The sequence below is a fragment of the Paralcaligenes ureilyticus genome, assembly GCF_004346225.1.
Lineage (GTDB): Bacteria > Pseudomonadota > Gammaproteobacteria > Burkholderiales > Burkholderiaceae_B > Paralcaligenes > Paralcaligenes ureilyticus.
Genome location: NZ_SMAJ01000002.1, coordinates 1 through 57,671 on the forward strand (window position 1 = coordinate 1; position 57,671 = coordinate 57,671).

A 57,671-nucleotide genomic window follows, 5' to 3' on the forward strand; every position below is an offset into this window, starting at 1 on the left:
CGCGAGTTCGCACGCCGCCCCGAACCAGGTTCTGCGCGCGGGAAGTTCTGGCGCAGCCAGAACCGTGTCCGTCAGAGCCCGAACCAGCTTAAGCGCCCACGATGCGGGTTTAGAACGAAGGTTTTAGCCATGATGGCGTTACAGGGCACACCGCGCAAGAATCAATCCCGCCGAGCCAGCGCGATCAGGCTTAGCACGCCCAGCACGGCAAACAGGCCCAGGCTCCAGATGGCGTATTCGATGCCCAGAACTTTTATCCTTGCATCCATGCACGACGCAAAAATCCCGAAGAGCCAGGGCACGTGTGCGTCCAGCCCGGCGCCGACCATGAATTTATCGGCGAAGGTCTGGTCGCATGAAAACATCTTTGCCGCCACGCTATATTGATACCAGGCTGCCATCATGCCGCCTATGCTGAGTGCAGCGGCGACCAGCGCCGCCAGGCGCCGCAGCGCACCAATACGGTCAAGCAGCAAACCCAGCCAGCAAACCACGGCAATCACCAGATAAATCAGGCGCTGCAATACGCACCAGGCGCAGGGCCGAATGTTGAACACGTGCTGCGATATCAACGCAATGCCCACGGCCGCGAGGCATAACAGGGCGATAAGATGAAGAGTTTTGCGGGAAGAGGCGATCATTTTGCGGGTGGCGACGAGGTTATAGGGAGGCAAACGCACAATCATACTGCCACTACGAATGGCCGGCGATCGTTGCTGCTTCTTGCAGCAAATTGAGCAGCAACGCATGCGCGCCATCCCACACGATTTGCACGCCCAGACACAGCAAAATGAAGGCCGACAGGCGCATCAGGATCGCCGTGCCATTGGCGCCCAGCTTATGCAGGCACTGGGCCGCAAAACGCAGGCATAAATACACGACTAGCGACGCAACCACGATGGCCGGGATGGAACCCGCCAGCTTGGTCAGACTTTCGTAAGTGCTTTGGTCGTGCAGCGTCGCGCCCACCGTAATGGCGGTTGAAAGCGAACCGGGCCCGCAGATCATGGGAAACGTCAGTGGATAGAACGCTTTGGCCCGTATTTGTTCGGGCGTATAGGCATCGGCCATGGTTTGAACATGCTCGGTATCCGGAGCCGATGCGCTCACCAGTTGCCAAGCGCTGGCGATCACCAGCAGGCCTCCTCCCACCCGGACAATGGGTAGCGAGATGCCAAAGAAATCCAGCACAATATTGCCGGCCACCATCGCGACCGTAAGCATCACGAAAATATTGATGGACACCCGCTTGGCCAGTTGCGCGCGAACCGCTGCGCTCGCGCCTTCGGTCAGGCTTAAAAATAGCGGCGCCACGGCAGGGGGATTGAGGATGGGCAGCAATGTGGCCAGGGCGAAGAGGAAGCTGCGTCCGAAGTTGGCGATAAAATCGTTGAGGGTCATAGGGCGCGCCTGGTGGGTTGTGGGATTATGCGCTGAACTCGTCGAGTTTGGCCAGCAGGCTGCGTTCGAATTGCAATTGCAGGCGAGGATGCCCCAATACAGTGCCTTCAATGATGAAAATATCTTCCACCCGATCGCCCAGGGTCATGATTTTGGCCATTTTCAGGCTGATCGAATGCTCGGCAAACGCCTGGGCCAGGCTGTATAGCAGGCCCGAGCGGTCGGCCGCGGTCACCGATAGACGCCACGAGGCGCCGCTTTCATCAGGTTGAAGCTCGATGTTGGGCACAATGGGAAATATCCGGGAGCGGCGCGAACCGGGCCGGCGCACCGGGTCAGAGGTTAGTGCTCGCAGATCGGTCTGGCCCAGCCGGCCGGCGAGTTCGTGTTCGATCAGGCTGGCTTGCGAGCGGTAGTCGGTTTCGTGGCGCGGCGGCAAAACAATGAAACTGTCCAGCGCCCACCCGTGGCGCGTCGTATGGATGCGGGCTTCCTGCACGCTGAGCGCCCGGCGGTCGAAATAGCCGCAGATGGTGATGAACAAATCCTGGGTGTCGTGAGTGTAGACCATGACTTGCAGGCCTTCTGCGGCGCCGATGACGCGGACCTTGACGACAGGCTCGGTGGTGTACACCCGGTAGTACAGATGGCGGGTATGCCAGGCGATTTCGGACGCTTCATGGCGCAGGAAGTAGGCTACGTCCAGTTCTTGCCAGAAGGCTTCGCGGCTTTCGTCGCGCAGGCCCATCAGGCGGATTTCAGCGGCCGCGCTCTCCTTGCGTTGCGCCAGTATGGTGCGGGTATCGGGTTGTGCGCCGCCCAGAGCCAGCAGTGTGAGCCGATAAAGGTCTTCGAGGAGTTTTCCCTTCCAGGAGTTCCACACCTTGGGGCTGGTGCCACGTATGTCGGCCACCGTCAGCAGATAGAGTGTCGTCAGGCGCCTTTCATTTTGTACTCGCTGCGCAAATTCGTGCACGACGCGCGGATCGCTCAGGTCGCGTTTTTGTGCGAAGTTGGACATCGTCAGATGCTCGCGCACCAGAAACTCGACCAGTTCGGTGTCGGCGTGATCCAGACCGTGATCAAGGCAGAAGCGGCGCGCGTCATGGGCTCCCAGCTCCGAATGATTGCCCCCGCGCCCTTTGGCGATATCGTGGAACAGGGCGGCAATATACAAGAGCCAATGCCGTTCGACATTGGCCATCAATTGGCTGGCGAGCGAGTATTCCTGCGCGTGCTCGGGCATGGTGAAGCGGCGCAGGTTGCGTATGACCCTCAGGATGTGTTGGTCGACCGTATAGGCATGAAACAGGTCATGCTGCATCTGCCCGACTATTTTTCTGAATACGGGCAGATAACGAGGCAGGATATTGAGCATGGTCATGCGCCGCAGCGCATGCACGATGCCGCGAGGCTGTTGCAGTATTTGCAGGAATAGCCGCCTGTTGACCGGATTGCAGCGAAACTGCAGATCGATGCGGCGGCGCGCATGCCACATGGCCCGCATGGTCTGGGCCGACATGCCCGATAACTCGGCGTGTTCCTGCATGACCAGGAAAGCGCGCAACAATAGGGTTGGGTTGCGCGCAAAGCAGTCTTCGTGCCGGATTTCGAGGCGGTTTTGCACCATGCAGAAATCGTCGTCGATGATTTGCACGGGAGCGTCGGGCTGAGGAAACAGCCGCTCCTCGAAGGCCTGCATCAATATGGTGTTGAGCTGATTGACGACCCTGGCCGCCCAGTAGTAGCGCTGCATCAGGATTTCACTGGGCCGCCGGTTCTTGGCCGCGGTAAATCCGTAGATCGCCGCCAATGAGGGTTGCAGGTCGAAAAGCACCCGATCTTCGCGCCGTCCGGTGAGCAGGTGCAATTCGATGCGCAGGCGTTTGAAAGCCAGGTCGGCACGGCGCAAAGACCGATACTCGGATGGCGTCAGCAATTGGGCCCGCTCTATTTCGCGCCAGGTGCGCCCCAGGCCGGCTGCCTGCGCCACCCAAAGGATGACTTGCAGATCCCGCAGGCCGCCGGGCGCCTCCTTACAGTTGGGCTCGAGCGCATAAGGCGTGTCCTGGTGCCGGGCATGACGCTGCTGCATTTCGGCGCGCTTGGCCTGGAAAAAAGTTTGTGCGTCGAGTTGCTCACGCATCGCGTGCATGAGCGTTTGCAGCAAGTCTTTGCTGCCGGCCAGCCAGCGCGCTTCCATCAACGAGGTTTCAACGGTAATGTCGTTGGCGGCTTCGCGCCGGCAATCGTCGACGGTGCGCACGCTGTGGCCCAGATCGAAGCCCAGATCCCACAACGCGGCCACCAGTGTTTCCAGCAATTGCGTGTCGGACTCTGAGGGGGGCGATTGCAGCAGGATCAGGACATCGATGTCCGAATGCGGATACAGTTCGCCGCGTCCGTACCCGCCGACGGCGGCCAGGGTGGCGTTGCGGGGCAGCGGACACAGCTTGATCAGTTCGCGCAGGGCCTGGTCGGTGGCGCGGCGCAGCGCGGTGAGCAGCGCTTGCGGGTGCAACTGTTCGCGAAACTGCCCGATGGCTGCGTTTCGCCGCTCGTTGAGGCGTTCACGCAAAGCGGAGGCGAGGCTCGCGTCCATGTTTTGGCGCTATTGAGGCGCGCCTATGAAGGGCGGAGGCGGGGGCATCCCTTCGGAGACGGTAAGCACTTCGTATCCGTCGTCGGTCACCAGGATGCTGTGCTCCCATTGCGCCGAAAGGCTATGGTCGCGGGTCACCACGGTCCAGCCGTCGGCTAACTGGCGTATATCCTTGCGGCCGGCATTGATCATGGGTTCGATGGTGAAAATCAGCCCGGGCACCAGCTTCACTCCCGTACCGGGCCGTCCGTAATGCAGAACCTGGGGATCTTGGTGAAATTTACGACCCACTCCGTGGCCGCAATATTCCCGCACCACCGAAAAGCCCTGGCCCTCGGCATGCTTTTGTATGACATGCCCGACATCGCCCAGCGTGGCCCCCGGCTTGACTTGCTGTATGCCCAGCCACATGCATTCATAGGTAACCTCCGCCAGCCGTTTGGCCAAAATGGAGGGTTCGCCGATGTAATACATGCGGCTGGTATCGCCGAACCAGCCGTCTTTGATGATCGTGACATCGATATTCATGATGTCGCCGTTTTTCAAGACCTTGTCGCCCGGGATGCCGTGGCAAATAACGTGGTTGACCGAGGTGCAGATGGAGGCGGGATAAGGGGTGTAACCGGGTGGGGCATAGCCTACCGTGGCCGATATGACCTTGAGCTCATTATTGATGTAATCCAGACAAAGGCGGTCAAGTTCGCCTGTGCTGATGCCGGCGCGGACGTGGGGCGTGATGAAATCCAGAACTTTGGCTGCGTCTTTGCAGGCGGCGCGCATTTTGTCCAGATCGGCGGGGTCGGTAACAATACTACTCATAGTGGCTTGAATGAAGTGGGCTAAAGATAGTAGAATTATAGACTTTCCTAAAAAACAGGAAAGCGCTGCGAAAGCAGGAAAGCAGTATGAAACTGCAGGAAACAACAGTAAAAGCAGGAAAACATGCGTATTGTGGTAACTGAAGTGGCAACTGAATTGTGGTAACAGTATTGTTGTGGCAACTGTACTGCGACAACTGAAGCTGCATGACGTGCAATACGTAAATCGCGTGCTTGGCCTATCACATAGGGTGTCTGGTGGTTTTCCGGATACTGGCCCTGCACAAGACCTAACCCTTGGAGAAATCTATGTCTTTGATGCGTGAAATGTTGGAAGCGGGCGTGCACTTCGGTCACCAGACCCGTTACTGGAACCCCAAGATGGCCCCTTATATTTTTGGCCATCGCAACAAGATTCATATCATTAACCTTGAGCAAACAGTCGTCAAATTCCAGGAAGCGACCAAATTTGCACGTCAGATTGCCGCACGTGGCGGCAGCATTCTGTTTGTGGGCACCAAGCGCGCGGCGCGTGAGCTGATTGCCGCCGAGGCCGCCCGTTGCCGCATGCCTTTTGTCGACAGCCGCTGGCTGGGCGGCATGATGACGAACTTTAAAACGGTTAAAAGCTCGGTCAAGCGCCTGAAAGAGATGGAAGTGGCGCTGGCTGACGGGGCCACCGAGCGCATGAGCAAAAAAGAAGGGCTCATGTTCGACCGCGAACTGACCAAGCTGAACAAGGCCATTGGCGGCATCAAGGATATGAACACCTTGCCCGATGCACTGTTCATTATCGATGTCGGCTATCACAAGATTGCCGTGGCCGAGGCCCGCACTCTGGGCATTCCCGTTGTGGCCGTGGTCGATACAAACCATTCGCCCGATGGCATTGATTACATCATTCCCGGGAACGATGATTCGACCAAGGCAATTGCCTTGTATGCCCGCGGTATTGCCGACGCTGTGCTTGAAGGTCGCGAGCAGCACCTCAATGGCGTGGTCGAGGAAATTGCCGAGGGCGGCGAAGAGTTCGTCGAGTTGAACGAAGAGCACGAGTAAATACATGGTCCCGGGCGCGATGCCCGGGCGCCGCATTGCCGGTGATGGCTACCGCGCAGTGCTTCGGCCTGTATTTCTGCCCCGGTCATGCCGGGGCGAGTTTTAGTGAATTGGAGAAAAGAAGTGGCTCAAATTACCGCATCGATGGTCAAGGAACTGCGCGAAAAAACCGACGCGCCCATGATGGAATGCAAAAAGGCGCTCACTGAGGCCGACGGTGATCTGGCGCGAGCCGAAGAATTGCTTCGTGTCAAGCTTGGCAACCGCGCCAGCAAGGCGGCGGGCCGCGTGACGGCCGAAGGCCTGATCGGCCTGTATATTTCGCCTGACGCCAAGCAGGGTACGGTCGTCGAAGTCAATTGTGAAACCGATTTTGTGGCGAAAAACGACGACTTCGTGCGCTTTGTGAGCGAAGTGGCTGAACTGACCACTCGGCATAATCCTGCCGATGTGGCCGCGCTGGCTGCGTTGCCCATGGGAGAAGGCACGGTTGAATCCACGCGTGCCGCCCTGGTAGGCAAGATCGGCGAAAATGTCGCCGTACGCCGCTTCCAACGCCTGGCTACCGAGCATCGGTTGGCGAGCTACGTCCATAGCGGAAAAATCGGGGTGCTGGTCGATTTTGCCGGAGACGAAGGTATAGGCAAAGACCTGGCCATGCATATTGCAGCGACCAAGCCTCGTGCGCTCGATGCCGCTGGCGTGGCGCCCGCCGATATCGCCACCGAGCGCTCGGTGGCGGAGCAAAAGGCCGCCGAGTCGGGCAAGCCTGCCGATATCGTCACCAAGATGGTTGAAGGCTCCGTACAGAAATTTCTCAAGGAAGTTACACTGCTGTCGCAGCCGTTTGTCAAGAATGACAAGCAAACGGTGGCGCAAATGCTTAAAGAGCAAGGCGCTTCGATCAGCCGTTTCACCCTGTATGTGGTGGGCGAGGGGATCGAGAAGAAAGTCGACAATTTTGCGGCCGAAGTGGCTGCAGCGGCGGCTGGCCTGGCCTGATACGCCGTAAACCGTGCCGGCGGGCGTTGATTCCCCGGCCGGTGGCGGCGACCACTTTCTTGGCTTGTTTATTCGGGACTATCTATGACCACCAGAGCGTATAAGCGTGTTCTTCTCAAACTTTCCGGCGAAGCGCTGATGGGAGAAGATGCTTTTGGAATCAACCGCTCGACTATTTTGCGTATGACCGAAGAGATTGCCGAGGTCGCCACCCTGGGGGTCGAGCTGGCCATCGTCATCGGCGGCGGGAATATATTTCGTGGTGTCGCCCCCGGCGCGCAAGGCATGGATCGGGCCACGGCCGACTATATGGGCATGATGGCCACGGTGATGAATGCGCTGGCCCTGCAAGATGCGCTCAAACATCGCGGCCTCGATACCCGCGTGCAATCGGCGTTGAATATCGACCAGGTCGTAGAGCCGTACATCCGCCCCAAGGCCTTGCGTTATCTGGAAGAAGGCAAGGTGGTCGTGTTCGCCGCCGGCACCGGCAATCCTTTTTTTACCACCGACACCGCGGCAGCTTTGCGTGGCGCTGAAATCGGCGCTGAAATTGTCTTGAAGGCGACCAAGGTCGATGGCATCTACAGCGCCGATCCCAATAAAGATCCCAGCGCCACCCGTTATGCCCGAATCAGCTTTGATGAAGCGATCGTGCGCCGCCTCGAAGTCATGGACGCCACGGCATTTGCCTTGTGTCGCGACCAGAAATTACCCATCAAGGTATTCTCAATCAACAAGCCCGGCGCACTCAAGCGTGTGGTAAGCGGCGAAGATGAGGGCACCTTGGTTCACGTTTGATAAAGGAATGGCAATGAGCGTTGCAGAGGTCAAGAAATCGGCCGAAAGCCGTATGACTAAGTCGCTTGAGACACTGAAACTGAATCTGTCGAAAATTCGCACAGGTCGGGCACATGCCGGCATACTGGATCACGTCATGGTCGATTACTATGGATCGCCCGTGCCCATCAGCCAGGTGGCCAATATTAATCTGATCGACGCGCGCACCATCAACGTGCAGCCCTGGGAAAAGAAAATGTCCGCCCTGGTCGAGAAGGCCATACGCGATTCGGATCTGGGTTTGAATCCGCAGTCCATGGGAGACAATATCCGTGTCCCCATGCCGGCTCTTACCGAAGAGCGCCGTCGCGAGCTGACCAAGGTTGCCCGCAGCGAGGGCGAAGACACCAAGATTGCCGTGCGTAATTTGCGCCGTGACGCGAACGAAGCATTAAAAAAACTGGTCAAAGACAAAGAGGCTTCGGAAGATGATGAGCGGCGCGCCCAAGACGACGTGCAAAAGCTGACCGACCGCAATGTGGCTGAAATCGATCGGCTGGTTGCGCAGAAAGAAGCCGACATCATGACGGTTTGAACGTCAGTTCCATACCAGAAAGCATGATAACCAGCTCAACCCTCGTCGTACCCGATCGCGCCGATTCCCCTCGGCACTTGGCCATAATTATCGATGGCAACGGCCGCTGGGCGACCAAGCGGTTTCTGCCCCGTAATGCCGGGCACGCCCGCGGCGTGCAATCGGTGCGTCAAGTGGTAGAGGCTTGCGGCAGACGTGGGGTGGAGTACCTGACCTTGTTCGCGTTCAGTACCGAGAACTGGCGCCGGCCCAAAGAAGAAGTGTCTTTGTTGATGCGTCTTTTCATACAGACGCTGGAAAAGGAAGTGGGCAAACTTGACGAGCAGGGCGTGCGCCTGCGCGTCATCGGCGATGTGTCCGCCTTTGAGCCCAAACTGCAAAATCTGATTCAGGCGGCCGAACAGCGTACCGCGCATAATTCAGCCTTGAACCTGACCATTGCCGCCAATTATGGCGGCCGCTGGGATATTCTGCAGGCGATGCAGGCGATGCTGCGGGCGCACCCGCATCTGGCAAGCCAGCCGCAGGCCATCGCCGAAGAAACGCTTGGCGAGTACCTGTCGATGTCATGGGCGCCCGAACCCGATCTATTCATACGCACGGGCGGCGAGCAGCGCATTTCAAATTTCCTCATCTGGCAGCTTGCTTATACCGAACTGTATTTTTCAGATAATTATTGGCCCGACTTCGGTGCGAAAGAGCTTGATCAGGCGTTTGACTGGTATCGGATGCGCGAGCGCCGGTTTGGCCGCACCAGCGCCCAGTTGGCCGAAAGCAAGTAGGGAATGTCCATGCTAAGGCAACGCGTCATCACCGCCATTGCACTGCTGGTGGTGCTGTTTGCGGCGTTGCTGGCCCCTGGGGCTTGGCCTCTGATTGCGCTCTTGACGGTTGCCGCCGCCTGTGCGCTATGGGAGTGGCTGCGCCTGACCTGGCCGCAAGCGCACCCCATGGCGCCGCTTGCCGCAACACTGGCGCTAGTGGCTTTATGCGCCGGCGGAGCCGCGTGGATGAACATGGCGGCGCCGCTTCGGTTTCCGGCTATTCAAATTGTTGTCAATCATTGGCTGGTGCCGTTTGTGAGTGCCGTTTGGGTACTGGGGGCCAGCGTTATCGTGGTTCAAGGCAATACCGGCGTACGCGGCAGTGCCTGGCTATGTGTATTTGGCGTTCTGGCCGTGCTGGCGGCCTGGGCCGCTCTGGTGCAGATGTTTGTATTGCACGGAGCCTGGTTTCTGGTTTCGCTGCTGGCCTTGATATGGGCCGCCGACATTGCCGCGTACTTTACGGGCCGCGCATTTGGCCGGCATAAGCTAGCCCCCAGGGTCAGCCCTGGAAAAACGTGGGAAGGCGCGTTGGGTGGCGTCGTTGCGAGTATGCTATGGGTAATGTTAAGCGCGCATTGGGCTGGCAGTTTTGGCGCGCTTCTGATGCGGCACTGGCCGGCGTGGCTGGTGGCCGTCGCCGCCGCGGCGCTCGGAGCCTTGTCCATCGTCGGCGATTTGTTCGAGTCTTTGCTCAAACGGCGCGCGGGCGTGAAAGATTCAAGTGGGCTGTTGCCGGGCCACGGCGGCGTTTACGATCGGCTGGATGCTTTGTTGCCGGTGGCGCCGATCGCCTTGTTGCTCACCTTGGGAATGATTTGATGAAATTCCAGCGGGTATATGTATTGGGCTCTACCGGCTCGATTGGCGTCAATACTTTGGATGTGATTGCCCGGCACCCGGAGACGCTGTCGGTGTATGCCCTGAGTGCGTATAGCCGGATTGAACAGTTGGCGGCACAGGCGCTTGCCACCGGCGCGGCGGTGGTGGTCGTGCCTGATGAGCCCGCGCGCCGACGCTTTACCGCGGCGTGGCCGGCCGGCCGCACCTTGCCCGAGATTCGGGTTGGGGCGGCGGCGCTGGCCGATACCGCTGCCGATTCACAGGTCAGCACCGTCATGGCAGCCATCGTGGGGGCGGCCGGGCTGCCGGCCGCACTGGCGGCGGCCAAGGCCGGAAAACGCGTTTTGTTGGCCAATAAAGAAGCCTTGGTGGCTGCCGGCGCATTGTTCATGAAAACCGTGCGCGACAGCGGCGCCGAATTATTGCCTATCGATAGCGAGCACAATGCCATTTTCCAGTGCATGCCTCATTTTGGCCGAGCGGGCGCGGCCACCCATCCGGCCAAAGGAGTCCGGCGTTTGCTGCTGACTGCGTCGGGGGGGCCGTTTCGCACGACCTTGCTTGAAAAATTGACCGATGTCACACCCGATCAGGCTTGCGCCCATCCGAACTGGCGTATGGGGCGCAAGATTTCGGTTGATTCGGCCACCATGCTCAACAAGGGCCTGGAAGTGATTGAGGCGCATTGGTTGTTTGCCATGCCTCTGGAGCGTATCCAGGTGGTGGTGCACCCGCAAAGCATGGTGCATTCCATGGTCGAATACGATGACGGTTCCATTCTCGCGCAACTCGGTCAGCCCGACATGCGTACGCCTATTGCCTATGGACTGGGTTTTCCCGAACGTATCGCCAGCGGAGTCGGCCTTTTGGCCCTGACTTCCCTGGGGCGGCTCGATTTCGAAGAACCCAATCTGGATCGTTTCCCGTGCTTGCGCTTGTCATTCGAGGCCCTGCGGGCGGGGCAGGCGTCGTGCGTGACGCTCAATGCCGCCAATGAAATTGCCGTTGATTGCTTCCTGAAGCAGAAAATTCGTTATACCGAGATATCTCGCATTATTGAACGATGCCTGCATCGCGAAGTGGGGCGGGTGCGTTCGGGGCTGGATTCCCTGGAAGAAATTCTGGCGCTTGACGCCGAAACGCGCAGTTTCGCCTCGCAGTTGTGCCATGTAAAATGAACCCATAAAAACGGGGTCGCCTGGGGGGGCCGCTTAGTTGCCAACCCATTCTGGAATATCATGCTTTTCACTTTGCTCGCCTTTGCCCTCGCCCTGGGGGTGCTGATCACATTTCACGAGCTGGGCCACTATTGGGTAGCCCGGCGTTGCGGCGTCAAAGTGTTGCGTTTTTCCGTGGGTTTTGGCCGCGTGCTGGCGCGGCACACCGATCGTCATGGCACAGAATGGGCCCTGTCGGCTATTCCGCTGGGCGGATACGTCAAGATGCTCGACGATCCTTTGCCTGATTCCAGTCCGGGCGATGCGGATCAGGCGTTCAATCGTAAACCTGTCGCTGCGCGCTTTGCCATCGTATTGGCCGGCCCCATGGCTAATCTGCTGCTGGCGGCCATCTTGTATGCTCTGCTCAGCATGGCGGGCACACGTGAGCCGGCCGCCGTTCTGGCTGTGCCTGCGCCCAATACGGCCGCGGCCCGGGCGGGCTTTCAAGGGGGCGACCGTATTACCGGCATCGATGGCACAGCGGTGCAGTCGTGGGGCGAAGTGCGCTGGCGTCTGCTCGATGCCCTCACCACGGGTGGCGAGTTGACCGTGGCGGTAGACTCGCCCTCGGGCGTGGCGCGGGAGCGGGTGTTGCAACTGGCCCCAGGCCATATCGATTCTGAAAAAACCGACCTGATGGCCGACGCTGGCCTGCGGCTGGCGGCGGCCAAGCCCATCGTGACACAAATTACGGCAGGAAGCGCGGGCGATGCGGCCGGCCTGAAGGTGGGCGATGTGGTGCAAGCGGTGGGGGCGCAGGACCATCCAGGCGCGGATGCCATGGTGCGGGAAATCCAGTCGCACGCCAATCAGACGCTCGCCATGACAGTGCTGCGCGGCGGGGTGCCCACGCGTCTGGCGATTACACCCAGGGCTGAAAAGGGCGCCGATGGCAAAACAATCGGCCGCATCGGTGTATTGCTGGGGGCCGACTTTCCCATGGTTACAGTGCGCTATGGCTTGCTTGACAGCCTGCAGCGCGGCGTGTCCCGCACGGCCGATACCGCCTGGTTTTCCTTGAAAATGATGGGCCGCATGCTGGTGGGCCAGGTGTCTTTGCGCAATGTCAGCGGCCCGGTCACTATTGCCGATTATGCGGGCCAGACGGCGCGTATTGGCCTGGCGGCCTATATCAGTTTTCTGGCCCTGATAAGTGTTAGTATCGGTGTGCTGAATTTATTGCCTATTCCCCTGCTTGACGGTGGCCATCTGATGTATTACTTTTTCGAGGTTGTGCGCGGCAAACCGGTGCCCGACAAATGGCGAGAGACGGGGCAACGTGTGGGGCTGGGTTTTTTAGGCGCTTTAATGGCTTTGGCTTTTTTTAACGACTTCGCGCGCCTTTTCAGCTAAGGGCTTTCTGCCTTACAATCTTTCACCTTTTGATCGACCAAGGATCCTCCAGGATGTCGCTTCGCCCGAATCTCTCATTTACCAAGTGCGCCTTGCCTGTCTTATTCGCTGCTTTGCTCGCTCCTGGCTTGGCCAACGCTTTTGCTCCCTTTGTGGTGCGCGATATTCGGGTCGATGGCATACAACGCGTCGACGCAGGCACGATATTCAGTTATTTGCCGGTCAAGGTCGGCGAGCAGTTCACTGACGCCCAGGCCAGTGCCGCCATTCAGCGCCTGTACGCTTCCGGGCTCTTCAATGACGTGAAGATCGACGCGCAGGGCAATGTGTTGGTGGTTACGGTCAAAGAGCGTCCGACCATTGCCGCCGTTTCGTTCAACGGCATGCACGAATTCGACATCAAGGCCATTACCAAATCACTAAGCCAGGTCGGTTTCGGGCAAGGCAGCGTGTTCGACAAGTCGCTGCTCGACCGTGCTGAATTCGAGATCAAACAACAGTATTTGTCCAAAGGCAAATACGCGGTCGAGATCAATCCCATCATTACACCGTTGCCACGCAATCGGGTGGGCGTCAGTTTCGATATTTTTGAAGGCGATCTGGCGAAAATCCGGCAGATAAGCATTGTCGGCAATAAGGCATTTTCCGAGGGCACTCTGCTCGATCAGTTGCAACTGACCACCCCGGGGGTGATGACCTGGTATACCGGCACTGACAAATATTCGCGCGAAAAGCTGGAAGGCGATGTTGAGCGTCTGCGTTCCTATTATCTGGACCGGGGTTATCTTGAATACTCGGCCGAAGCTCCGCAGGTGACCATTTCCCCGGATCGCCGCGACATTTTCATAACCCTTACGATCCACGAGGGCAAGCCCTATAAGTTAACCAGCGTCAAACTTGCGGGAGATCTGCTGGGGTTGAACGACAAGATCCAAAAGCTGGTCACGATCAAAAGCGGCGAGACTTTTTCGGCCGCCAAAACCAACGCGACGGCAAAGGCCATTACCGACTACCTGGGGAGCCTGGGTTATGCGTTTGCCAATGTCAACCCGAATCCGGTGCTGGATCGCGAAAAGCATGAAGCCGACCTTACTTTTTATGTCGATCCGGGACGGCGCGTTTATGTTCGCCGAATCCAGATCGGCGGCAACACGCGCACTCGCGATGAAGTCATACGGCGCGAAATGCGCCAGCAAGAAGCGGCCTGGTACGATTCCACCAGCATCAAGGCCTCTCGTGATCGGATTGACCGGTTAGGGTATTTCAACGACATCAATGTGCATAACGTGCCGGTGGCCGGGTCGCCCGACCAAGTGGATATCGACGTCGACGTCAAGGAAAAGCCCACTGGCTTGGTGAATCTGGGGGTGGGCTATGGTACGACCGATAAAGTCATGCTGTCGGCCGGCATCAGTCAGGACAATGCCTTCGGTAGTGGCGATTCCTTATCCCTGCAGGTTAATACCAGCGCAATCAATCGGGCCGCGGTGATATCGCACACCAACCCATACTGGACCAAGGATGGCATCAGTAAAACGACGTCCTTGTACTACAACCGCACGACGCCTTACACTTTCGGGGGCGCCACCGGAACGTATGCCGTGACAGCGATCGGCGCCGGATTGAACTTCGGCATACCCATCTCGGAATATGACCGCATATTTTCGGGCGTCAGCTTCGAGCGCAATAGCATCAATCTGCTCGATACGCCGCCGCAGGCCTATAGAGATTTTGTCGATGCCTATGGCAGCAAAACGAATTCCTTTATCTTCAATCTGGGCTGGTCCAAAGATACCCGCGACAGCGCTGTTGCACCGACCAAGGGCAATTACACAAAGCTGTCGGGCAATGTATCGACCATGGACCTGCGCTACTATATGTTAAGCGCTCAGGAGCAGTATTATCTGCCTTTGGGCCGCAGCTTTACATTGGCGTTCAACGGTCTGTATGATTGGGGCAAGACGTACGGCGGCAGTGGCAAGCCATTCCCGATCATCAAAGATGTCTACGCTGGCGGCATCGGGTCGGTGCGCGGCTTCGAGGGTGCGTCCATCGGTCCTCGCGATACGGCCACCAACGACTATCTGGGCGGTTCGCAGCGCGTCGTCGGCACCGTGCAGTTATACCTGCCGTTCCCGGGGGCCTCGCGCGACCGTACTTTGCGCTGGTTTGTGTTCGCCGATGCCGGTAAGGTCAGCAATACCGACGGGACCTGCGCGACCGGGCCAATTAGCGGCCCTGTCGAAGATCCTTGCGGTTGGCGTTACTCTACCGGCGTTGGTTTCTCGTGGCAATCGCCTTTGGGACCGCTGCAGCTGTCTTACGGCCGGGCGCTGAATGCCAAGCAGGGCGACAACAGGCAATCCTTCCAGTTTCAGATAGGTACGGGCTTCTGACGCCGCATCTATAATGACGCATTAATTTTTTTATCTCTCTGCTTCTTTGCAAGGTAGATTTTTCATGAAGTCTCAAATCGCATTAAAACTTTCTACGCTAACTTGTGGCGTTCGGCGCAGTAATCGCGCCTTTGTACTGGCGTTAGCTCTGGGCGCTGCAACAATGGTTGCCGCTCCTGTATTTGCCCAATCCACCAAAATTGGTTTTGTCAGCACAGAAAAAATTCTGCGTGACTCCAAACCGGCCAAGGCTGCGCAAGCCAAGATCGAAGCCGAGTTCAAAAGCCGCGACGCTCAACTGCAAACTCTGGCCAATAATCTGCGCGCGCAGGCGCAAAAGCTCGACAAGGATGCGCCTGTATTGTCCGAGTCGGAACGGGTCAAGCGCCAGCGCCAGCTGTCCGACCTTGATTCCACCCTGCAGCGCAAGCGTCGTGAATTCCAGGAAGATTTCAACCGCCGCCGCAACGAAGAATTCTCCAGCATTGTCGAGAAGGCCGATGCCGCAATCAAGAAGATCGCGCAGACTCAAGGTTACGATCTGATCATTCAGGATGCCGTTACGGTTAGCCCGAGAGTGGATATCACCGATCAGGTGATGAAAGCGCTGGGCGGCTAAGCCATATGCCGGTATTGCTAGCGTCCGATCAGGCGCCGACACTGCCTGAATTGTTAAGGGCTGCAAATACCGTAGGCCTGGATTGTGAAATTGTCGGCGCTACCGAGCCTATGCCTTGTATCCAGGGCCTGGGCTCTTTATTATCGGCCGGCCCGGCTGAAATCAGCTTTTTATCCAACTCGAAGCTGCAGGCCCAATTGACCTTGTGCAACGCGGCTGCGGTCATCGTCACCGAAAGTGTCGCCGCAGCCTTGCCTGCGGGCGGGCGTCCGCGCGTGCGGGTCATATGCAGCCAACCTTATCTCATGTATGCCTTGCTGGCCCAGTGGTTCGACCAGCATCGAATCGATCAGTTGGCTACAGGGGTGCATCCGACGGCCGTTGTTGCTGATTCGGCCCAAATTGATGAGCACGCCAGTATCGGGCCGCATTGTGTGATCGAAGCGGGCGCCCGCATCGCCCGAGGATCGCACTTGGGGCCCGCCTGCGTGGTGGGGGCAGGGTCGGTCATCGGGCGTGACTGCCTGCTGCATGCGCGGGTCACCTTGTACCACGGTGTGACGGTGGGCGACCGGGCCATTCTGCATACGGGCGTGGTGCTGGGGGCCGACGGGTTCGGCTTTGCGCCGGACCCTCGTAAGGAGCGTGGCGCCTGGGCCAAGATAGCTCAATTGGGTGGGGTGCGATTGGGCGACGATGTTGAAGTGGGCGCCAATACGACCATTGACCGTGGCGCGCTCGAAGATACGGTCATCGGTAACGGCGTCAAGCTCGATAACCAGATCATGATTGCCCATAATGTGCACATCGGGGATCACACGGCCATGGCGGCATGCGTGGGCGTGGCCGGTTCGACGCGGATCGGACGGCGATGCACCATAGGTGGAGCATCGATGATTGCCGGCCACTTGGTGCTGGCCGACGATATCCAGGTTTCGGGCGGCACCGCCATCACCAGCAGCATCAGCGAGGCGGGACACTACACCGGGGTATATCCTTTCGCCGACCATCGGCAATGGCAGCGTAACGCGGCTGTTGTATCGCAGCTGGCGCAATTGCGCCGGCGGATACGGGCACTGGAAAAGCCCGAATGATCTTGCCTCGTTTTTAAAACGGTTTTAATCGCCCCCTCATTTACTTTCTTGCCTGTAGGATAAAAAAAATGGAACTCGACATCAAGGGAATCATGGATCGGATACCGCATCGCTATCCGATGCTGTTGATCGACCGCGTGTTGGAGATGGTCCCTGGCAAGAGCATTGTCGCGATCAAGAATGTTTCCTTCAACGAGCCGTTTTTCAGCGGCCACTTTCCGCATCACCCTGTCATGCCGGGTGTGTTGATCATTGAAGCCATGGCACAGGCCGCTGCGCTGTTCTCGTTCGAGAATGATTGCGGCGTTAATCCGGCAGACAAAAAAATCGCCTACTACCTGGTTGGTGTCGATGGCGCGCGCTTTCGCCGCCCGGTTGTGCCCGGCGATCAGTTGCGGCTCGATGTCGTGGCCGAACGTATTAGCCGGACCATCTGCAAATATGCAGGGAAGGCTACCGTTGATGGGCAGCTTGTCGCCGAGGCCAAGCTGATGTGCGCGATACGTGTGCTGGAGGACTGATGACAAGCTTGATCCATGCGACCGCTATAGTGGCCCCGGGAGCCCGTATCGCTCCTGACGTCCGCATTGGGGCTTATAGCCTGATAGGCGAGCATGTCAGCATAGGCGCCGGTTCGGTGATCGGTTCCCATTGTGTTATCGATGGCCACACCACTATCGGTGCGAACAATAATTTTTACCGCTTTTGTTCCATAGGTGGCATACCGCAAGACAAAAAATACTCCGGCGAGCCCACCTGTCTGGAAATCGGCAATGGCAATACGATACGCGAGTTTGTAACGATTAACACCGGTACCGCTCAGGACGTAGGCGTGACAAGGATTGGGGACGATAACTGGATCATGGCCTACGTGCATATTGCGCACGATTGCCAAGTGGCGAACCACACCGTGATCGCTAATAGCGTGCAACTGGCCGGCCATATTCATATCGACGATTACGCCATCGTTGGGGGCTTGTCGGGCTTTCATCAGTTTGTGCGTGTCGGAGCGCATACCATGATAGGTGGTACAAGCTCCGTCCGCCAGGACATCCCGCCGTATGTGATCGGAGCCGGCGACCCTTTTCGGCCCGTAGGGATCAACTCCGAAGGCTTAAGCCGGCGAGGTTTTGCTCCTGAAGCGATTTCCGCGCTTAAAGAAGCCTATAAGTTGCTGTATCGCCGCGAACTGAATGTGGCCCAGGCGCTCGAGCAGATTTGCGTGCTGCAGGCGCAGCAACCACTGGCGCATGACGCCTTGCAAGTGCTTATCGATTTTCTCAATGCCTCGACCCGGGGCATCGTCCGCGCATGAGCCTGCGCGTCGGCATGGTGGCTGGCGAGCCTTCAGGTGATTTGCTGGCCTCTCGTGTCATGCAGGGCATTGCCCGGCAGGCAGCGGGCAGCCGCTGCGAGGGGATAGGCGGCCCGGCGATGCAAGAGCAGGGTTTCGAGATGTGGCGCCCCATGCATGCGCTGACCGTGTTTGGATACGCGGATGCGATAGGGCGCCTGCCCAGCTTGTTAAATACCTATTTCAGTGTAAAAAGGCGCTGGTTGAGGCAGGTGCCGGACGTTTTCGTGGGGGTCGACGCGCCCGATTTCAATCTGCGTCTGGAGCATCAGCTAAAACAGGCGGGTGTGCCTACGGTGCATTTTGTGGGGCCATCGATATGGGCCTGGCGTTACGAGCGTATTCACAAAATTCGCGCCGCCGTCTCGCACATGCTGGTCCTGTTTCCGTTTGAAGAGGCCATTTATCAAAAAGAAGGGGTGCCGGTCACGTATGTGGGCCACCCGCTGGCCGAGGTGATCCCCATGCAGCCCGACCGCCTGGCGGCGCGGGCTCGTCTGGGGTTGGCTCCCGATGTGCGTGTGCTGGCGCTGATGCCGGGCAGCCGGGCTTCGGAAATAAGGTTGCTGGCACCTCGTTTTTTAGAGGCAGCGCAACGTTTGCTCGGGCAAGATCCCACGCTGCAGATACTGGTGCCTATGGTCAATGCGTCGCGCCGGCGCGAGTTCCAGGCTTTGCTGCAGCGCCACCCGGTGGCCAATCTGCGCATACTCGATCAGGCGGAGTTGTCCAGACCGATTGCCTGGGATGCCATGGAAGCGGCCGACGCAGTTCTGGTGGCCAGCGGTACGGCAACCCTTGAAGCCGCCTTGTTCAAAAGACCTATGGTGATTTCTTATGTGTTGTCGCCCGCCATGCGTCGCCTGATGCAGTGGAAATCCGGCCAGTCAGGGCCGTCCTTGCCCTGGGTAGGCCTGCCCAACGTCTTGTTGAACGATTTTGCGGTGCCCGAGCTCCTGCAGGATGCCGCGACCCCTGAGGCGCTTGCTGCCGCAACCTGGACGGCTCTGACGGACATTACTGGCGCGCAAACCCTTGTTCAGCGCTTTACGGCGCTGCACCGATCCTTGTGGCGCGATACTCCCACTCTGGCTGCGCAGGCGATTATCGGGGAGGCGATGCATGGTGCAAGATGATTTGTTTGGCTACCCCGATGTGACCTGTCTGGCGGGTATCGACGAGGCTGGGCGAGGCCCCTTGGCGGGTCCAGTTTTTGCGGCCGCCGTCATTCTTCACCCGATGCGGCCGATCGAAGGGTTGGCGGATTCCAAAACCTTGAGCGCGAACCGCCGCGAACAATTGGCGGCCCTGATACGCGAACGTGCGCAGGCCTGGTGCATTGCCTGCGCCAGCGTGGAAGAAATCGATGCCTTGAATATCCTGCAGGCAACTTTGCTGGCCATGCGCCGCGCATGCGCGGGTCTGGCGATACGGCCTGATCATGTTCTGGTCGATGGCAATCAATTGCCCAAGGGTTTGCCGTGTCCGGCCCAGGCGATCGTCAAAGGCGATGCCCGCGTGGCCGAGATCTCGGCGGCTTCGATTCTGGCCAAGACGGCGCGCGATGCGGATTGCCTGGTATTGCATCGGTGCTATCCGGATTATGGTTTCGATAGGCACAAGGGCTATGGGACGGCGCTGCATCTGGAGCGCTTGCGGTTGCATGGGCCGTGCGCGGCGCATCGCCGCAGCTTTGCGCCGGTTAAACGGTTTTTTTCGTGAAACACATCAGCTCGCGCGATAATCCCTTGTACAAGCGCCTGGCACGTCTGGGAGACGGCAAGCGCGATGGTCATACCATGCTTGAAGGCATACATGTATGCCAAACATGGGTAGATCGCTATGGTATGCCCGAATTGGCGCTCTTCGATGGTGAGCGCCTGGCGCAAAACGCAGAGCTGGGCGCGCTGGCGCAAGCACTTGGGTCACGCGTGGCTCTAAGCTGCGACTCTCGGCTGATGCGCAATCTGTCCCAGGTGGAGCACGGTCAGGGCGTGTGCTTTTTAGTCAGCGTGCCCGAGCCCTTGCGGCCTGCATCCGTGGCCGAAAGCTGCCTGTGGCTGGATCGCGTGCAAGACCCCGGCAATGTGGGGACCCTGTTGCGTACCGCGGCCGCGGCGGGTATCCATCATGTCTACCTTTCCGAGGGCAGTGCCGCGGCCTGGTCGGCCAAGGTCTTGCGTAGCGCCCAGGGGGCTCATTTCAGCCTGTCGATCTACGAGCGCGTCGATTTACTGGCCGAGCGCGATAAATTGAAGGTGCCGCTGATAGCTACTGCTCTCGCGCAGGCGCGGTCTATTTACACGCTCGCCCTGCCGCGGCATTGCGCGTGGCTGTTTGGCCATGAAGGGCAGGGCGTGCAGCCGGCCCTGCTGGCTGCAGCGGATGAACGGGTGTTCATTCCCCAGGCGCCGGGAGTCGAGTCGTTGAATGTCGCCGCGGCGGCGGCAGTTTGCCTGTTTGAGCATCGCCGGCAGTGGCTGGATCAGGCGGCCGATTTCAGGAATGCCCTGTAACGTCACTGATTTTTGGCACCCACAAGGGGTGCCGCTACAAAACGTACCCGTCGTTCATGTAGCGGCAGCCCTTGTGGCTGCCATCGCCGTCATTATCGCCGCCGCCATCCCTAATACGTCCGACGGTTCAACCCGACCTCTTCAAGAACCTTGGTGGAAATTTCTTCGATGGATCGGGTCGTGGTCGACAGCCAGGGTATGTTTTCCATACGCATCAGGCGTTCGGCGGCTGCGATTTCGTGACGGCACTGTTTGATGGACGCGTATTCGCTGTTCGGGCGGCGTTCGTGGCGCACTTCGGCCAGGCGCGCTGCCTGTATCGATAAACCGAACAGCTTTTGCCGGAAGGGGGCCAGCGTGGCCGGCAATGAGCCGCGGTCGAAATCTTCGGGTATAAGCGGAAAATTGGCCGCCTTGATCGCGTATTGCATCGCCAGGTAGAGGCTGGTGGGCGTTTTACCGCAGCGTGAAACGCCCACCAGGATGACGTCGGCCTGTTTGAGGCCGTGAATGAATTGCCCGTCATCGTGGGCCAGGCTGAAATTGATGGCTTCGATCCGGCTGTTGTATTGCTTGGATTTCCCGCCCATGTGGGAGCGGCCGACCGTATGGCTGGATTTCATGCCCAGCGCGATTTCAATATGCTGCACAAAGGTACCGAACAAGTCCAGGAACGTGCAGTTCGACTCGCGTATGGGCAGCGATATTTCGGGCTCCACCAGCGTGCTGAATACCAAGGGAGGCTGGCCTTGTTCTTGCGCGCAGCGATTGATCCGGTTGGCGGCTTCGAGCGCCTTTTCGGCACTGTCGATAAACGGGATGCGAATTTGCTGGAAGTTGATTTGTTCAAATTGGGAAAGCACGGAGTGACTGAATGTTTCAGCAGTAATGCCCGTGCTGTCAGAGACAATGAACACGGTGCGTTCGATGAGGGGAGCTGTCATGAGAATTGTTACCGCAGAAAAGGTGAGAACCAGTACAATCGAAGATTAACAGTCGCCCTAACCAGAGGCAAGGCTGGTTTGCTTAGCGCACCGTCTGCACCGATCATCCGGTAGCGGGCGTGTCGCGATGGTGTTTTAAGCAAACAGGCTTTCTTTTATAGTTCAAAGGTGACTTTATGTCTTATGTAGTATCTTTCGAGCAGCTCCGCATGACGGACATTGACTCGGTAGGAGGAAAAAACGCATCGCTCGGTGAAATGATCAGCCAACTCGCAGGCGCCGGGGTACGGGTGCCGGGCGGGTTTGCCACGACGGCCGACGCATTTCGCGATTTTCTCAAATCCACCTCTCTTGGCGAGCGCATTGCCGAGCGTCTGGCATCGCTGGATTCTGAAGACGTGCGCGCACTCGCCGCGGCGGGCTCGGAAATTCGTCAATGGATTATCGATACGCCGTTTCCCGCGGCATTCGAGCAGGCCGTGCGCGGCGCATTCGCACAGCTCGACAGCGACGGCAAAGGGTCCTTTGCGGTGCGTTCTTCGGCAACCGCCGAAGATTTGCCCGATGCCTCATTTGCGGGTCAGCAGGAAACATTTTTGAATGTGGTCGGCATCGACGATGTGCTCGACAAAATTCGCCATGTATTTGCCTCGCTATACAACGATCGGGCCATTTCCTATCGCGTGCACAAAGGCTATGCGCATTCCGAAGTCGCTTTGTCGGCGGGCATCCAGCGCATGGTCCGTTCCGACCGCGGCAGCGCCGGCGTCATGTTCACGCTGGACACCGAATCGGGCTTTGATAATGTGGTGTTCATAACCTCTTCGTATGGCCTGGGCGAAACCGTTGTGCAGGGCGCCGTCAACCCGGATGAGTTCTATGTATTCAAACCCACCCTGGCCTCTGGGCACTACCCGATCGTGGGACGGCGCATCGGCTCCAAGCTCCTCAAGATGGAGTTCGATCCCGAGCGCACCGCCGGCGTGGCCGTGCGTACCGTGGATGTGCCGGTTTCCGAGCGCAATCGCTACTCGCTCACCGACGATGAAATCATCGAACTGGCGCACTATGCCGTCATTATCGAAAAGCATTATGGGCGCCCCATGGATATCGAATGGGGCCGCGACGGCATCGATGGCAAGATTTACATCTTGCAGGCTCGCCCCGAAACCGTAAAATCCCAGCAAAACCAGCATGATGTACAAGAGCGCTATCACCTCAAGGCAACGGGCGAGGTTCTGGTGACAGGGCGCGCCATTGGCCAGAAGATCGGCTCGGGCAAGGTTCGTGTCGTGGCCGATATTTCCGAAATGGATCAGGTTCGCCCCGGCGATGTGCTGGTGACCGACATGACCGACCCGAATTGGGAACCTGTCATGAAAATGGCGTCGGCCATTGTCACCAATCGAGGCGGCCGCACCTGCCATGCCGCCATTATTGCGCGTGAGTTGGGGATTCCGGCCGTGGTCGGCTGCGCCGACGCAACGTCGGTGCTGGGGAATGGCCGGGAAGTCACGGTATCGTGCGCCGAGGGCGACGAAGGCCGCATTTACGATGGCCTGATCGAAACCGAGATCGAAGAGGTTCGCTGGGGCCAGATGCCCGAGATCGGAATCAAGATCATGATGAATGTGGGCAATCCCCAACTGGCTTTCGATTTCTCGCAAATTCCCAACCAGGGCGTGGGGCTGGCGCGGCTGGAATTCATCATCAATAACAATATCAATGTGCATCCCAAGGCTGTGCTCGATTATCCCAATGTCGATACCGACCTGAAGAAGGCGGTCGAGTCGGCGGCACGCGGCTATGCGAGCCCGCGCGCCTTTTTTGTCGAAAAACTGGCCGAAGGCATCGCCACCATCGCGGCGGCCTTCTACCCGAAGTCGGTCATTGTGCGGCTTTCGGATTTCAAATCCAATGAATATCGCAAACTGGTGGGCGGCTCGCGTTACGAGCCTGAGGAAGAAAACCCCATGTTGGGTTTTCGCGGCGCATCGCGCTATATTTCGGCCGAATTCGAAGAGTGCTTCCGCATGGAATGCGAAGCGCTCAAGAAGGTGCGCGACGAAATGGGGCTGACCAATGTCGAAATCATGGTGCCGTTTGTGCGGACGCTGCAACAGGCCTCCAAGGTCATCGACCTGCTCGCCAAGAATGGCCTGGCGCGCGGTGAAAACGGTTTGCGGCTGATCATGATGTGCGAGGTGCCTTCCAACGCCATTCTGGCCGACGAGTTCCTGCAGTATTTCGATGGCTTCTCGATCGGCTCCAACGATATGACCCAGCTCACCCTGGGGCTGGATCGTGATTCGGGCATGGAGCTGCTGGCAGCCGATTTCGACGAACGCGACCTGGCGGTGCAGTTCATGCTTAGGCGCGCCATACAAGCCTGCCTGAAAGCGGGTAAGTACGTTGGGATCTGCGGGCAAGGGCCCAGCGATCACCCCGATCTGGCCGATTGGCTGCGAGACGAAGGCATACTGTCGATGTCGCTGAATCCGGATACGGTAGTCGATACCTGGCAGCGCCTGGCATTGAAGTAAGGCTGTTGGGCTTTTTCGAGCGAGGCGAAGCGGAGTACGGGCATGACGGCGGCACTTCACAAAATCGTTATCGTGGGTGGCGGCGCCGGAGGGCTTGAACTTGCGGCAAAGCTGGGCCGCAAGTTCGGGCCGGCGCACGTCGTCCTGGTCGATCGTGCGGCCTATCATATCTGGAAGCCATCGTTGCACGAGGTGGCGGCAGGTACGCTGGATATACACCGCGAAGGCCTGTCGTACTTCATGCTGGCCAAAGACTGCGGCTTTACCTTCGCTTTGGGCGAGATGGCAGGCGTTGACCTCACGACGAAAAACATCCGCCTCAATGCCGTTCTGGACCCGCAGCAGGAAGAGGTTTTCCCGGCGCGGGAGATTGCTTACGACACGTTGGTTCTGGCGGTGGGGAGCAAATCGAATTTCTTCAGTACGGCAGGCGCCGGCGAATTTGCGCTGACGATTGACTCGACCGAGCAGGCTGAACGGTTCAGGCTGAAACTCTTGCACACCGTGGCCCGTCTGAACCGCGACAAGAACGGCAGCTCTGACCGGGCATTGCAGATTGCCATTGTGGGTGCAGGCGCGACCGGGGTAGAACTTGCCGCCGAATTGACGCAGGCCTTTTCAGAGATGGCTTCCTATGGGCTGGATAATTTTGATCCGTCCAGAGACGTGAAGATAAGCCTGCTTGAGGGCGCGTCGCGCATTTTGTCGGCCCTGCCTGAAAAAATATCGGCGGCGGCGCATCAGTTGCTGTTGGACCGTGGCATTGCCGTGAAAACATCGGTGCGTATTGCTTCGGTCGGCGCCGATGCTTTGCATGACGTCGAAGGTGGGCGGTTTCCTGCCGATCTGTGCGTGTGGGCCGCGGGTATAGAGGCGCCTGTTTTCCTGTCGCAACTGGGTCTGGCCAGTAATCGCAACCATCAGCTTATAGTCGATGCCGGCCTGCGTGCGAGTGATCCCGACGTGTATGCGTTGGGAGATTGCGCCGAGGCGGCATGGGGCTCGGACGGGAAATTCATTCCGGCACGGGCTCAGGCCGCTCATCAGCAGGCATCGTTTCTGTGCGGTGTATTGGCCGATCGTATTCAAGAGCGGGATGTCCCAACGCGGATATTCAAATATAAGGATTACGGCTCTTTGATCTCTGTGGGGCATAATCGCGCCGTGGGCCGCCTGATGGGCGTCCTTGCTGGGCGGGGCCTCTTTGTGGAGGGCCTCTTTGCCCGGTTTATGTACATGAGTCTGCATTTGATGCATCACTTGGCGTTTTTGGGGCTGGTGCGCACAACTTCTTTGGCTGTGGGCCGTTTATTGCTCAAACGCGGTGCGCCGCGGGTGAAGCTTCACTGACGGAGGACCCAATGACATTTCATGCGCAAATTGCGTCGCCTCTGGGGCCTGTTCTTCTCTGTTCCGAGGGCGCGTGCCTGAGCGGCTTGTATTTCATAGGCCAGTCCGATTGTCCGGTGATAAACGGGATGCCTGCGTACAAGCCTCATTCCGGCGGCCCATCGGCGGGCATGATGGATGGCCTTGCGATCAAGAATTTCAGGGCCTCCAAAAGGGACGCGGAAGCCGATTTGTTCAGCCAGGCGGCTGCCTGCCTGGAGCAGAAGGGCGCCACCGCTGATTTGCAGGCCAACGTTGGCGCGCCCGATGCGGCCTCTGCGGAGATGTCCGAGATGCTTCTTATGCAAGCCGACACGCCGGCGGCCACGGTAGCGTTGTTTGAGCGAACGCGAAAAGAGCTGGCCGAATATTTTGCGGGGCAGCGTCAAACATTTGATATCCCCCTGGCCTTGTCGGGCACCGTATTTCAGAAAAAAGTATGGGATGCATTGCGTACCATTTCCTACGGCCAGACAGTGTCTTATGGAGATGTGGCGCGTACGGCGGGGTTTTCGGCGCAGCATTCAAGACCGGTAGGCGCGGCCGTGGGGCGCAATCCCATAACCATTATTATCCCGTGCCACCGCGTTTTGTCGGGCACGGGCACGTTGACCGGCTACACCGGCGGCCTTGAACGCAAGGTGGCCTTGCTTGAGCTCGAAGGTTTTGCCTTGCAATAGCACGATGTTTTCATTGTGCAAGCAGGTACAATCGAGAAGGCCGGTTCCTCGATTTCGCGGGCTCCAAGCGTTATCTGCCGGCCATTATGGCGGAGGCTGTGGCAATGTGGTTCTGGTTTGGATTTGCGGTGCTCGCGCTTATCGGCGAAGTCATGACGGGCACGTTTTACCTGTTGCTTTTTGCGCTGGGCCTGGCGGCAGCCGGGCTGGCTTCGTTGATGGGCGCGGCACTGGCCTGGCAAATCGTCACCGTAGCGCTTATCACCGCAGCGGGTCTGGTGGGCTTGCGTAAAACCGGTGTGTTGAAAAAACACGAAATCAATGCGGCGCGCAATCAGAACGTTAATCTGGACATCGGGCAGATCGTAGACGTGCAGTCGTGGGACGATAACAACACGGCCCGCGTCTGGTATCGCGGCGCGTATTGGCAGGTCGGCCTGATGCCGGGTGCGACCAAGCAAGCGGGGCAACACTGCATTGTTGAAATCCGGGGGTCCACGCTGATCGTTGAGCCGTCGATTCCAACTCATTAGTCTGTCTGTCGCGATCTTGCGCAGATAGGGCAATTTCAGTTTTAAAAGGTGGTACGTATGATGGATGCCGATTTTTCCACAATAGTCCTGACTGTGCTGGTTCTGCTGGTGTTCGTCGTCGTCATCAAGGCCATTGCCATTGTCCCGCAACAGCATGCATGGGTCATCGAGCGCCTGGGAAAATTTGATCGGGCCATGTCGCCGGGCGCGGGGTTTGTCATTCCGTTTATCGAGCGCGTGGCCTACAAGCATTCGTTGAAGGAAATTCCGCTGGATGTGCCCAGTCAGGTGTGTATCACGCGGGACAATACCCAGCTGCAGGTCGATGGCGTGCTTTATTTCCAGGTGACCGATCCCATGCGCGCCTCGTACGGCTCGTCGAACTATATTTCGGCCATCACGCAGTTGTCCCAGACTACCCTGCGTTCGGTCATCGGCAAGATGGAGCTGGATCGCACGTTCGAAGAGCGCGACATCATCAATAGCACCATTGTGGCCTCCCTGGATGAGGCGGCGTTGAATTGGGGTGTGAAGGTTCTGCGCTACGAAATCAAAGACCTCACTCCTCCCAACGAAATCCTGCGCGCCATGCAGGCGCAAATCACGGCAGAGCGTGAAAAGCGGGCGCTGATCGCCGCGTCCGAAGGGCGCCGTCAAGAGCAGATCAATATTGCGACGGGCGAGCGTGAAGCGTTCATTGCCCGTTCCGAAGGCGAAAAGCAGGCGCAAATCAACAAGGCGCAAGGCGAAGCGACAGCGCTCATAACGGTGGCCGACGCCACCGCCAAAGCCATTACGCAAGTGGCCGACGCGGTGCGTCACCCAGGCGGCATGGAAGCCGTCAATTTGAAAGTGGCCGAACGCTATATCGAAGCCTTCGGCAATGTGGCCAAAACCGGCAATACCCTGATCCTGCCCGCCAATCTGGCCGACATGGGCGGCCTGATCGCCACCGCCATGGCGGTGGTTAAAAATACCGGCAAGGTTTTGTAGATTTGTAGCGGCAGCCCTTGTGGCTGCCATCCAGCACCGGCGCCTGCACCTGCCCTCAAGACCCGACGCGTTTGCGGGTGTCGTGCTTCATGACGCGTTCTTTTTCCCGCGCCCAATCCTTGTCGCGTTCGGTATCGCGCTTGTCGTGCAGCTTTTTCCCGCGTCCCAGGCCGAAATCCAGCTTGACGCGCCCACCCTTGTAATGCAGGTTAAGCGGTACCAACGCGTAGCCGCGTTGTTCAACCTTGCCGATCAGTTTGCTGATTTCTTCGGCCTTCAAGAGCAGCTTGCGTGTGCGTGTCGATTCGGGGTGTATGTGCGTCGAGGCTGTGGGCAATGGGCTGATGTGCATGCCCATGATCCACATGGCGCCGTCGCGCACGATGACATAGCTCTCTTTTAGCTGCACATGCCCGGCCCGTATGGCTTTGACTTCCCAGCCTTCCAGCACCAGGCCCGCCTCGAAACGGTCTTCGATAAAATAGTCGTGCGTTGCCTTGCGGTTTTCAACAATGCTCATGTATCAATGCGGCTATAGAAGGTAAAATCAGCCCATTCTATCCATTAACCACTTTTGATGCACACCGTACAGCGCTCCGTCCTGGTTTCCTATAGTTGCGCGCAGATGTTCGATCTGGTCGCCGACGTGGAAAAATACCCCGAATTCATGCCCTGGTGCGGGGGGGCCAGCGTGCACTCGCGCGATGAGCACGGCATGCAGGCGTCCATCATCATCAGCTTTGCGGGTGTCAAGCAGGCCTTCAGCACACGCAACGATCACGAATACCCGCATTTGATTACCTTTCACCTAGTTGATGGGCCGTTTTCGGCGCTAACCGGCAAATGGGAGTTCAATGCGTTGGCCGAAGATGCCTGCAAGGTGGTCTACACCATGGCATATGCCTTTTCCAGCCGCGCGCTTGAAGCACTGGTCGGGCCGGTATTCAACCGCATCGCCACCAGTTTTATCGACTCGTTTACCCACCGTGCCCAGGCCTGCTATGGTTCCGATTGATCGCGGTGGTGTGTTGCCCTGCGCTCCGGGGCAGCCTGGAACGGACGCTGACTGCGGCGATCGGGCGCGTGTGCTGATTATCTACGCCGCCCCTGAGCGAGTCTGGCGGCAAAACATGAACGTACCGGCGGGAACTACGGCCGGTGAAGCCTTGGCAGGCAGTGGGTTTGCGCGAGAATTTCCGAATTATCCTTATGATGAAGCCGTCCTGGGAATATATGGGCAAGCGTGTGCGTTCGACCATTGCCTGGCCGATGGCGATCGGCTGGAGGTTTATCGCTCACTGGTCTTCGACCCGCTGGAATCGCGACGCCGCCGCGCGGAACACCGTAAAGCCTTTATGACCAAGCCCAAGAATCGCCCCAAGCGGCGCAAGGCCAAGCTGGCGGCCCAGGAGCGTGCCCGCCGGGCCGAGGCTCCGGCCCGCGGGCCTGATTAAGCAGGGCGGGACCGCAGATGGATTTCCCGGCAAATTGTCATGCATATGACAAAAAAAACGACGGCTGCGCGTTATGGTTGCGCAGGCGTTCAATTGATTCTGGCAGCGACAAGGGGGGCTGCTACAGACGCGAGGTGGCTGTTGACATCGATGGCACCCACAAGGGGTGCCGCTACACATACGTATCGGTAGCTCATGTAGCGGCACCCCTTGTGGGTGCCATCCCGCAACCGCCATTCATTTTTGCAAGCCACCGGGTGCTATAGTAAAAAAGCGGCATTGAAGCGGGCACCAGCCTTGCGACGATGCCTGTCATAGTGTTTGAGAGAGACAAGCATGGATTTCGGTCTTAGCGACGAACAACAGGCGTTTGCACACGCCGCCCGAGAATTCGCAGTAGGCGAATTGGCGCCCAATGCGGCCAAGTGGGACGCCGAATGCATTTTTCCGCGCCAGGCCTTTGCGCGGGCGGGCACCCTGGGTTTCTGCTCTATCTACGCCCCTGAGTCTATCGGCGGGCTGGGCTTGCCCCGCCTGGATGCCACTCTGGTATTTGAAGAGATGGCCGCTTACGATCCATCCACTACGGCATTTCTCACCATACATAATATGGCGACCTGGATGATCGGTTCCTGGGCCAGCGCGAGCGTGCGCGACGCCTGGGGGCCGCCTCTGGCATGCGGCGAAAAGCTGGCCTCCTATTGCCTGACCGAGCCTGGCTCGGGTTCCGATGCGGGGTCCCTGACGACACGCGCTGAAAAACACGGCAACGTCTACAAGATTAATGGCGCTAAAGCGTTTATCTCCGGCGCGGGCGATACCGATGTCCTGGTGCTGATGGCGCGCACGGGCGGCGCGGGCGCCAAGGGCATTTCGGCGTTTGTGGTGCCCGCCGACCTGCCTGGAATTACCTACGGGCGCAAGGAAGACAAAATGGGCTGGAATAGCCAGTCGACGCGCGCCATTACCTTTGAAAACGTCGAGGTGCCTGCTGAAAACCTGCTGGGCCAGGAAGGCGATGGCTTCAAATTCGCCATGAAGGGCCTGGATGGCGGGCGCATCAATATCGGCACGTGTTCGGTGGGAGCCGCCCAAGGAGCCTACGATGCGGCGCGCCGCTACATGGGCGAGCGCAAACAGTTCGGCCAGCCTCTGGCCGGTTTTCAGGCGCTGCAGTTCAAGCTGGCCGATATGCTTACCCATATTGTGGCGGCGCGCCAGATGGTGCGTCTGGCGGCCTCCAAACTCGACCAGGAAGACCCCCAGGCGGCGACGTATTGCGCCATGGCCAAGCGTTTGGCAACCGATCTGGGCTTTCAGGTATGCCTTGATGCCCAGCAAATTCATGGCGGTTATGGCTACCTGAAAGATTACCCGCTGGAGCGGTTGGTGCGCGACAGCCGCGTTCATCAAATACTCGAAGGTACCAACGAAATCATGCGGGTCATCGTGGCCCGCCAAATTCTGGAAAAAGGCGCTGACATTCGATGAATTCCCCGGTTCAGTTCGACGTTTTATCAACCGCCAATCGAAAGAATGCCGGGGTTGCAACCCTGAATCAGCCCCAGACCTTGAATGGCCTGTCGCTCGAAATGTGCCAATTGCTGGCCCAGCAGTTAAGTCGCTGGGAAAATGACGAGTCGATTGCCTTTGTCATTCTGAAAGGGGCGGGCGAAAAAGCCTTTTGCGCGGGAGGCGATTTGCATGGGCTGTACCAGGCGATGCAGGCCAATCAAGGTGGCCAGGCGTGGGACAACCCTTATGCGCGGCAGTTTTTCGACGTAGAGTATCGCCTCGATTACCAGATCCATACCTATCCCAAGCCTATACTGTGCTGGGGCAACGGCATCGTCATGGGTGGCGGCGTCGGTCTGATGATGGGGGCCAGTCATCGTGTCGCGAGCGAAACCACGCGTTTTGCCATGCCCGAGATCACCATAGGCCTGTTTCCCGATGTGGGGGGCACGTGGATGCTAAGCCGCCTGCCGCGCGGCATAGGAACGTTTCTGGCGCTGACCGGCGCACAGCTGGGTGCGTCCGATCTGCGTCACCTCGGCCTGACCGACTATACCCTTGCAGCGTCGCGTTGGCCCGATTTTATAGACGGCGTTCAACGTAGCTCATGGTCGGATTCCCGAAACCGCAACGATGTGCAGCTGCGCGATCTGCTGCTGCGCCTGCAACCCGACCCCGGCCTGCCGGCCGGCCCTTTGCAGGCACATTACGCGCGGATCAACGATGAGTGCGACGGCGCGGATTTCGAAGCAGTGTGCGCCCACATTGCGGCGCTGGCCGAGCATGACGACCCGTGGCTCAAGCGTGCGGCGGCCACCTTCAAGGCCGGTGCGCCAGGCTCGGCGCGTCTTTGCTTTGCCTTGTTGCGCCGGACTCGTTTGCTGTCTTTGGCCGATGCGTTCCGGCAAGAATATATCGTGTCCCTGCAATGTGGCGTGGCGGGGGACTTCCAGGAAGGAATACGCGCTTTGCTGGTCGACAAAGACAAACAGCCCAAATGGCAGCCGGCGAGGCTGGCCGATGCGACCGACGACTGGGTGCAGCGCTTTTTTGTGCCGCCCTGGCCGGATACGCAAGGCCATCCGCTGGCGGATATGGGATAGCGGCCGCCGGCCGCAAGTTGAATACCGAAGTCGTTCCGAATAGAAGACAAACCCTGTAACGAAGGAGATAACATGAGTCGCATTGCATTTATAGGCCTGGGCCACATGGGCGGCCCGATGGCGTTGAACCTGTCCCGTGCCGGGCATGAACTGGTGGTGTTCGATCTGGTTCCCGCAGCCATCAAAACCCTGACCGACGCTGGCGCGCGCGCCGCCCAAACCGCGCAGGACGCCGTGAAGGGCGCAGAGGTGGTTATTTCGATGTTGCCGGCCAGCCAGCATGTCGAAGGCCTGTACTTGAGCGAAACCGATTTGCTGGCGCATATCGATCCTTCTTCGCTGGTGCTCGAGTGCAGCACGATTTCTCCCGAGTCGGCACGCAAAGTGGCGCAAGCTGCCCAGGCCCGTGGCATACGCATGATCGATGCGCCGGTGTCGGGAGGCACAGGCGGAGCCGTGGCCGGCACGCTCACCTTTATCGTGGGCGGGGATGCTGCGGCGTTGGAGGCGGCCATGCCGATTCTGGAAAAAATGGGCAAGAACATTTTCCACGCCGGAGCGGCTGGAGCGGGGCAGGTGGCCAAAATCTGCAATAACATGCTGCTGGGCATTTTGATGGCGGGCACTTCGGAAGCGCTATCCCTGGGCGTGGCCAATGGCCTGGATCCCAAAGTGCTCTCCGATATCATCGCCAAGAGTTCCGGCCGCAACTGGGCCACCGAGCTTTACAATCCCTGGCCGGGTGTCATGGAAAATGCCCCGGCATCCAAGGCTTACGCAGGTGGGTTTGGCGTAGATTTGATGCTCAAGGATCTGGGACTGGCGGCCGAATCGGCGCTGCACGCCCGGGCGACAATTCCCCTGGGGGAACTGGCGCGCAATCTGTATTCTTTGCACAGTGCGCAGGGCAACGGCCGTCTGGATTTTTCCAGTATCCTGAATTTGTTCAAGAAGTGATGCGACGGTGTAGCCCCGTAGGGGCGACCCTTGTGGTTGTTTGTTGATAGTCAGGACGGTATTTTGCATGGATGACAGGCACAAGGCCTGTCGCTACAAAATCGAGAGAGCCGCGGCAAAATCGTAGCCGTGAATCATGTAGCGGCACCCCTTGTGGGTGCCATCGACGCCTACACCCGGAGCAACCCGATCAGGCCTCGGCCTTGATTTCGTAGGGCAGTGCTTGCAGCGTAATAGCCGGGCCATCGGCCCGCCCCAATCTGAATGCGGCCGAGTCCAGATCCGACAACTGCACTTCAAGCAACAAATGCAGGCGACTGTCGTAAGCTGCATTGATGACCCGCCCGCAAGGGTTGTCCGGGTGATGGGCGTCGTAAATATCCTGATTAGGCAGGGCGGCGGACGCGGGTGCAAGCCCTGCTTGCACGCATCCATACGCCATGCGTCTTTTTACCGTACCCCGGTAGTGGCTGCGCGCCACGATTTCCTGGCCGGGATAACAGCCCTTGGTGAAGCTCACCCCGTCGATAAGGTCCAGGTTCAATGTTTGCGGTATGAAGACATCCTGGGTTGCCGCCACGATCCAGGGCAGGCCGGCGACGATATCCCCCACCTGCCACGCACTGGCTTCATCGCTGGGGCCTGCCGCCGGCGATACTTCAGGCTGGTCGGGGTTTGACGCAGTTGCGCCCGATGCCGAGCCTGGAGTTGAAGCCGCAGGGTCCAAGCCGATATGCCACCAGCGGTCAACGGCGGTATCGGCCGACGGCGCGGCAATCCAGGTTCCTGCGTCAGTGTGGACAACCGTCCAGGCCGAGGGTTTGGCCGGCAGCTGGACCATATCGTTTGCCAGGGACGCCTTGCCGCTTTCTGGAATGTTTGCGCCGCCTGACGATTGGGCGTTGCGTACGACGTGCACGCCCAGCACGGACAGAGGGGTAAGGCTGAGTTTGGCCTTGGCGCGCAGTACATACATGGATAAGCGCTTGACGATGGCCTGGGCGATATCGGCCTTGATCAGGGCGCGAAGGGTGGGGGTTTGCGGGTTATCGGCGCGCCAGACGACCAGGCTGCCCAACAGGCGTCCCTTGGGGCTGCAGTAGCCTGCCAGACGGGCCGCATTTTCAGGCAAGTTGGCGATATCGTGCGTGATCTGGCCATGCATAAAGCCGATGGCGTCGGCGCCTGTTATTTCAATGACCGCCAGGTCATCGAGAGGAATAGCAAAAAGTGACAAATCGTTCATGGATGCAGCAACGCTTAGTACAAGAGACACAAGCGTTTATCATAACGGGCTTGTGGAATTGTTGCTTTCGCGGCTCGGCTACACTCTGGAGTAATGAGAAAATTGCGAACCCTATTTCGGCTGATTCTTCTACTGTGCGTGGTGCTCGCGGCGGCTGCTGCGGGCGCGGCCTGGTACTGGACACATCATCCCGTGACACTCAAGGCCGATCGCATCGATTACCTGGTGGAAGTCGGCAGCCGGCCCCGGACGGTTGCCCGTGCCATGCTGAAATCGGGTATACAGATAAACGAAGATGCGTTCGTTCTATTGGCGCGGTTGACTGGGCTCGACAAGCAGATCAAGGCCGGTGGCTATGAGGCTGTGCAGGGCGACACGCCTTTGATATTGCTCGAGCGCATGGCCAGTGGCGAGATGACTCAAACGCATATCACGCTGGTCGAAGGATGGACGTATGCCCGCATACGCCAAGCCCTGCGAGACAACCCGCAAATCCGGCAGACTCTGGGCAACGTCAGCGATGTCGAATTGCTAAAGCGCCTTGGGTCGGATCAAAGCAGTCTCGAAGGCCTGTTTTTCCCCGATACCTATGTGTTCGTCCCGGACTCCGACGATTTCGACATCTTGCGCCGTGCCTATCATGCGGGCCGGCAGCAGTTGGCGTCGATCTGGGATGAACGCGACCCGAACCTCCCCATCACCACACCGTATCAGGCGTTGATACTGGCCTCTCTTATCGAAAAAGAAACCGGCGCGAGCGCTGATCGCAGCCGCATTGCGGGGGTGTTCGTCAATCGCCTGCGGCTCGATATGCCCCTGCAGACCGATCCTAGCGTTATCTACGGCATGGGCGATACCTATCAAGGGAAAATCCACAAAAGCGACCTGGCGGCGGACACGCCCTGGAACACGTACACGCGCACGGGCCTGCCTCCTACGCCCATCGCCTGCCCAGGCCGGGCTTCTCTGCTTGCCGCAGTGCATCCCGACAAACACAACTATCTGTACTTCGTGTCGCGTGGTGACGGTACCAGCGAGTTTTCGCAAGACTTGCCGGCGCACAATCGTGCCGTATCCAAGTACATTTTAAAAGCCAATCGATAATGCAAAACCGGCGCGGCTGTTTTATAACCCTGGAAGGCCTGGACGGTGCAGGCAAAAGCACGCATGTGCGTTGGTTGATAGACGAAATCCGCCGGCGTGGCATTTCTGTAATAGCCACTCGCGAGCCGGGCGGCACGCCGCTAGGCGAGCAGTTGCGGCAAATGGTGCTGAGCGAGCCCATGCATCTTAAAACCGAGACGCTGCTGATGTTTGCCGCGCGTTGCGAGCACCTGCAGAACGTGATTGAGCCGGCGCTGGCGGCAGGCCGTTGGGTCGTGTGCGATCGATTTACCGATGCCAGTTATGCGTATCAAGGTGGCGGGCGGGAACTGGGCGGCGCCATGATCGAAACGCTGGAGCAGTGGGTTCACCCCGGTTTGCAGCCTGATCGCACCTGGTTGTTTGACGTACCGCTCGCTGTGGCGCGCGAACGTCTGGCCCACACACGCGAACTGGACCGGTTCGAACAAGAGGGCTCGGCATTTTTTGAACGTACCCGGCAGGCCTATCATGAACGCGCGCGGCAGCAGCCCGGGCGTTTGCATATTGTCGATTCGACCCGGCCCATTGACGTGGTGCGAGCCGATCTGGCGCAGCAGCTTGGTGCTCTGATACAAGCTTATGGCGTCGTGCCGCCCTCTTCAGGCGGGGCTCTGGAATGAGCGCCATTCCGCGTTTCCTGTCCTGGCAAGAAGATCTGGCGCGATCATGGCTGGGCCAGCGTGAACGTTTTGCCCATGCGTGGCTCATACATGGCGTGGGCGGCATCGGCAAGCGCCAGTTTGCGTTGGCGGCGGCGGCCAGCCTTTTGTGCGAGGCTCCGGTTCAGGGCCTGGCTTGCGGCCAGTGCGCGGCCTGCCATTGGCTGGCCGGCAACAATCATCCCGATTTGCGCCGGATTCGGCCCGATGCGATTGCGCAGGATGAGGGCGTCGAGGCGGTTGCCGAAGAAGAAGCAACTGCGTCCACCGCGAAGAAAGCGCCGTCGAAGGAAATACGTGTCGACCAGTTGCGTGAGTTAAGCTCCTGGTTCAATACGGCGACGCATCGCGGAGGATGGCGTGTGGCCGTGTTGTATCCGGCCCAGGCGCTCAACAGCATATCGGCCAATGCCCTGCTTAAAGTTTTGGAGGAGCCTCCAGAACATACCGTATTCTTGCTGGTTGCCGAGGCGCCGGACCGCTTGCTGCCAACCTTGGTGTCACGTTGCCGAAGGTTGCCGCTGGCGAGTCCGCCCAGCGAGGTCTGCCTGGAGTGGTTAAGAGGTCAAGGCCTGGATGCCCCCGAATCGTGGCTTGCGGCCGCGGGAGGTGCACCCTTGTCGGCGTTGCAACTGGCCCAGAGCGGCACCGCCGCCTGTCCCGACTGGCTGCGACAGTTGGTCGATCCCTTGGCCCGGGCACAGAACCCCGATATCGGCGGTTTGGCCGATGGGCTTGAGAAAGAGCCTCCGAGCGTGTGGATCGATACCTTGCAAAGGCTGTTTGTGGATATGTCGCTCGCGGCCTCCGGCGTGCCGGTTCGCTATTTTCCGACGCTGGGAGAAAGCATAAGGGCGGCGGCTGCCCGCGCATCGCTGGCCAATCTGAGCGATACTGGCAAATGGCTGGGCCAGCAGCGCGCGGTCGCCGGCCATCCCTTGAACGCCAAGTTGCTGGTGCATAGCGTGCTGCAGCGCGTGGCGCTGGCGTGTCTGCCGGCTCGTTAGGCGGACGCTTTTCGATTAATCCGTATCCGAAGCGATTATGTACGTTGATTCTCATTGCCACCTGAATTTTCCTGAGCTGGCCAAAAATCTGCCCGATATATTGAACCGGATGGAACAAAATCGCGTCAGCCATGCGCTGGTCGTCAGCGTCAACTTGCCTGATTGGCCTGGGATCATCGATCTGGTCGAGCCTTATGCGCACTTATATGCCTCGGTGGGCGTGCATCCCGATTATGAAGATACGCCCGAACCTACGGTGGACGAACTCGTGCGCCTGGCGCAAGCACCCAAGGTCGTTGCCATAGGCGAGACCGGCCTGGATTATTGCCGCTTGTCCGAGCCGCTGGAATGGCAGCGCGAACGCTTCAGGACGCATATCCGAGCCAGCAAGCGCAGCGGCTTGCCTTTGATTATCCATACACGCTCGGCCAGCGCCGACACCCTGCGCATCATGCGCGAAGAAGGGGCGGGCGAATGCGGTGGCGTCATGCACTGTTTCACCGAGTCCTGGGATGTCGCCCAAGCCGCCATGGATATGAATTTCTATATTTCCTTGTCCGGAATCGTGACCTTCAAAAATGCGCGGGATCTGCACGATCTGGCCAGAAAATTGCCGCTGGATCGGCTGCTGATTGAAACCGATTCTCCCTACCTAGCCCCGGTGCCGTATCGCGGCAAGTTGAACGATCCATCCAAAGTGGTTCATGTGGCCGAAAAAATAGCCGATTTGCGTGGCATACCCGTGTTGGATGTAGCACGCCATTCAAAGCGAAATTTTTTCAGTCTTTTCAATAAAGCAGGTAAATAAATTAAAGTAAATTATAGATATATTACTTTAACTAAATTACATTAAATATTACTTGTAAATAATTGATATGAAACAACAATATATTATTTCGTCGATATTCAAATACCTTAACGGCGTGGGTTTGCTGGCGTGCCTGGCGGGTTTGTTGCTTTGCACGGCGGCCCGGGCGGCGAATCCGGCTGGCTGGTGGATCGACATCACCAACGATCGCGCCACCGATATCAAAACCATGCTGGCCGAGGGCGCCGATCCCAACGCGCTTAGCCCAAAGGGACAGCCGTCGATTATGCAGGCGGTGCGCGACGGTGCCTGGAAAGTCTACGATGTTCTGGCGGCTGATCGGAAAACTGATGTCAATGCCCTTAATATCAGCCACGAAACGCCATTAATGTATCTGGCCGTGGTCGGGCAAACCCAAAGAGCCGAAGCGCTTATTGGCCGTGGAGCCGAGGTGAACCGCCTGGGGTGGACGCCTCTGCAATATGCTGCATCCAAAGGGCATCTTGATACAGTGCAGATGTTGATTGCGCACAAAGCCATTATTGATGCCCCTTCGCCCGACGGCACGACAGCCCTGATGTTGGCAGCTTATGCGGGCAGCGACGGTATAGTGCGGGCGCTTCTTGCGGCGGGAGCCGTCGTTACGGTTGAAAATTTGGGTCATCACAATGCCGCCGACTGGGCGCGTCAGGGCAAGCATGATGCCTTGGCCGATAGACTCGATGCGCTCATTAAGAAGACACTGGCCGAGCAGGCGGCGCAGCATGACAAGAATATGGCCGAGGAGGCGGCGCACGCCGCTGCGCCGGGCACAGCACCGGGTGCTGCAACGATACCTACGGTGGATATCACCGGGAGTTCCGACGCGGGCGCTGCAGGCAAGCCTGGCGCGGCGGGAGGCGACTCCGCTGTTGGCAAAAATGCGCAGCCCGCTTCCAGGAAGGGCGGTGGCGATGGCAGCGGCACGTCGCAGTATTTCAATTCCGAGGACAACGCCGGCCCGGCGAAGGTTCACTAAGAACGGCCGGTGGCACGTCGCAGGGTGACGCTTGTGGTCGCCCGCCGGTGATCAAGACGGTATTTTGCGTGGACGACAGGCACAAGGCCTGTCGCTACATAATTCACGCGTCTTGCCGCGACATTCATCTACGCGTTTTGTAGAGGCAGCCCTTGTGGCTGCCATGCTGCCCAGCACCCTTGCCGTGGCCAGACGAATTGGCCGTGACCAGGCAACTCAGCCTTGGGCCGGCAGGTACTGCGGCTGCAAAATATCCCGCAGTTCACTATAGGGCAGCAAGAGCTCGGGCTGCCCGAAGTAGTAGGGTGCGATCTGGTACGTATCGTATTTGATCACCAGGCCCTGGTCCGTAAATGCAAAATTCTCGCTGGCCTGGAAAGGCCAGAGGCGGTTGTAGGTTTGCGGGTCGTGCCGGGCGTCGGCGTTGCCGGCCAGCCACTTTTGATGCGCAGCCTTCAAGGCGGCCACATAGTCGGGTAGTTTCCCCGGCTGCAGGATCTGTTCCAGGGCCAGTACGATATGGTGGTCGTTATCCCAGTTCAAGAATTGCGTAGCCGAAATGCCGTGAGCGGCCCCGGTCAAGTACTGCCAGGTATTGAGCTCAACAACCGTCAGGTTTTTATTGCGATAGCGTGTTTTCGCGGACAGCAGCGTCGAGTCGCGCGGCGCCGCGGTTTTCCAGAAATAGTCTTGATAGCCGGCAACGGAATCGTAAGGTTGCACGCCTTTGGTACTTATGCCGGTCATGGTGGCCAGTGCATGGTCCACCAATTCGGTCAGTTTTTTATTCCCTGGAAATACGATCGAATCGAGTTTGATGGTGGGGCATTCGCCCTTGCAGCCAGGCTTTTTATGTTCCCATTTAACCGGCTGGGTAAATAGGCCTTCTTTGCTTGTCTGTGCGGCAACCTGGTCGCCCGGTATGAGAGAAATATTATTGCGCGGGCCGCTCGCGCAGGCGGATAACAGTGCCAGTGCAAACAGCATGACCGCGGGACGCAGGGTGTGCAGGGGAAGTCTCATTGGTGCTTTATGATGGGTTAGGTGCGGGGATGGCACCCACAAGGGGTGCCGCTACAAAAGCCACGGGCGTGTCCTGATCGCCAATGTTTTTGTAGCGGCACCCCCTTGTGGGTGCCAGAACGCGCCTGAATCATGCGTGGGCTGTCAGGGCTGCGGGTCGGCAGGGGCATCGTCCAGAGCCTGTTCAATGGCGGGGCGCAATTCCTCGGGCTTGGTGCTCGATCCGTAACGCGCGCGCACTTGGCCGTCGCGGCCCAGCAAGAATTTGGTGAAATTCCACTTGATGCCCTGGGTGCCCAGGACCCCTGGTTTTTCGTTTTTCAACCAGGTATAGATAGCATGGGCATGGGGGCCGTTGACTTCGATTTTTGCAAACAAAGGGAAGGTGACGTTGTACGTGCGTGAACAGAAATCCTGGATCTCGCTGGCGCTGCCTGGCTCCTGATGGCCGAATTGGTCGCAGGGAAAGCCCAGCACCGTAAAGCCACGATCTTTGTAATCGCGATACAGTGCCTCCAACCCCTCGTATTGGGGTGTATAGCCGCATTGCGACGCGACATTCACGATCAGCACGACCTGGTTGCGAAAGCGTGAGAAATCAACCATTTCACCGGCCAATGCGGGTGCGGAAAATGAATCGATCGATGCCATGAATGGACGCCTCGTAAAGCGATGATTAGCCTAGGCACACTTTAACAGGGAGCAACGGTGGCGGCAAACGTATATCGAGTTAATGTTGAACGGCCGCGCTCGCTGGTGTGATGGGGTGAAACGAGCGGACTTCCGGGGCCGGCCGGAAAGAGGTCTTCAATCAGCTACTATGGCGGGTACCTCTCATCGCCTTGTTTTATAAGCGTCTATGTAGCCCTTTTCATGTCAGCGGAAATTTTTGCATTAGTTGCCTTATCTGCCGTATTCCACGCCAGTTGGAACCTGATCTCCAAGCGTGCGGCTTCCGCCGGAGCGTCGTTTGTGCTGGCGTATCGCCTGTCGTCAACGTTGTTGTTTGCGCCTTGGGTCATTTATATTGTCTGGGTCGACGGTGTATCGTGGAGCATCCCGATGGTGGCATTTATCGTGCTGTCCGGTTTGATTCATCTGGTGTACAGCTTGGCTTTGCAGCGCGGCTATCAGCTTGCGGATCTTTCGGTCGTTTATCCGGTTGCTCGTGGCACCGGTCCGTTTCTGTCCAGCATCGGCGCCTTCCTGTGGTTGAGCGAACAACCTTCGTTATCGGGAGTTGTCGGCATGCTGTGTGTTGTCGGCGGCGTGCTGCTTATTGCCACGGGAGGGAACTGGCGTCTCTTTGTCCAAACCCAGGCTTGGGTAGGCGTGCGCTGGGGTTTGTCGATTGGATTGCTGATTGCTTCCTATACCCTCGTCGATGCTTATAACATCAAGCATTTGAACGTTGCGCCAGTGGTGCTCGATTGGTTTATGGGCTTGGCCATTACCGCCATGATGGTGCCCACGGGATGGACCCGGCGCAAAATCGTGCTGCGGCAGATGAAGGGGAAATGGCGGCTGGCGGTGGCGGTGGGCATTTTATCGCCTGGCGCATATATCCTGGTGTTGTACGCCTTGCAACAGGGCGCCCAGGTCAGCCTGATCGCTCCTTTGCGCGAAATGTCGCTCATGATCGGTACGCTGGCAGGGTTTTTTATTCTGAAGGAAAAAGTAAGCCGCTTGCGCTTGGCCGGGTGCGCCGTGATTATCACCGGCGTGGTGTTGCTGGCTCAGCACTGACAGCTCCGGCGCCCGCACTTCGATCGGCCATGCGGCACGTAGCCCCTATTCGTGGCGCGCAACAGTGCGGCCTGGATCGAGATCGTCCAGGCGGCGCCATTTATAAAAGGCCAGCGACATGGCCCAGCTTGCTATGAATCCGCCAATGATGAAGTAGCCGATCATGCCGAAATTGTCGTTCAGTTTGCCCATCAGGCCCCAGAAGGAACCCGTCAGATGCAGCCTGTCCACCAATAGGCCCAGCACTTCAATGCCGCCGACGACTAGCGCAACCGCGGCCGAGACGAAGGTAATAGTCATGTTGTAATAAAGCTTGCGAATGGGCTTGATAAACGCCCAGCCGTAAGCGCCCAGCATCAAGATGCTGTTGGTCGTGTCGATCAGCGACATGCCTGCCGTGAATAGCGCCGGAAATACCAGGATCGACCATATCGGCAAGCCGCCGGATGCCTGGGTGGCGGAAATGCTTAGCAAACCGATCTCGGTGGCGGTGTCGAACCCCAGGCCGAACAGCATGCCCAGTGGGTACATATGCCAGCTGCGGTTAATCATGTTGAACATCGGGCGAAAAATACGTGCGAGGAAACCGCGGCGTGCCAGCAGCACGTTGAAGTCTTCCTCGACATAAGGCTTTCCGCGGCGCACGTCTTGAAATGCCCGATAGACCGAGCGCAGTACGATCAGGTTGATGAGCGCAATAATAAACAGGAAAAAAGCCGAGACCGACGTCCCGATTATTCCGCCTATTTCCCTCACCGAGTCCATCTGCTGCCTGAACGCCAATGCCGTAGCCGCAATCGCTACACACGCCAGAATCACGACCGTCGAGTGTCCTAGAGAAAACATGAAGCCGACGGCAACGGGGCGCTTGCCTTCCTGCATCAGCTTGCGGGTCACGTTATCGATTGCGGCGATATGATCGGCATCCACCGCATGCCGCAGGCCAAAGCCATAGGCCAGAACCGCGGTTCCCATCAATAAGGGATAGTTGCGCAAAGCGACGAATGCCCAGACCCACGCTCCAAGATTGAAAGCGAGCAGCAGGACAACCATGCTGATCGTTTTCCCTTTCACCTCGATGGCCGTGTCATTAAACAAAGCCCGAACGGAACGGCGCATCGCGCCCCCTTATAGAAAAATAGGATCTCGTTGAACCTAGTGCCGGTAGAGATTAGCGTCCCGTCATGGAGCTGGATTCACTGTCCATAAACGGAGTATAATTACCTCACATATGGAGATTATTGCATGAATCTGGCCTACGCCTACCCTGTCAGCCATTTCGAGCCGGCTCTGGTCGTGGATTTGAATTCCCGCGGGGCGCGTGAACGGCTGTCCGCCTCGGCGCTCAAAGGTTTTTTTAAACTTGCCCAGGCATGGTCGCTGCGCGATGAAGATGCCTGCGGCTTGTTGGGTGGGGTATCTACCAGCGCTTTTTACGAATGGAAAAAAAAACCTGACCGGCTTCTGGAAGTCGACCGGATTACGCGTATTTCGTATTTAACAGGCATTTACAAGGCTTTGCATATTCTCTATGGCGACGACCTGGCCGACCGCTGGGTAAATCTTCCTAATCGTAATGTCATTTTCGCCGGCAAGACACCTCTGGCCTATATGCTCGACGGCGGCTTGCTGGCCATGCAAACGGTGCGTAAGCTCCTGGACGCTCGTCGCGGCGGAATTTAACGATGCGTATTCCGCCTGTCAGCATGTTGCGTCAACTTGATACCTGCCGCCTGATACCGTCGCGTTTTGCCGACCGGGAAAATTCTGTCCTCGCGCCTTTGGCGGACAACGCTGATCATCTTATCGACTTATTCGATCTGGATAATGCCACCAATGAAAGGTTGGTGGGCGAACGGGGTGGCCTGCCAGACATCGGCATTGACGAGCTGGTGTTTGGCGTACCCAATTTTCGCATTATCAACGCGGCCTATACCTATCCCCGCCCGGAAGGCAGCCGTTTCAATAGTGGCACGCGGGGCGCCTGGTATTGCGCTTTCGACATCGACACCGCCTTGGCCGAGATCGTTTTCCACAAGACGGTGGAATACCAGGAGATCGATTATTTTCATGACTCGGTCAGCTACCAGACTTTGTTGGCCGATTTCAGCAGCGAGTTCCACGATATCCGCCGAACCCGCGGTTTCGCATCGTGCCTGCGCCCTGACAGCTATATGGCTTCCCAGGATTTGGCCGCCCATCTGCTCGATATAGGCTCGATGGGCATTGTTTATCCCAGCGTCAGGCGTGAGGGCGGCACTAATCTGGCCTGCTTTCGCCCGGCGCTGGTGGGCAATGTGCGCCGTGCGGCAGCGTATCAGCTGAGCTGGACCGGGTCGCCCACACCTCGTATCCAGGCCAAACCATCCAAGGGCAAGGGTTCAAAGTGAGTAGTGTACGGTGGCTTGCGGTGTGGTGCGTGCTGGTTTTAACCGGTGTCGGGGCACCGGCATGGAGTGCGTCTTTGGCGCAGTGCCATGGCATGCGCGATCTGGTTTTCGTCGCGCACCAGGACGACGATTTGCTTTTCATGAATCCCGACATCAACACCACCATCAATGCCGGCGGTTGCGTGCAGGTCGTTTATCTGACCGCCGCCGAGCGCGGCGAGGGTGAACAATATATGCTGGGGCGGGCGCGGGGAGTTCGCGCGGCCTATGCCTATCAGGCGGACAAACCCGATAACTGGGTCGAGGACGTCGCCGTATTCGATAAACGGCCGCTGGCGCGTTTTGTGTTGAAAGCGAACCCGCGTGTGTCCATGATCCACATGCGTCTTCAGGATCCCTGGCTTGGAAAGGGATGGGGCAGCCTGACTCCTCTCAGCCGGGCTGAATCGGTGCCTGGGGCCACAGCGCAGTCGCTTGGACCCTATGTGGAAATCTATAACCGCGAAGACCTTGTCGCGACGATTGCCGATATCATCAAAGACTATCAGCCCACGGTTGTGCGGCACATGGACGCAAGCATTACGATTCCTTATACCAAACTGTGCTGGCGTTGCCCCGGCAGCGATCATCCCGATCACATCGCCAGCGCGCGTCTGGTGCGCGACGCGATCAAGGTGGAGCCGGGCAATTATGCCGAGGTGGGGTATGTCGATTACCCGACTCAGGAGCGTCCCGCTAATTTGACCGCGGCCGAAATCACCGAGAAAACCAAAGCGTTCAGGCATTACGCGTGGGACGATTATCGTTATTGCCCCAAAGGCCCGGCTACCTGTAAAGAGCCTGCCGGCACGGCCGCGTCGTGGGTAGGCCGAACCTATTATGTGATACGGCGCAACGCGGCGCCCGCCGTGGCGTCCAACCCGGCCGGCGGCTATTTCCTGTTTGCGGTGGGTGAAGCCAATTCGGCGGCGAATGTGCGCGCCGGTCACGACAGGCATTGGCAGTCGCTGGGCGGGCGCATAGCCGGCCATGTGGTGGCCTTCAATCTGAATAATGGCGCGGCCGGCGTGCTGGCGCGCGATGCGACAGGCGGCTTGTGGTTCAAGGTGCAAACGGGCGGCCGGGCATGGCCGGGTTGGCAGAATCTGAATGGTCCTACTATTGTGAGCGTGCCGTTTGTGACCCACAATGCCGATGGCCGGCTAGCGCTGCTGGCGCTGGGCAGCGATGGGTTGTTTCATTATGGGGCGCCGCGATCCGCCGATCTGCACGCCTTGTGGCAGTGGTCGGCTTTGCCGGCGCTGGCTCGATTTTTGCCGGATGTAGCCGTTACGCCCGATGCCGACGGACGCCTGACGGTTTTTGCGGCCGATCGGGGCGGCGACCTTTGGATCAGCTCGCAAAGCGCGCCGGGTGCAGGCGTCTGGACGCCGTGGCGGCAAATCGACGACATATCCACCTCGGGCGGTTTAGCCGCCTTGCGCAATGGCCAGAGGCTGATCGAACTTTACGCTCGCGACAAGGAGACAGGCCATCTACTGAAAATAAGCCAGTCGCAGCCTGGCGCGGCTAATGGCCGGTGGGAAGCCGCCATCGATATGGGCTTTTCCTACGTAGGCCATCCGGCTATCGGTTTGGACGAGCAGGGCAGGGTCGTGGTTGCTGTCCTGGACCATGCCGATGGGGAAATTTGGCTGGCGGACGCATCGGGCCTGGTCACCTTGGGCGGCAACGTCGAGTCGACCCCGGTTTTGCGGGTCATAGATAATTCGCTGTACGTGTTCGCGCGCAGCAATGAGAGTGCGCAGACCTATCGGCTTTGGACTCGCGTAAAGGGCCAATGGCAGCGCCCGCAGCGTTTGTCGCCGCCGCCGGCCTCCGGCGGTGAATCCTTTATCCATACCCCTATCAACCATGCTCCGGCAACGATTATGGCGGCACAACCTTGACCGCAATGAGCCATGGCGCTTCATGCCTGTTCGTTTTCGGGCTCTTGCAACATGCTTTGTAAATCGGCCGCCAGCAGTTCATTCATGCGCTCGCTGGTTTCCTTGGTGGCTATCATGAAGCGTTCGTCATCGCCCCACACCTGAGCCAGGGCTTGGAACATGTTTTCATCGTGGCGACGAAATAGCCGTGTGGCGCGCGCTGCCTGAGCATCTTTGAATCCCAATGTTTTCAGCGCTTCGGCGCCCAGGGTAAGACCGGCTTCGAACGTTTCGCGTTCGACGATATGCGCGCCCTTGTCCAGCAAGCGGTAGGCGTGGCGCCTGTCGTAGGCCCGGGCGAGTATTTTCAGGCCGGGAAAGTGCTGAGCGGCAATTTCGACCAGCTTTTCGGCCTGATCTCGATCGTCTATCGCCACTATCAATAGCTTGGCGTCGGCTGCGCCTGATGCGCGCAGCAGATCCAGGCGCGTGGCGTCGCCGTAATACACGCGTCGGCCGAAGCGCCGCACCAACTCCACCTGTTCGGCGCTGGCGTCCAGCGTCGACGTTTTAAAACCATTGACAATCAGCAGGCGAGCAGCAATCTGGCCGAAGCGTCCGAAGCCGGCGACGATCGCATCGGGCCGATCGTCAAAGGCCTCATTGGCAGGCTCGGGCAGGCTCGACAAGCCTCGGGAGCACCAGCTTTGATAACCGATCAGCGTCAGTGGCGTCAAGGCCATCGACACGGCCACCGCCGCGGTCGCCAGCGCGGAGATGTCCGCCGGGATAACACCCAGCGCCGAGGCGATGCCCAGAAGTACGAAGGCGAATTCGCCGCCTTGGGCAAGCGCTGCGGCGGTTAAAGCCGCCGCCCGACCTTCCACGCCGAAAAGGCGGGCGATGAGGTAGATCGCCGCCATCTTCACGAGCATCAGTCCAGCCACCAATGCAAGCAGGGCGGCCGGTCTTGAAGCCACCAGCCCCAGGTCCATGCTCGCGCCTACGGAAATAAAGAACAGGCCCAGCAGCAGACCGCGAAACGGCTCGATATCGCCTTCCAGCTCTCGCCTGAATTCGCTGTCGGCCAGCACGACGCCCGCCAGAAATGCCCCGAGGGCTGCCGATAAGCCGACCGCTTCCATTAGCAGAGCGACGGCAATAACCAGCAAGAGCGCCGAGGCGGTAAAGATTTCGCGCGACCGTGTCTTTGCGATGAAACGAAAGGCGGGTCGTGTCAGATAGCGTCCCGCTCCAATAATCAGCATGACGGCGGCCAGTACGGCCAGCGCCTGTGCCCAGGCAGGAAAGCCGGCGAGCAATCCTTGCTCGGGCATACTCAAGGTGCCGCCTCCGCTCGCGGCCAACAGAGGCAGGGCGGCGAACATGGGGATGGTCGATACATCCTGGAACAGCAGGATGCCGAAAGCGGCCGCGCCTGCCGCCGTGTGTCTGAGCCCTTTTTCCTCGAAAGTCTGCAGCACAATGGCCGTAGACGATAGGGATAGAATGAATCCCAGCGCTGTGGCCGAGCGCCACGGCATGCCCAGGCCCATGCCGATCCCGCTAAGCGCTAGGCCGGTCACCAGCACCTGCGCGCCGCCCAGCCCGAAAAATACGCGGCGCATACCCCATAGCAGGGATGGACGGACTTCCAGCCCAATCAGAAAAAGCATGATGACCACGCCGAATTCGGCAAAATGCATCACACTGGTCTGATCGGCGACCAGGTGCAAAATAAAAGGTCCGATGACGGCCCCGGCCATCAGGTAGCCCAATACCGACCCAAGTCCAAGCCGCTGCGAGATGGGCACGGCGACGACCCCGGCGGTTAAGTAAACCAGGGCCAGCAACAACACGTTTGTGCCTTCCATGAATGGTCTTTCCTTGATGCGCAGCTTGACGGCTTTAAGGCAAAAAAAGGGGACAGTCCATGCCCCTATATAGTGATTGCAGCGATTTCAGCACGGGTTTCCGAGCCTGTGTCCAAAGCGGCTCAGGATTTGAGGTATTTATTCAGGAAGGCGATCGTACGCGACCAGGCCAGTGTGGCTGCCTTTTCGTCGTAGCGTGGCGTGGTGTCGTTGTGAAAACCGTGCTGGACGCCTGCATACATGTATTCCTGATATCGAATATGGTTGGCCTTGAGCGCCGCCTCGAAGGCTGGCCAGCCGGCGTCGACGCGCTCGTCCAAGCCTGCGTAGTGTATGAGTAAAGGCGCTTTGATCTTGGCGGTGTCGGCCGCGTTGGGCTGGTTGCCGTAAAACGGGACGGCCGCCGCCAAATCGGGCAGGCGCACCGCCAGCGTGTTGACGACGCCGCCGCCGTAGCAAAAGCCTACTGCGCCAATTTTGCCGGTGCATTCGGGGCGTGACTTTAAAAATTCCGCTCCGGCGACGAAGTCTTCGATGCGCTTATTGGGGTCGAGCCCGGAAAAAAGTTTCGCCGCCTTTTCTTCATCGCCGGGATAGCCTCCCACGGAAGTCAGCGCATCGGGGGCAAAGGCGATAAAACCTTCCAGCGCCAGGCGGCGCGCCACATCTTCGATATACGGATTGAGGCCGCGATTTTCGTGCACGACCAGTACCCCTGGCAGTTTTCCACCCGTCTTGGCCGGCATGGCGAAATATCCGCGTACCGTGCCGGAGCCCTGTGGCGACGGGTAGCTTAAATACTCGACCTTGATGCGGCTGTCGTTGGGAGCCACTTGCTGGGCAAAGGCATAGTTGGGCTTGAGGCTTTCGAGCATGGCCGCCGCTGTAAAGCTGCCCACGGCAAACTTGGCGGCGCGATCCAGAAAGGCACGCCGGTCAATCATGCCATGGACGTACGAATCGAACAATTTCAGCACGCCCGGCGGAAAGTCGCTGGCTTTTTTGCGTTCCATAAGAAAGGCTCCTGAATCAAGGTAGTAACGACTATGCTTGCCGATAAGTAAGGTGTCCCGATGGTGGAAACATGGCAGCCACAAGGGCTGCCACTACAAATACGTGCCTGTGAATCATGTGGGCTGCTGCTACAAATACGTGCCTGTGAATCATGTGGGCTGCTGCTACAAATACGTGCCCGTGAATCATGTAGCGGCACCCCTTGTGGGTGCCAAAAAGCAGATGGCTAGCCTGGGCCTCGCTATGGATGAGCCGCAGCCCATTTCTTGACCGCTGCCATGGTGTTTTTTACATGGTCGTCGGGGCTCATGCTGCTGTATTCATAATAGATCTTGTGGTCGGGGGTGATGACATAAGAGATGCGGCTGGCCATATTGGGCATAAAGGCGGCCTTCGCGTCATAAGCCTTGATGATTTTTGCGTGAGGGTCGGCGCCGACCGCGAATTTGCTGCGGCATTCGCTTACCGAAAACTTCTTCAGCTTATCGAGATTGTCGGCCGACACACCCAGTACGGTTGCGTGATAGTGTTTGTATTCGTCGGTTGCGTCGGCAAAATCGTGGGCCTCGATGGTGCACCCTTTTGTAAAGGCGGCGGGATAAAAATACAGGACGACCGGGCCTTGTTTCAGCGCGTCGTTCAAAGAAAAAGGAAAGACCTTGCCGCCCAGTGTGGCCTGGACGCTGAAGTCCGGAGCCTGGGCACCGGTTTCCAGCGCCGCCTGGCTTGCCAATGGGGCGATCAATGCCAGTGCGGCTAGTCCGTGAAATAGGGTGGGGATTGACAGATGAGGCTTGATGGCTGATTCTCCAAGGCGTTGCAATCACATTGTGCGTTTGCCGTTGCGAGCCCCCGCAAAAATGCGCTTGCGTCGTAGCCTTATGCTAAAACCTGCCTGCATGGAATGCAAGGGGTCGTAGGTGGATGCCGGCGTGCTTGCTGGGGTTTTGGCAGCCACAAGGGCTGCCACTACAGTACTGACGGGTACGTTTTTGTAGCGGCACCCCTTGTGGGCGCCATATTGGCAAAACAGATTAAGGAGCGCCGGACGAGTGAAAGCGGATATTTTGGTTGTGGGAGGCGGGCTTGTCGGTTCCAGCATTGCCCTGTATTTAATGCGGCACCCGCGCGCCGGGCGGGTGGTAGTGATCGAACCCGACCCTACCTACGCCCTGGCCTCCACGCCAAGGGCTTCTGGAGGTTTCAGGCGGCTCTTTTCAAGCCCGGAAAACATCCGGATGTCACAGTACAGCATCGGCTTTTTTAATGATTTCGAGCGGGAGGTGGCCGTCGACGGTGTGGCGCCGGGTCTGCAGATCAAGCGCCAAGGTTATCTATTCGTTGCCGAGCCGGAATTTCTGCCTGTGCTTGAAGAAAATTATCGCACTCAAAGCGCGCTTGGCGTGAACGTCCAGCTATTGGATGGGGACGCGCTCAAGCGCAAGTTCCCGTCTCTTGAAACCGGCGATATCGGTGCGGCGGCTTATTCTCCGGACGATGGCTGGCTGGATCCGAACTCCCTGCTCCAGGGCATTAGAAAGAAGGCGGTCGCGCTGGGCGCGCAATACGTGCAAGACCGTGTCGTTGGGATAGTTTCGGATTCAAACCTGGCTCGTGGCGTCGACCTTGAGTCGGGGGGGCGGATCGACGCCGATGTCGTCGTCAACGCGGCAGGCGCCTGGGCTTCGCAGGTATCGGATATGGCGGGGATGCGTTTGCCCGTGTTCCCGATGCGCCGTTTCGATCATTATTTTGAATGCAACGTGCCGGTGGAGCCCTTGCCTTACGTCAAGGACATGGCGCGCCTGGCGATGAGGCCCGAGGGGCGTGGTTTTACCGCGGGCGTTCCCAACTGGAACGAGCCTCGCGGCTTCAACTTTGATGTCGACCACGGTTATTTCGAAAATGTGGTGTGGCCGGCCATTGCGCATCGCGTTCCCAGCTTTGAGGCGGTCAAGCTCAAAAGTTCATGGAGCGGCTTGTACGATCAGAATGCGCTCGACACCAATATGATTCTTGGCCCATGGGTTAACGGCCTGCCCAATTTCTATGTGGCGGCGGGTTTTTCCGGGCATGGGTTGATGCATGCGCCCGCGGTAGGGCGGGCGATGGCCGAGCTGATCTGCGAAGGTCGTTATCAAACTCTGGATTTGTCCGCCATGGGCTATCAGCGCATCATTGATCAAATTCCTTATCCGGAAAGAGGGATTATTTAAATAACTGTATATATTTCAATATATTATTAAGTTATTTTAAAGTTAATTATATCATCCGGATAAACGGTAGATTCTCATGAATCAGTCGACTCGACGCGATTTTTTAAACCGTACGGCACGCTCGGCCGCTGCATTGACGGCCTTGGCTGCTTTGCCGGCATCGATCCGCAAGGCGCTGGCTGTTTCCGCCCACTCGGCAAGCGGTACGCTCAAGGATGTCGAGCATATCGTCGTCCTGATGCAGGAGAATCGATCGTTCGATCACTACCTGGGGCATCTGAGCGGAGTACGAGGCTATAACGATCGTTTTCCTGTCCGGCTTGCCGGCAAGCAGACAGTATGGATGCAGCCACGAAGCGACGCCTTCCAAGGAACCATCGCTCCGTTTCATCTGGATACTCGCACCACCAGCGCTCAATGCATAGGCGATCTGGATCACAGCTGGCGCAAAACACATGCGGCGTTCAATGATGGCCGCTACGATCAGTGGCCACGTTACAAGACCGATATGACGATGGGTTATCACCTGCGCCAGGACATTCCATTTCACTATGCGCTGGCCGATGCCTTTACAGTGTGCGATCATTATTTTTGCTCGATGCCCGGACCGACGCATCCCAATCGCCTATTTTTAATGACGGGCACGAACGATCCATCGGGCAAGGGCGGCGGCCCCTTGATCGATAATCGGGATCTGGTCGATCGCCCCGGCCTGCCGGCCTTTACCTGGACGACTTATCCGGAGCGCCTGGAAAAGGCCGGCATCTCATGGCAGATATATCAGGAAGGCACCGACCCTCACGATAATTACGAAGGTAACTACGGCCTGAACGTGCTGGCCAATTTCAAGAATTTCGTTAAGGCTGCCGACGGGTCGGCCTTGCATCGTCGTGCCATGACGGCCCGCCCTTTGGCCCAGCTTGCCCGGGACGTAAAAAACAATGCGCTGCCGCAGGTTTCCTGGCTATTGCCGCCCGCGGCGTTCTGCGAGCATCCGAGGTGGACTCCGGCTTATGGCGCAAACTATGTTGCGCGCGCCCTGGACGCGCTGACGGCTAACCCAGAGGTCTGGAGCAAGACGGTTTTGTTTCTTATGTATGACGAAAACGACGGGTTCTTTGACCATATCGTGCCGCCGCAACCGCCAGGCGACCAGCGTTCGGGTAAAAGCACGGTCGCGGTGGCCGATGAATTGCACACGGTGGTCAATCCCGATCACAAGCCTGTTTATCAGGCCGATAATCTGCCTTATGGACTCGGGCCCCGCGTGCCGATGATCGTGATTTCGCCTTGGTCCAAGGGCGGTTTTGTGTGCTCCCAGGTGTTTGATCACACGTCGGTCATTCGTTTTATAGAACAGCGCTTTGGCGTGATCGAACCCAATATCAGTGCCTGGCGCCGCGCGGTGTGCGGCGATTTGACGGCTGCGCTGGATTTTTCCACACGCCACATCGACTTGCCGCCCCTGCCCGACACGCGAGGCTATCGGGCCCTGGCCGACGAGCAATGCCGCAGCCTGGCCAAGCCGCAAGCGCCCGCCGGCAATGAAATCGCTTTCCATGCGCAGGAGCCGGGTACGCGGCCTGCGCGGCCCATACCCTATGATTTTCGGGTTACGGACACCGTTAATATCAAGAAGAGACTCCTGCAACTCGAGTTTGACAATCGGGGTGGGCAGGGCGCCCATTTTTGGGCGTATTCCAGCGATCCCGCGCAAGCGCCTCGCCGTTACACGGTTGAAGCGGGCAAATCCCTGGCCGATGACTTTCCTGTCGATACGGGATCGGGAAAATATGCCTGGACGGTATACGGGCCGAACGGTTTCGTTCGCATTTTTAACGGGTGGATGAGGGTACCCGATGCGGCATCAGGCGTAGCGGCCGCCGCGGTCAATGGCGGCCCGGCGCCTGACATGTTGACGGTCCGCGACGGGTACAGGAATCAGGCCGGTGTTTTCCTGCTGGAACTGAATAACCGCGCCGCCGAACCTTTGTTCATCGTTTTGACCGACAAGGCCTACGGAGCGCCTCCCCGGGAATTAACGCTATTGCCGGAGTCCGGATTCGTCTCCGAATGGGATATTGCGAGCAACCATCATTGGTACGATATTTCGGTGACTCTGGTCGGCCACGCGAATTACGAACGTCGCTATGCGGGGCACATGGAAACGGGCCATGGCAGCCGAACCGATCCTGCGGCGGGTGCGCCGGTTCTGGTTGCGGATTAAGGCGATAGTTAAGGACGTGCCCGTGAATCATGTAGCGCCACCCCTCGTGGGTGGCACAAAAATTCTGGCTATGACCGTATGCGGTTTCTGGTCGTCGACGAGGCGAATTTTTTCGCCTTTTTGCTCGATGCCATCGATGATGAAACGGGATTTACAGACTGCGGCATAGACAACCGACTCCACCATGGTTTTTACTTCGGCATCCGTCACAACGTCCGCTTCGGCATCATTCGGCATATTTTCAGCCCCGGTCGCAACACCCGCTCCGGCATCGCCCGGCATATCGTCGGGGGTTTCCTCGGTCATATCCTTGGGCGCCTCCTCCGGCACATCGTCCTCACCTTCTTCTTGCACCACGGTGATGTGATACATCGTGCTGCGATAGCGATAATGCAGCGTGAACGTGTTCCAGCCTGGAGGCAGGCAGGGCACGAAGCTCAATTGATCCACCTCGACCCGCAGGCCCAGCAGCGACTCCAGGATCAGCCGATACATCCAGCCCGACGACCCCGTGTACCAAGTCCACCCGCCGCGTCCGATATGCGGCGAGACGGCATAGACATCTGCTGCGACCACGTAGGGCTCTACCTTATAAACGGCGATGTCCCGGGCCGAGCATCCGTGATTCATGGGGTTGATCATCTGCAGCAGATCCCAGGTGCGCTGCCTGTCGCCCAATTTGGCGAACGCCATGGCGGCCCATATGGAGGCATGGGTATATTGGCCGCCGTTTTCCCTGACTCCCGACGGATAGCCACGGATATAGCCCGGATTCAGGTCCGAATGTTCGAAGGGCGGGTCGAGCAGTTGAATCAGCCGGTCGTCGCGCCGGACCAGATGTTTATCGACCGCGCTCATGGCCGTGCGGGCGCGAACAGGGTTTGCCGCAGCGGACAATACCGACCAGCTCTGCGAGATGGAATCGATTTGGCATTCGGAGTTGGTCGACGAACCCAGCGGCCGGCCGTCATCGAAATACGCGCGCCGGTACCACGCGCCATCCCATCCGTTTGCGTCCAGGTTTTGCTGCAACTGTCCGGCTTCACTGTCGCAGCGTTGGGCAAATGACGAGTCGCCGTAAGTCCGTGCAAGGTCGGCGAATCGTTTGAGCACGTCAAACAGGAAGAATCCCAGCCAAACGCTTTCCCCTCGGCCTTTTTCTCCCACTTTGTCCATGCCGTCATTCCAGTCGCAGGAACCGATCAACGGCAAACCATGTCGTCCGTATCGGAAGCTTCGTTCGATGGCGCGTACGCAATGCTGATAAAGGTTGGCTGACTGTCCAGACCGGATGGGCAGGTCGTAGTAAGAATCTTCGTCTGGATTGACCGGGCGCCCTTCAAGGAAATGCGCCGATTCGTCAAGAACGGGAAGGTCCCCAGTGCTGGCGACATAGCGGCAGACCGCCAGCGGCAGCCACAGGTAGTCGTCGGAGCATTTGGTGCGCACGCCTCTGTCGCTGGGAGGATGCCACCAATGCTGTACGTCGCCTTCGACGAACTGATGGGCCGCGCAGCGCAACAAATGGTCACGCACCAACTGGGGTTTTGTGTAGACCAGTGCCATGACATCCTGCAACTGGTCGCGGAAGCCGAATGCACCTCCCGATTGATAGTGGCCGCTGCGCGCCCAAAGACGGCAGGCGAGGGTTTGATACATAAGCCAGCCGTTGGCCAGGATATCCAGCGATCGGTCTGGCGTTTCGATTTGCACGGAGCCCAGCGCATCGAGCCAATAAGCGCGCACCGCATCGAGCTCACCGCGCGCGGCTATGGAACCTCGCAAACGCTGAATTAACTGACTGGCGTCGCCGCTACTGCCCGATACCCCGAGCCTGAAGATAAACTCGCGTTCCTGGCCATCTTTTAACTCGAACGACGTCTGAATCGCCGCACACGGATCAAGGCCCGCGCCGACCTTGCCCGATAGCCGCAGGCGTTTGAGAGCCGCTGGGCTTTGCAGCGTTCCGTTGCGGCCAAGGAACTCCTTGCGATCGCCGCTGATGGTGCGTGGCGAATTGCCTGCTTCGAGGTCAAAAAAGGCAGTCCTGCCGGTGAATTCGGTGTTGTACGCGTTACGCGCAAACAGGGCGCCTGTGCCGGGATCGATCTCGGTGACGATGTGCATGGCCGATTTGGCCGGGAGGTCGCCCAGAACCCACTGGACGTAGCCCGTGGCCGAAAGCTCGCGCGATCGGCCCGATTCATTGCGTATTTTCCAAACAAAAAACTTGACCGGCGCATCCAGCGCCACATAAACCCATAGTTCCGAATCTATGCCGTTTTCCGAATGTTCGAACACGCTGTAGCCAAAGCCATGGCGCGCTATATAGGGCGACAGGCCGCCGCAGGGGTGGGCTGTCGGCGACCAGAATTGGCCGCTGCTTTCATCACGCAAATAAAAGGCTTCGCCGCTTGGGTCGCCGACTGCGTCATTGCCCCACGGAGTCAGGCGAAATTCGTGGGCGTTCTCGCCCCATGTATACGCCTGGCCGCTTTCTGAAACAATACTGCCGAATTCCGGATTGGCCAGTACGTTGACCCACGGCGCCGGCGTACCCATGTCGGGGGTGAGGGTGATGACGTATTCGCGGCCGTCAGGCGTGAATCCGCCCAGGCCGTTGCCCATAATCAGATCGCGGCGCGGCAGCTTCGGGATATCCGGCACGCTATCGCGCAAGCTCTTGGCCGGCGCGAATCTGGGGATACGCAGTTCGGCCACGCCAAGCCGGTTGATCTGTTCAGACAGCGTCCCCGCGCTATCGGCAATAATGACGCGAGCCACGGATTGCAGCAGGATCCGGTCTTCATTGGGAATCTGATCGCCGGGGCGTACAAAAATCCCGCCGGGCTTGTCGATGATATGTGCTTCGACCGCAGCCGCAATCAGCCCCATGATTTGATCTTGCAATAGTTGCCGGTAGCCCGCGTGGTCTTCGTTCCAGATGACCAGATCGACCGCGAGTCCTTTTTGACGCCAATACGTGTGCGCTCGCACCATCTGTCGCACTAAATCGATGTTTGCCGGATCTTTGATCTGTAGCAGCACGATCGGAAAATCGCCCGAAACGGCATAGCTCCACAGGCCGGATTGCCCGCGGCGATTCTGGATCAGGACACTTGCTTCGGCGCGAAACGACGGGTTTTGATAAATGATGGAGCTCGCAAGCCTGCCAAATAAATTGGCATCGGCCTCTGTCACATTAAGCTGTCGCAGCACCACCTGGCTGTGAGTCCAGCTTAGTTCGAAAACACGGTCTGCCAAATGACGATCCTGGTACTTGTCGATCAAGGCCAGGCTGGCATCGCGGCTTTGCGCGGCGCCCGTCACCATGTCGACGACGGCTGTTCGGTGAGGCCCCAGCGTGATCCGTATGCGAATGGCGGCGATCGGATCGAGCACCGAGCCTTGGCTTCCCGACAAAGGGGTCGACACACGCATGGCTTGCGGCGACTGCAGTGTATTGCCACGCCCCAAAAATTTGGAGCGATCGGTTTCGTAGGAGACATGTTCGACTTCAACGCCGTGGGCCGCCATTAGATGGAACATCCAGGGCGGGTGTTCGTCGGGCGAGCGCGCGCGGCGGGTGCCCAGGATCGCGCCTTCCGATTGAAGGATTTCAGTCTGGACAAACAGATTGCTGAATGCCGGATGCACTGCGTCGGCCGCGGCCGGCGCCAGGACGATTTCGGTATAGCTGGTGAGCTCGATCGTTCTGGTCGTGTGGGAGCGGTTGATAATACGGCAACGGCGCAGTTCGATATCGTCTTCGGGCGAGACAACGATTTCGGTATGGGTGTCGAAGTCGGCGTCGTCGCGGCTGAACTCGGCCCTTCCTTCCGAAAAAATCACCTCATAGTGTCGTGGAGGCTTCAGGGTCGGTTGATAGGTTGTAGACCAGAACGCCGTGCCGGTGATATCGCGCAGGTAGCAAAACGTGCCCCACTGATCGCACGTGGTGTCTTCGCGCCAACGGGTGATGGCCAAATCCTTCCAGAGGCTATAGCCGCTGCCGGCGGCGCTCACCATGACGTGATAGCGGCCGTTTGACAAGAGCTGTACCTCGGGAACAGGCGTGTTGGGGTTACTGAAGGTACGCGCCGATGTTTCCAGCCCCGGTGAGATAACGCTGCGTATGACCGTCAGCTCGGTGTGTTCTGCATACGATGCGGCGGCCCTGGGGATTTTCTCGTGCAGCAGGAGCAGGGTCGCCTGGAACGACAGGTCGGCTTCAAAGCGTTTCTGCATGGGCCTGTCCAGCAATACATACGCCAGCGACAGGAAACCCATACCCTGATGGTGGGACATGAACGACCGAATAATGGCACAGGATTTACCGCGAGGCAGGCGTGAAGGCGTAAAGTCGATGGCTTCAAAAAAACCGAACCGGCCCTCGAATCCTTCGGCCGACAGGCGTCGTAAATTACGGCAGGCTTCGGCAGGTGCAACCATCAAGGCCAGCATCGAGGCATACGGAGCCACGACCAGATCATCGGCCAGCCCGCGTTTGAGGCCCAGGCCAGGCACGCCGAACGCGCGGTACTGATAGCTCAGGTTAGCATCCAGAGTATTGAAGCCACTTTCCGAAACCCCCCACGGCACGCCGCGTCGCGCGCCATACTCTATCTGCCGTTTCACCATCGACTTGTAAGTCTGGTCAAGCAGGGTCTTGTCAAACGTAGGCATGACCAGCAGCGGCATCAGATATTCGAACATTGATCCGCTCCACGACAGGAGCGTGGGTTCACCACCGACTGCAGTCAATTGCCGGCCTAGCGAAAA

51 protein-coding genes (1 of these 51 running past the window's edge) are annotated in these 57,671 nt (G+C 58.4%); 37 read left to right on the forward strand and 14 right to left on the reverse strand.

Features of this window, described 5'->3' with window-relative positions; all coding sequences use genetic code 11:
• Positions 1 to 161: 161 nt before the first annotated feature.
• Genes EDC26_RS02370 through map form a run of 4 tightly spaced genes read right to left on the reverse strand, consistent with a single transcriptional unit; the run spans position 162 to position 4,822 of the window.
• A complete protein-coding gene (locus tag EDC26_RS02370; protein WP_132580067.1) occupies positions 162 to 641 on the reverse strand; it encodes a disulfide bond formation protein B in 480 nt (159 codons plus the stop codon).
• A 52-nt stretch (positions 642 to 693) separates the two neighbouring features.
• Entirely contained in the window at positions 694 to 1,401 is a 708-nt protein-coding gene (locus tag EDC26_RS02375; protein WP_132579678.1) for a MarC family protein, read from the reverse strand.
• A 25-nt stretch (positions 1,402 to 1,426) separates the two neighbouring features.
• A complete protein-coding gene (locus tag EDC26_RS02380; RefSeq protein WP_132579679.1) occupies positions 1,427 to 4,003 on the reverse strand; it encodes a [protein-PII] uridylyltransferase in 2,577 nt (858 codons plus the stop codon).
• A gap of 9 nt (positions 4,004 to 4,012) precedes the next feature.
• A complete protein-coding gene (gene map, locus EDC26_RS02385) occupies positions 4,013 to 4,822 on the reverse strand; it encodes a type I methionyl aminopeptidase (RefSeq protein WP_132579680.1) in 810 nt (269 codons plus the stop codon).
• A gap of 308 nt (positions 4,823 to 5,130) precedes the next feature.
• On the opposite strand from map, the gene rpsB reads away from it, so the two are divergent.
• From rpsB to EDC26_RS02465, 16 genes are all read left to right on the forward strand, one after another.
• On the forward strand, positions 5,131 to 5,880 hold the full coding sequence (gene rpsB, locus EDC26_RS02390; protein WP_132579681.1) for a 30S ribosomal protein S2: 750 nt from the start codon (positions 5,131 to 5,133) through the stop codon (positions 5,878 to 5,880).
• 123 nt (positions 5,881 to 6,003) lie between these two features.
• A complete protein-coding gene (tsf, locus tag EDC26_RS02395) occupies positions 6,004 to 6,882 on the forward strand; it encodes a translation elongation factor Ts (protein WP_165930881.1) in 879 nt (292 codons plus the stop codon).
• 84 nt (positions 6,883 to 6,966) lie between these two features.
• Positions 6,967 to 7,683, forward strand: coding sequence for a UMP kinase (gene pyrH, locus EDC26_RS02400; RefSeq protein WP_132579683.1), 717 nt, complete (start codon positions 6,967 to 6,969; stop codon positions 7,681 to 7,683).
• Positions 7,684 to 7,696: 13 nt separating this feature from the next.
• Positions 7,697 to 8,257 (forward strand): ribosome recycling factor, encoded by a 561-nt coding sequence (gene frr, locus EDC26_RS02405; protein ID WP_132579684.1) that lies wholly within the window; start codon positions 7,697 to 7,699, stop codon positions 8,255 to 8,257.
• Between the two features lie 23 nt (positions 8,258 to 8,280).
• Complete coding sequence (uppS, locus tag EDC26_RS02410; protein ID WP_132579685.1) at positions 8,281 to 9,039, forward strand: polyprenyl diphosphate synthase; 759 nt, start codon at positions 8,281 to 8,283, stop codon at positions 9,037 to 9,039.
• Positions 9,040 to 9,048: 9 nt separating this feature from the next.
• Positions 9,049 to 9,903 (forward strand): phosphatidate cytidylyltransferase, encoded by an 855-nt coding sequence (locus tag EDC26_RS02415; protein ID WP_132579686.1) that lies wholly within the window; start codon positions 9,049 to 9,051, stop codon positions 9,901 to 9,903.
• Positions 9,900 to 11,102, forward strand: a complete 1,203-nt coding sequence (dxr, locus tag EDC26_RS02420) for a 1-deoxy-D-xylulose-5-phosphate reductoisomerase (RefSeq protein ID WP_132579687.1) — start codon at positions 9,900 to 9,902, stop codon at positions 11,100 to 11,102. The genes EDC26_RS02415 and dxr overlap by 4 nt, the downstream gene beginning before the upstream one ends.
• Positions 11,103 to 11,162: 60 nt before the next feature.
• Positions 11,163 to 12,497: an RIP metalloprotease RseP gene (gene rseP / locus EDC26_RS02425; protein ID WP_132579688.1), complete on the forward strand. Its 1,335-nt coding sequence runs from the start codon at positions 11,163 to 11,165 to the stop codon at positions 12,495 to 12,497.
• A 53-nt stretch (positions 12,498 to 12,550) separates the two neighbouring features.
• A complete protein-coding gene (gene bamA, locus EDC26_RS02430) occupies positions 12,551 to 14,893 on the forward strand; it encodes an outer membrane protein assembly factor BamA (RefSeq protein ID WP_132579689.1) in 2,343 nt (780 codons plus the stop codon).
• A gap of 64 nt (positions 14,894 to 14,957) precedes the next feature.
• Positions 14,958 to 15,512 carry an OmpH/Skp family outer membrane protein gene (locus EDC26_RS02435; protein WP_132579690.1) on the forward strand — a complete coding sequence of 185 codons (555 nt, stop codon included), beginning with the start codon at positions 14,958 to 14,960 and terminating at the stop codon, positions 15,510 to 15,512.
• Between the two features lie 5 nt (positions 15,513 to 15,517).
• Positions 15,518 to 16,606 (forward strand): UDP-3-O-(3-hydroxymyristoyl)glucosamine N-acyltransferase, encoded by a 1,089-nt coding sequence (gene lpxD / locus EDC26_RS02440; protein ID WP_132579691.1) that lies wholly within the window; start codon positions 15,518 to 15,520, stop codon positions 16,604 to 16,606.
• A 68-nt stretch (positions 16,607 to 16,674) separates the two neighbouring features.
• Positions 16,675 to 17,127 (forward strand): 3-hydroxyacyl-ACP dehydratase FabZ, encoded by a 453-nt coding sequence (gene fabZ, locus EDC26_RS02445; RefSeq protein ID WP_132579692.1) that lies wholly within the window; start codon positions 16,675 to 16,677, stop codon positions 17,125 to 17,127.
• The gene (gene lpxA / locus EDC26_RS02450) at positions 17,127 to 17,921 is read left to right on the forward strand and encodes an acyl-ACP--UDP-N-acetylglucosamine O-acyltransferase (RefSeq protein WP_132579693.1); all 795 of its coding nucleotides are present in this window, start codon (positions 17,127 to 17,129) and stop codon (positions 17,919 to 17,921) included. The genes fabZ and lpxA overlap by 1 nt, the downstream gene beginning before the upstream one ends.
• The gene (gene lpxB, locus EDC26_RS02455; protein WP_132579694.1) at positions 17,918 to 19,096 is read left to right on the forward strand and encodes a lipid-A-disaccharide synthase; all 1,179 of its coding nucleotides are present in this window, start codon (positions 17,918 to 17,920) and stop codon (positions 19,094 to 19,096) included. The genes lpxA and lpxB overlap by 4 nt, the downstream gene beginning before the upstream one ends.
• Complete coding sequence (gene rnhB, locus EDC26_RS02460; RefSeq protein WP_132579695.1) at positions 19,083 to 19,682, forward strand: ribonuclease HII; 600 nt, start codon at positions 19,083 to 19,085, stop codon at positions 19,680 to 19,682. The genes lpxB and rnhB overlap by 14 nt, the downstream gene beginning before the upstream one ends.
• A complete protein-coding gene (locus tag EDC26_RS02465) occupies positions 19,679 to 20,476 on the forward strand; it encodes a TrmH family RNA methyltransferase (RefSeq protein ID WP_132579696.1) in 798 nt (265 codons plus the stop codon). Before rnhB ends, EDC26_RS02465 begins: the two co-directional genes overlap by 4 nt.
• Positions 20,477 to 20,586: 110 nt before the next feature.
• Here EDC26_RS02465 and ppsR read toward each other — a convergent pair whose 3' ends face one another.
• Complete coding sequence (gene ppsR, locus EDC26_RS02470) at positions 20,587 to 21,420, reverse strand: posphoenolpyruvate synthetase regulatory kinase/phosphorylase PpsR (protein ID WP_132579697.1); 834 nt, start codon at positions 21,418 to 21,420, stop codon at positions 20,587 to 20,589.
• Between the two features lie 176 nt (positions 21,421 to 21,596).
• On the opposite strand from ppsR, the gene ppsA reads away from it, so the two are divergent.
• The 5 genes from ppsA to EDC26_RS02495 all read left to right on the forward strand — a co-directional run bounded on the left by ppsA (position 21,597) and on the right by EDC26_RS02495 (position 27,558).
• Complete coding sequence (gene ppsA / locus EDC26_RS02475; protein WP_132579698.1) at positions 21,597 to 23,963, forward strand: phosphoenolpyruvate synthase; 2,367 nt, start codon at positions 21,597 to 21,599, stop codon at positions 23,961 to 23,963.
• A 42-nt stretch (positions 23,964 to 24,005) separates the two neighbouring features.
• Entirely contained in the window at positions 24,006 to 25,313 is a 1,308-nt protein-coding gene (locus EDC26_RS02480) for an NAD(P)/FAD-dependent oxidoreductase (protein WP_132579699.1), read from the forward strand.
• A gap of 11 nt (positions 25,314 to 25,324) precedes the next feature.
• Positions 25,325 to 26,032 carry a methylated-DNA--[protein]-cysteine S-methyltransferase gene (locus EDC26_RS20200; RefSeq protein WP_132579700.1) on the forward strand — a complete coding sequence of 236 codons (708 nt, stop codon included), beginning with the start codon at positions 25,325 to 25,327 and terminating at the stop codon, positions 26,030 to 26,032.
• 104 nt (positions 26,033 to 26,136) lie between these two features.
• Positions 26,137 to 26,565 (forward strand): NfeD family protein, encoded by a 429-nt coding sequence (locus EDC26_RS02490; protein WP_132579701.1) that lies wholly within the window; start codon positions 26,137 to 26,139, stop codon positions 26,563 to 26,565.
• A 60-nt stretch (positions 26,566 to 26,625) separates the two neighbouring features.
• Positions 26,626 to 27,558, forward strand: coding sequence for an SPFH domain-containing protein (locus EDC26_RS02495; RefSeq protein WP_132580068.1), 933 nt, complete (start codon positions 26,626 to 26,628; stop codon positions 27,556 to 27,558).
• A gap of 55 nt (positions 27,559 to 27,613) precedes the next feature.
• Here the strand turns inward: EDC26_RS02495 and smpB are convergent, their stop codons facing one another.
• Entirely contained in the window at positions 27,614 to 28,078 is a 465-nt protein-coding gene (gene smpB, locus EDC26_RS02500) for an SsrA-binding protein SmpB (protein ID WP_132579702.1), read from the reverse strand.
• 57 nt (positions 28,079 to 28,135) lie between these two features.
• Here smpB and EDC26_RS02505 point away from each other — a divergent pair, with 57 nt between their 5' ends.
• From EDC26_RS02505 to mmsB, 5 genes are all read left to right on the forward strand, one after another.
• The gene (locus EDC26_RS02505; protein ID WP_132579703.1) at positions 28,136 to 28,573 is read left to right on the forward strand and encodes a type II toxin-antitoxin system RatA family toxin; all 438 of its coding nucleotides are present in this window, start codon (positions 28,136 to 28,138) and stop codon (positions 28,571 to 28,573) included.
• Entirely contained in the window at positions 28,560 to 29,012 is a 453-nt protein-coding gene (locus tag EDC26_RS02510) for an RnfH family protein (RefSeq protein ID WP_132579704.1), read from the forward strand. The genes EDC26_RS02505 and EDC26_RS02510 overlap by 14 nt, the downstream gene beginning before the upstream one ends.
• A 336-nt stretch (positions 29,013 to 29,348) precedes the next feature.
• Positions 29,349 to 30,503, forward strand: a complete 1,155-nt coding sequence (locus tag EDC26_RS02515; RefSeq protein WP_132579705.1) for an acyl-CoA dehydrogenase family protein — start codon at positions 29,349 to 29,351, stop codon at positions 30,501 to 30,503.
• On the forward strand, positions 30,500 to 31,630 hold the full coding sequence (locus tag EDC26_RS02520) for an enoyl-CoA hydratase/isomerase family protein (RefSeq protein WP_132579706.1): 1,131 nt from the start codon (positions 30,500 to 30,502) through the stop codon (positions 31,628 to 31,630). Before EDC26_RS02515 ends, EDC26_RS02520 begins: the two co-directional genes overlap by 4 nt.
• 72 nt (positions 31,631 to 31,702) lie before the next feature.
• Complete coding sequence (mmsB, locus tag EDC26_RS02525; protein WP_132579707.1) at positions 31,703 to 32,587, forward strand: 3-hydroxyisobutyrate dehydrogenase; 885 nt, start codon at positions 31,703 to 31,705, stop codon at positions 32,585 to 32,587.
• 190 nt (positions 32,588 to 32,777) lie between these two features.
• Here the strand turns inward: mmsB and ygfZ are convergent, their stop codons facing one another.
• A complete protein-coding gene (gene ygfZ / locus EDC26_RS02530; protein ID WP_132579708.1) occupies positions 32,778 to 33,833 on the reverse strand; it encodes a CAF17-like 4Fe-4S cluster assembly/insertion protein YgfZ in 1,056 nt (351 codons plus the stop codon).
• A gap of 93 nt (positions 33,834 to 33,926) precedes the next feature.
• Here ygfZ and mltG point away from each other — a divergent pair, with 93 nt between their 5' ends.
• From mltG to EDC26_RS02555, 5 genes are all read left to right on the forward strand, one after another.
• Positions 33,927 to 34,937 (forward strand): endolytic transglycosylase MltG, encoded by a 1,011-nt coding sequence (mltG, locus tag EDC26_RS02535; protein ID WP_132579709.1) that lies wholly within the window; start codon positions 33,927 to 33,929, stop codon positions 34,935 to 34,937.
• Entirely contained in the window at positions 34,937 to 35,599 is a 663-nt protein-coding gene (gene tmk, locus EDC26_RS02540; RefSeq protein WP_132579710.1) for a dTMP kinase, read from the forward strand. The genes mltG and tmk overlap by 1 nt, the downstream gene beginning before the upstream one ends.
• The gene (holB, locus tag EDC26_RS02545; RefSeq protein ID WP_132579711.1) at positions 35,596 to 36,645 is read left to right on the forward strand and encodes a DNA polymerase III subunit delta'; all 1,050 of its coding nucleotides are present in this window, start codon (positions 35,596 to 35,598) and stop codon (positions 36,643 to 36,645) included. The genes tmk and holB overlap by 4 nt, the downstream gene beginning before the upstream one ends.
• A 37-nt stretch (positions 36,646 to 36,682) precedes the next feature.
• The gene (locus EDC26_RS02550; RefSeq protein ID WP_132579712.1) at positions 36,683 to 37,453 is read left to right on the forward strand and encodes a TatD family hydrolase; all 771 of its coding nucleotides are present in this window, start codon (positions 36,683 to 36,685) and stop codon (positions 37,451 to 37,453) included.
• A 67-nt stretch (positions 37,454 to 37,520) separates the two neighbouring features.
• Positions 37,521 to 38,471 carry an ankyrin repeat domain-containing protein gene (locus tag EDC26_RS02555; protein ID WP_132579713.1) on the forward strand — a complete coding sequence of 317 codons (951 nt, stop codon included), beginning with the start codon at positions 37,521 to 37,523 and terminating at the stop codon, positions 38,469 to 38,471.
• Positions 38,472 to 38,687: 216 nt separating this feature from the next.
• On the opposite strand, the gene EDC26_RS02560 is transcribed toward EDC26_RS02555, so the two are convergent.
• Together EDC26_RS02560 and EDC26_RS02565 are read right to left on the reverse strand one after the other, a co-directional pair.
• Positions 38,688 to 39,494, reverse strand: coding sequence for an RsiV family protein (locus EDC26_RS02560; RefSeq protein WP_132579714.1), 807 nt, complete (start codon positions 39,492 to 39,494; stop codon positions 38,688 to 38,690).
• 144 nt (positions 39,495 to 39,638) lie between these two features.
• The gene (locus EDC26_RS02565; RefSeq protein ID WP_132579715.1) at positions 39,639 to 40,145 is read right to left on the reverse strand and encodes a glutathione peroxidase; all 507 of its coding nucleotides are present in this window, start codon (positions 40,143 to 40,145) and stop codon (positions 39,639 to 39,641) included.
• A 222-nt stretch (positions 40,146 to 40,367) separates the two neighbouring features.
• On the opposite strand from EDC26_RS02565, the gene EDC26_RS02570 reads away from it, so the two are divergent.
• Entirely contained in the window at positions 40,368 to 41,240 is an 873-nt protein-coding gene (locus EDC26_RS02570; RefSeq protein ID WP_132579716.1) for a DMT family transporter, read from the forward strand.
• A 45-nt stretch (positions 41,241 to 41,285) separates the two neighbouring features.
• On the opposite strand, the gene EDC26_RS02575 is transcribed toward EDC26_RS02570, so the two are convergent.
• Positions 41,286 to 42,359, reverse strand: a complete 1,074-nt coding sequence (locus EDC26_RS02575; protein ID WP_132579717.1) for a HoxN/HupN/NixA family nickel/cobalt transporter — start codon at positions 42,357 to 42,359, stop codon at positions 41,286 to 41,288.
• A 126-nt stretch (positions 42,360 to 42,485) separates the two neighbouring features.
• On the opposite strand from EDC26_RS02575, the gene EDC26_RS02580 reads away from it, so the two are divergent.
• From EDC26_RS02580 to EDC26_RS02590, 3 genes are read left to right on the forward strand one after another with little or no spacing between them, the layout of a single operon-like run.
• Positions 42,486 to 42,923: an MbcA/ParS/Xre antitoxin family protein gene (locus tag EDC26_RS02580; protein ID WP_132579718.1), complete on the forward strand. Its 438-nt coding sequence runs from the start codon at positions 42,486 to 42,488 to the stop codon at positions 42,921 to 42,923.
• Positions 42,924 to 42,925: 2 nt separating this feature from the next.
• A complete protein-coding gene (locus EDC26_RS02585) occupies positions 42,926 to 43,630 on the forward strand; it encodes an RES domain-containing protein (protein ID WP_243700750.1) in 705 nt (234 codons plus the stop codon).
• On the forward strand, positions 43,627 to 45,579 hold the full coding sequence (locus EDC26_RS02590) for a DUF8189 domain-containing protein (protein WP_132579719.1): 1,953 nt from the start codon (positions 43,627 to 43,629) through the stop codon (positions 45,577 to 45,579). The genes EDC26_RS02585 and EDC26_RS02590 overlap by 4 nt, the downstream gene beginning before the upstream one ends.
• Positions 45,580 to 45,599: 20 nt before the next feature.
• Here the strand turns inward: EDC26_RS02590 and EDC26_RS02595 are convergent, their stop codons facing one another.
• The 3 genes from EDC26_RS02595 to EDC26_RS02605 all read right to left on the reverse strand — a co-directional run bounded on the left by EDC26_RS02595 (position 45,600) and on the right by EDC26_RS02605 (position 49,227).
• Complete coding sequence (locus tag EDC26_RS02595; RefSeq protein ID WP_132579720.1) at positions 45,600 to 47,432, reverse strand: monovalent cation:proton antiporter-2 (CPA2) family protein; 1,833 nt, start codon at positions 47,430 to 47,432, stop codon at positions 45,600 to 45,602.
• A gap of 122 nt (positions 47,433 to 47,554) precedes the next feature.
• On the reverse strand, positions 47,555 to 48,445 hold the full coding sequence (locus EDC26_RS02600; protein WP_132579721.1) for a dienelactone hydrolase family protein: 891 nt from the start codon (positions 48,443 to 48,445) through the stop codon (positions 47,555 to 47,557).
• Positions 48,446 to 48,687: 242 nt separating this feature from the next.
• Positions 48,688 to 49,227, reverse strand: coding sequence for a peroxiredoxin (locus tag EDC26_RS02605; protein WP_132580070.1), 540 nt, complete (start codon positions 49,225 to 49,227; stop codon positions 48,688 to 48,690).
• A 271-nt stretch (positions 49,228 to 49,498) separates the two neighbouring features.
• On the opposite strand from EDC26_RS02605, the gene EDC26_RS02610 reads away from it, so the two are divergent.
• Together EDC26_RS02610 and EDC26_RS02615 are read left to right on the forward strand one after the other, a co-directional pair.
• Positions 49,499 to 50,662 (forward strand): NAD(P)/FAD-dependent oxidoreductase, encoded by a 1,164-nt coding sequence (locus EDC26_RS02610; protein ID WP_132579722.1) that lies wholly within the window; start codon positions 49,499 to 49,501, stop codon positions 50,660 to 50,662.
• Positions 50,663 to 50,738: 76 nt separating this feature from the next.
• Positions 50,739 to 52,889, forward strand: a complete 2,151-nt coding sequence (locus EDC26_RS02615) for a phosphocholine-specific phospholipase C (RefSeq protein ID WP_132579723.1) — start codon at positions 50,739 to 50,741, stop codon at positions 52,887 to 52,889.
• 27 nt (positions 52,890 to 52,916) lie between these two features.
• On the opposite strand, the gene EDC26_RS02620 is transcribed toward EDC26_RS02615, so the two are convergent.
• Positions 52,917 to 57,671: the 3' portion of a glycoside hydrolase family 94 protein gene (locus tag EDC26_RS02620; protein WP_341802604.1), read on the reverse strand. It continues 4,170 nt past the right edge of the window; 4,755 of the gene's 8,925 nt are visible here — the last part of the coding sequence; the start codon falls outside the window, past its right edge — the gene reads right to left on this strand; its stop codon occupies positions 52,917 to 52,919.

Bases quoted from the DNA above. Each gene is read 5' to 3' on its own strand.
- EDC26_RS02370 (WP_132580067.1), bottom strand. From the start codon at position 641: ATGATCGCCTCTTCCCGCAAAACTCTTCATCTTATCGCCCTGTTATGC.
- EDC26_RS02375 (WP_132579678.1), bottom strand. From the start codon at position 1,401: ATGACCCTCAACGATTTTATCGCCAACTTCGGACGCAGCTTCCTCTTC.
- EDC26_RS02380 (WP_132579679.1), bottom strand. From the start codon at position 4,003: ATGGACGCGAGCCTCGCCTCCGCTTTGCGTGAACGCCTCAACGAGCGG.
- map (WP_132579680.1), bottom strand. From the start codon at position 4,822: ATGAGTAGTATTGTTACCGACCCCGCCGATCTGGACAAAATGCGCGCC.
- rpsB (WP_132579681.1), top strand. From the start codon at position 5,131: ATGTCTTTGATGCGTGAAATGTTGGAAGCGGGCGTGCACTTCGGTCAC.
- pyrH (WP_132579683.1), top strand. From the start codon at position 6,967: ATGACCACCAGAGCGTATAAGCGTGTTCTTCTCAAACTTTCCGGCGAA.
- frr (WP_132579684.1), top strand. From the start codon at position 7,697: ATGAGCGTTGCAGAGGTCAAGAAATCGGCCGAAAGCCGTATGACTAAG.
- uppS (WP_132579685.1), top strand. From the start codon at position 8,281: ATGATAACCAGCTCAACCCTCGTCGTACCCGATCGCGCCGATTCCCCT.
- EDC26_RS02415 (WP_132579686.1), top strand. From the start codon at position 9,049: ATGCTAAGGCAACGCGTCATCACCGCCATTGCACTGCTGGTGGTGCTG.
- rseP (WP_132579688.1), top strand. From the start codon at position 11,163: ATGCTTTTCACTTTGCTCGCCTTTGCCCTCGCCCTGGGGGTGCTGATC.
- bamA (WP_132579689.1), top strand. From the start codon at position 12,551: ATGTCGCTTCGCCCGAATCTCTCATTTACCAAGTGCGCCTTGCCTGTC.
- EDC26_RS02435 (WP_132579690.1), top strand. From the start codon at position 14,958: ATGAAGTCTCAAATCGCATTAAAACTTTCTACGCTAACTTGTGGCGTT.
- lpxD (WP_132579691.1), top strand. From the start codon at position 15,518: ATGCCGGTATTGCTAGCGTCCGATCAGGCGCCGACACTGCCTGAATTG.
- fabZ (WP_132579692.1), top strand. From the start codon at position 16,675: ATGGAACTCGACATCAAGGGAATCATGGATCGGATACCGCATCGCTAT.
- lpxA (WP_132579693.1), top strand. From the start codon at position 17,127: ATGACAAGCTTGATCCATGCGACCGCTATAGTGGCCCCGGGAGCCCGT.
- lpxB (WP_132579694.1), top strand. From the start codon at position 17,918: ATGAGCCTGCGCGTCGGCATGGTGGCTGGCGAGCCTTCAGGTGATTTG.
- rnhB (WP_132579695.1), top strand. From the start codon at position 19,083: ATGGTGCAAGATGATTTGTTTGGCTACCCCGATGTGACCTGTCTGGCG.
- ppsR (WP_132579697.1), bottom strand. From the start codon at position 21,420: ATGACAGCTCCCCTCATCGAACGCACCGTGTTCATTGTCTCTGACAGC.
- ppsA (WP_132579698.1), top strand. From the start codon at position 21,597: ATGTCTTATGTAGTATCTTTCGAGCAGCTCCGCATGACGGACATTGAC.
- EDC26_RS02480 (WP_132579699.1), top strand. From the start codon at position 24,006: ATGACGGCGGCACTTCACAAAATCGTTATCGTGGGTGGCGGCGCCGGA.
- EDC26_RS20200 (WP_132579700.1), top strand. From the start codon at position 25,325: ATGACATTTCATGCGCAAATTGCGTCGCCTCTGGGGCCTGTTCTTCTC.
- EDC26_RS02490 (WP_132579701.1), top strand. From the start codon at position 26,137: ATGTGGTTCTGGTTTGGATTTGCGGTGCTCGCGCTTATCGGCGAAGTC.
- EDC26_RS02495 (WP_132580068.1), top strand. From the start codon at position 26,626: ATGGATGCCGATTTTTCCACAATAGTCCTGACTGTGCTGGTTCTGCTG.
- smpB (WP_132579702.1), bottom strand. From the start codon at position 28,078: ATGAGCATTGTTGAAAACCGCAAGGCAACGCACGACTATTTTATCGAA.
- EDC26_RS02505 (WP_132579703.1), top strand. From the start codon at position 28,136: ATGCACACCGTACAGCGCTCCGTCCTGGTTTCCTATAGTTGCGCGCAG.
- EDC26_RS02510 (WP_132579704.1), top strand. From the start codon at position 28,560: ATGGTTCCGATTGATCGCGGTGGTGTGTTGCCCTGCGCTCCGGGGCAG.
- EDC26_RS02515 (WP_132579705.1), top strand. From the start codon at position 29,349: ATGGATTTCGGTCTTAGCGACGAACAACAGGCGTTTGCACACGCCGCC.
- EDC26_RS02520 (WP_132579706.1), top strand. From the start codon at position 30,500: ATGAATTCCCCGGTTCAGTTCGACGTTTTATCAACCGCCAATCGAAAG.
- mmsB (WP_132579707.1), top strand. From the start codon at position 31,703: ATGAGTCGCATTGCATTTATAGGCCTGGGCCACATGGGCGGCCCGATG.
- ygfZ (WP_132579708.1), bottom strand. From the start codon at position 33,833: ATGAACGATTTGTCACTTTTTGCTATTCCTCTCGATGACCTGGCGGTC.
- mltG (WP_132579709.1), top strand. From the start codon at position 33,927: ATGAGAAAATTGCGAACCCTATTTCGGCTGATTCTTCTACTGTGCGTG.
- tmk (WP_132579710.1), top strand. From the start codon at position 34,937: ATGCAAAACCGGCGCGGCTGTTTTATAACCCTGGAAGGCCTGGACGGT.
- holB (WP_132579711.1), top strand. From the start codon at position 35,596: ATGAGCGCCATTCCGCGTTTCCTGTCCTGGCAAGAAGATCTGGCGCGA.
- EDC26_RS02550 (WP_132579712.1), top strand. From the start codon at position 36,683: ATGTACGTTGATTCTCATTGCCACCTGAATTTTCCTGAGCTGGCCAAA.
- EDC26_RS02555 (WP_132579713.1), top strand. From the start codon at position 37,521: ATGAAACAACAATATATTATTTCGTCGATATTCAAATACCTTAACGGC.
- EDC26_RS02560 (WP_132579714.1), bottom strand. From the start codon at position 39,494: ATGAGACTTCCCCTGCACACCCTGCGTCCCGCGGTCATGCTGTTTGCA.
- EDC26_RS02565 (WP_132579715.1), bottom strand. From the start codon at position 40,145: ATGGCATCGATCGATTCATTTTCCGCACCCGCATTGGCCGGTGAAATG.
- EDC26_RS02570 (WP_132579716.1), top strand. From the start codon at position 40,368: ATGTCAGCGGAAATTTTTGCATTAGTTGCCTTATCTGCCGTATTCCAC.
- EDC26_RS02575 (WP_132579717.1), bottom strand. From the start codon at position 42,359: ATGCGCCGTTCCGTTCGGGCTTTGTTTAATGACACGGCCATCGAGGTG.
- EDC26_RS02580 (WP_132579718.1), top strand. From the start codon at position 42,486: ATGAATCTGGCCTACGCCTACCCTGTCAGCCATTTCGAGCCGGCTCTG.
- EDC26_RS02585 (WP_243700750.1), top strand. From the start codon at position 42,926: ATGCGTATTCCGCCTGTCAGCATGTTGCGTCAACTTGATACCTGCCGC.
- EDC26_RS02595 (WP_132579720.1), bottom strand. From the start codon at position 47,432: ATGGAAGGCACAAACGTGTTGTTGCTGGCCCTGGTTTACTTAACCGCC.
- EDC26_RS02600 (WP_132579721.1), bottom strand. From the start codon at position 48,445: ATGGAACGCAAAAAAGCCAGCGACTTTCCGCCGGGCGTGCTGAAATTG.
- EDC26_RS02615 (WP_132579723.1), top strand. From the start codon at position 50,739: ATGAATCAGTCGACTCGACGCGATTTTTTAAACCGTACGGCACGCTCG.